50 protein-coding genes and 1 other RNA gene (1 of these 51 cut by a window edge) are annotated in these 55,385 nt (G+C 38.8%); 18 read left to right on the top strand and 33 right to left on the bottom strand.

Annotation, left to right across the window (positions count from 1 at the left end):
- From J655_RS13720 to J655_RS13770, 12 genes are all read right to left on the bottom strand, one after another.
- Positions 1-802: the 5' portion of a hypothetical protein gene (locus J655_RS13720; protein ID WP_032052511.1), read on the bottom strand. 149 nt of this gene lie to the left of the window's left edge; only the first 802 of its 951 coding nucleotides appear in the window; the start codon lies at positions 800-802; its stop codon lies off the left edge, out of view.
- A 253-nt stretch (positions 803-1,055) separates the two neighbouring features.
- On the bottom strand, positions 1,056-1,925 hold the full coding sequence (locus tag J655_RS13725) for a hypothetical protein (protein ID WP_032048027.1): 870 nt from the start codon (positions 1,923-1,925) through the stop codon (positions 1,056-1,058).
- Positions 1,926-1,975: 50 nt separating this feature from the next.
- Complete coding sequence (locus tag J655_RS13730) at positions 1,976-4,882, bottom strand: type I restriction endonuclease subunit R (protein ID WP_032052512.1); 2,907 nt, start codon at positions 4,880-4,882, stop codon at positions 1,976-1,978.
- Between the two features lie 125 nt (positions 4,883-5,007).
- The gene (locus J655_RS13735) at positions 5,008-5,919 is read right to left on the bottom strand and encodes a DUF5655 domain-containing protein (protein WP_032052513.1); all 912 of its coding nucleotides are present in this window, start codon (positions 5,917-5,919) and stop codon (positions 5,008-5,010) included.
- Positions 5,920-5,978: 59 nt separating this feature from the next.
- Positions 5,979-6,413 carry a hypothetical protein gene (locus J655_RS13740; protein ID WP_032052514.1) on the bottom strand — a complete coding sequence of 145 codons (435 nt, stop codon included), beginning with the start codon at positions 6,411-6,413 and terminating at the stop codon, positions 5,979-5,981.
- 18 nt (positions 6,414-6,431) lie between these two features.
- A complete protein-coding gene (locus tag J655_RS13745; RefSeq protein WP_032052515.1) occupies positions 6,432-7,676 on the bottom strand; it encodes a restriction endonuclease subunit S in 1,245 nt (414 codons plus the stop codon).
- Positions 7,676-9,247, bottom strand: coding sequence for a type I restriction-modification system subunit M (locus J655_RS13750; RefSeq protein WP_032052516.1), 1,572 nt, complete (start codon positions 9,245-9,247; stop codon positions 7,676-7,678). The genes J655_RS13745 and J655_RS13750 overlap by 1 nt, the downstream gene beginning before the upstream one ends.
- 210 nt (positions 9,248-9,457) lie before the next feature.
- Positions 9,458-9,817: a transfer-messenger RNA gene (gene ssrA, locus J655_RS24220) on the bottom strand.
- Positions 9,818-9,977: 160 nt separating this feature from the next.
- Positions 9,978-11,963 carry a gamma-glutamyltransferase gene (gene ggt / locus J655_RS13755; protein WP_032052517.1) on the bottom strand — a complete coding sequence of 662 codons (1,986 nt, stop codon included), beginning with the start codon at positions 11,961-11,963 and terminating at the stop codon, positions 9,978-9,980.
- 303 nt (positions 11,964-12,266) lie between these two features.
- Positions 12,267-13,790, bottom strand: a complete 1,524-nt coding sequence (locus tag J655_RS13760; protein WP_032052518.1) for a DHA2 family efflux MFS transporter permease subunit — start codon at positions 13,788-13,790, stop codon at positions 12,267-12,269.
- A gap of 6 nt (positions 13,791-13,796) precedes the next feature.
- Positions 13,797-14,948 carry an EmrA/EmrK family multidrug efflux transporter periplasmic adaptor subunit gene (locus tag J655_RS13765; RefSeq protein ID WP_002121732.1) on the bottom strand — a complete coding sequence of 384 codons (1,152 nt, stop codon included), beginning with the start codon at positions 14,946-14,948 and terminating at the stop codon, positions 13,797-13,799.
- A gap of 267 nt (positions 14,949-15,215) precedes the next feature.
- Positions 15,216-15,713 (bottom strand): thioesterase family protein, encoded by a 498-nt coding sequence (locus J655_RS13770; RefSeq protein ID WP_002121786.1) that lies wholly within the window; start codon positions 15,711-15,713, stop codon positions 15,216-15,218.
- 142 nt (positions 15,714-15,855) lie between these two features.
- On the opposite strand from J655_RS13770, the gene hemB reads away from it, so the two are divergent.
- Entirely contained in the window at positions 15,856-16,869 is a 1,014-nt protein-coding gene (gene hemB / locus J655_RS13775; protein WP_004748084.1) for a porphobilinogen synthase, read from the top strand.
- Between the two features lie 25 nt (positions 16,870-16,894).
- Positions 16,895-18,010, top strand: a complete 1,116-nt coding sequence (locus J655_RS13780) for an NAD(P)/FAD-dependent oxidoreductase (RefSeq protein ID WP_005803113.1) — start codon at positions 16,895-16,897, stop codon at positions 18,008-18,010.
- Here the strand turns inward: J655_RS13780 and J655_RS13785 are convergent.
- Positions 18,002-18,907: a TIGR01777 family oxidoreductase gene (locus J655_RS13785; protein WP_005803115.1), complete on the bottom strand. Its 906-nt coding sequence runs from the start codon at positions 18,905-18,907 to the stop codon at positions 18,002-18,004. The genes J655_RS13780 and J655_RS13785 overlap by 9 nt on opposite strands.
- A gap of 83 nt (positions 18,908-18,990) precedes the next feature.
- Positions 18,991-19,443 carry an ABZJ_00895 family protein gene (locus tag J655_RS13790; RefSeq protein WP_005803116.1) on the bottom strand — a complete coding sequence of 151 codons (453 nt, stop codon included), beginning with the start codon at positions 19,441-19,443 and terminating at the stop codon, positions 18,991-18,993.
- A gap of 380 nt (positions 19,444-19,823) precedes the next feature.
- Here J655_RS13790 and J655_RS13795 point away from each other — a divergent pair, with 380 nt between their 5' ends.
- The gene (locus J655_RS13795; protein ID WP_005803119.1) at positions 19,824-20,201 is read left to right on the top strand and encodes a VOC family protein; all 378 of its coding nucleotides are present in this window, start codon (positions 19,824-19,826) and stop codon (positions 20,199-20,201) included.
- Positions 20,202-20,262: 61 nt separating this feature from the next.
- Here J655_RS13795 and J655_RS13800 read toward each other — a convergent pair whose 3' ends face one another.
- The gene (locus J655_RS13800) at positions 20,263-20,736 is read right to left on the bottom strand and encodes an OsmC family protein (RefSeq protein WP_032052519.1); all 474 of its coding nucleotides are present in this window, start codon (positions 20,734-20,736) and stop codon (positions 20,263-20,265) included.
- 163 nt (positions 20,737-20,899) lie between these two features.
- On the opposite strand from J655_RS13800, the gene J655_RS13805 reads away from it, so the two are divergent.
- Both J655_RS13805 and J655_RS13810 read left to right on the top strand, forming a co-directional pair.
- Positions 20,900-22,168, top strand: a complete 1,269-nt coding sequence (locus J655_RS13805) for an exonuclease SbcCD subunit D (RefSeq protein WP_032052520.1) — start codon at positions 20,900-20,902, stop codon at positions 22,166-22,168.
- 9 nt (positions 22,169-22,177) lie between these two features.
- The gene (locus J655_RS13810) at positions 22,178-25,774 is read left to right on the top strand and encodes an AAA family ATPase (protein ID WP_032052521.1); all 3,597 of its coding nucleotides are present in this window, start codon (positions 22,178-22,180) and stop codon (positions 25,772-25,774) included.
- 200 nt (positions 25,775-25,974) lie between these two features.
- Here J655_RS13810 and J655_RS13815 read toward each other — a convergent pair whose 3' ends face one another.
- On the bottom strand, positions 25,975-26,667 hold the full coding sequence (locus J655_RS13815) for a YggS family pyridoxal phosphate-dependent enzyme (RefSeq protein WP_032052522.1): 693 nt from the start codon (positions 26,665-26,667) through the stop codon (positions 25,975-25,977).
- Positions 26,668-26,793: 126 nt separating this feature from the next.
- Here J655_RS13815 and J655_RS13820 point away from each other — a divergent pair, with 126 nt between their 5' ends.
- Positions 26,794-27,831, top strand: coding sequence for a type IV pilus twitching motility protein PilT (locus J655_RS13820; RefSeq protein ID WP_002121749.1), 1,038 nt, complete (start codon positions 26,794-26,796; stop codon positions 27,829-27,831).
- 19 nt (positions 27,832-27,850) lie between these two features.
- Positions 27,851-28,969, top strand: a complete 1,119-nt coding sequence (locus tag J655_RS13825; protein WP_005803129.1) for a PilT/PilU family type 4a pilus ATPase — start codon at positions 27,851-27,853, stop codon at positions 28,967-28,969.
- Between the two features lie 69 nt (positions 28,970-29,038).
- On the opposite strand, the gene fur is transcribed toward J655_RS13825, so the two are convergent.
- A complete protein-coding gene (fur, locus tag J655_RS13830; protein WP_002121758.1) occupies positions 29,039-29,476 on the bottom strand; it encodes a ferric iron uptake transcriptional regulator in 438 nt (145 codons plus the stop codon).
- 111 nt (positions 29,477-29,587) lie between these two features.
- Here fur and J655_RS13835 point away from each other — a divergent pair, with 111 nt between their 5' ends.
- Positions 29,588-29,986, top strand: coding sequence for an outer membrane protein assembly factor BamE (locus J655_RS13835; protein WP_002121740.1), 399 nt, complete (start codon positions 29,588-29,590; stop codon positions 29,984-29,986).
- Between the two features lie 64 nt (positions 29,987-30,050).
- On the opposite strand, the gene J655_RS13840 is transcribed toward J655_RS13835, so the two are convergent.
- From J655_RS13840 to J655_RS13885, 10 genes are all read right to left on the bottom strand, one after another.
- Entirely contained in the window at positions 30,051-30,365 is a 315-nt protein-coding gene (locus J655_RS13840; RefSeq protein ID WP_017481335.1) for an RnfH family protein, read from the bottom strand.
- On the bottom strand, positions 30,365-31,432 hold the full coding sequence (locus J655_RS13845) for a membrane protein (RefSeq protein ID WP_031944146.1): 1,068 nt from the start codon (positions 31,430-31,432) through the stop codon (positions 30,365-30,367). Before J655_RS13845 ends, J655_RS13840 begins: the two co-directional genes overlap by 1 nt.
- Before the next feature lie 153 nt (positions 31,433-31,585).
- Complete coding sequence (locus J655_RS13850; RefSeq protein WP_002121698.1) at positions 31,586-32,041, bottom strand: bacteriohemerythrin; 456 nt, start codon at positions 32,039-32,041, stop codon at positions 31,586-31,588.
- A 251-nt stretch (positions 32,042-32,292) separates the two neighbouring features.
- Entirely contained in the window at positions 32,293-33,141 is an 849-nt protein-coding gene (locus tag J655_RS13855; RefSeq protein ID WP_032052523.1) for a class II glutamine amidotransferase, read from the bottom strand.
- A gap of 108 nt (positions 33,142-33,249) precedes the next feature.
- On the bottom strand, positions 33,250-34,032 hold the full coding sequence (locus J655_RS13860; RefSeq protein ID WP_002121744.1) for a GNAT family N-acetyltransferase: 783 nt from the start codon (positions 34,030-34,032) through the stop codon (positions 33,250-33,252).
- 121 nt (positions 34,033-34,153) lie between these two features.
- Positions 34,154-35,059 carry an acetylglutamate kinase gene (gene argB / locus J655_RS13865; protein ID WP_032052524.1) on the bottom strand — a complete coding sequence of 302 codons (906 nt, stop codon included), beginning with the start codon at positions 35,057-35,059 and terminating at the stop codon, positions 34,154-34,156.
- Between the two features lie 15 nt (positions 35,060-35,074).
- Positions 35,075-36,493, bottom strand: coding sequence for a phosphomannomutase/phosphoglucomutase (locus tag J655_RS13870; RefSeq protein WP_005803137.1), 1,419 nt, complete (start codon positions 36,491-36,493; stop codon positions 35,075-35,077).
- Positions 36,494-36,691: 198 nt separating this feature from the next.
- Positions 36,692-37,144, bottom strand: coding sequence for a dUTP diphosphatase (gene dut / locus J655_RS13875; RefSeq protein ID WP_002121799.1), 453 nt, complete (start codon positions 37,142-37,144; stop codon positions 36,692-36,694).
- Between the two features lie 24 nt (positions 37,145-37,168).
- Entirely contained in the window at positions 37,169-39,208 is a 2,040-nt protein-coding gene (locus J655_RS13880) for a UvrD-helicase domain-containing protein (RefSeq protein ID WP_005070868.1), read from the bottom strand.
- A gap of 193 nt (positions 39,209-39,401) precedes the next feature.
- On the bottom strand, positions 39,402-40,055 hold the full coding sequence (locus tag J655_RS13885) for an OmpA family lipoprotein (protein ID WP_005070886.1): 654 nt from the start codon (positions 40,053-40,055) through the stop codon (positions 39,402-39,404).
- A 246-nt stretch (positions 40,056-40,301) separates the two neighbouring features.
- Between J655_RS13885 and J655_RS13890 the strand changes: the two genes are divergently transcribed.
- From J655_RS13890 to J655_RS13920, 7 genes are all read left to right on the top strand, one after another.
- A complete protein-coding gene (locus tag J655_RS13890) occupies positions 40,302-41,228 on the top strand; it encodes an acyltransferase (RefSeq protein ID WP_005803140.1) in 927 nt (308 codons plus the stop codon).
- Positions 41,229-41,244: 16 nt separating this feature from the next.
- Entirely contained in the window at positions 41,245-42,291 is a 1,047-nt protein-coding gene (locus tag J655_RS13895) for a hypothetical protein (protein WP_005803142.1), read from the top strand.
- Between the two features lie 120 nt (positions 42,292-42,411).
- Positions 42,412-43,140, top strand: coding sequence for a septum site-determining protein MinC (gene minC, locus J655_RS13900; protein WP_005075304.1), 729 nt, complete (start codon positions 42,412-42,414; stop codon positions 43,138-43,140).
- Between the two features lie 66 nt (positions 43,141-43,206).
- Entirely contained in the window at positions 43,207-44,019 is an 813-nt protein-coding gene (gene minD, locus J655_RS13905) for a septum site-determining protein MinD (RefSeq protein ID WP_002121719.1), read from the top strand.
- A 2-nt stretch (positions 44,020-44,021) separates the two neighbouring features.
- Complete coding sequence (gene minE / locus J655_RS13910; RefSeq protein WP_031951405.1) at positions 44,022-44,294, top strand: cell division topological specificity factor MinE; 273 nt, start codon at positions 44,022-44,024, stop codon at positions 44,292-44,294.
- An 83-nt stretch (positions 44,295-44,377) separates the two neighbouring features.
- Positions 44,378-44,665, top strand: a complete 288-nt coding sequence (locus J655_RS13915) for a PA4642 family protein (protein WP_032052525.1) — start codon at positions 44,378-44,380, stop codon at positions 44,663-44,665.
- Positions 44,666-44,810: 145 nt separating this feature from the next.
- Positions 44,811-45,350 (top strand): hypothetical protein, encoded by a 540-nt coding sequence (locus tag J655_RS13920; protein WP_023187678.1) that lies wholly within the window; start codon positions 44,811-44,813, stop codon positions 45,348-45,350.
- Positions 45,351-45,405: 55 nt separating this feature from the next.
- Here the strand turns inward: J655_RS13920 and rhtC are convergent, their stop codons facing one another.
- Complete coding sequence (gene rhtC, locus J655_RS13925; protein ID WP_032052526.1) at positions 45,406-46,026, bottom strand: threonine export protein RhtC; 621 nt, start codon at positions 46,024-46,026, stop codon at positions 45,406-45,408.
- A gap of 151 nt (positions 46,027-46,177) precedes the next feature.
- Positions 46,178-49,231, bottom strand: coding sequence for a DNA translocase FtsK (locus J655_RS13930; RefSeq protein ID WP_005803157.1), 3,054 nt, complete (start codon positions 49,229-49,231; stop codon positions 46,178-46,180).
- Positions 49,232-49,500: 269 nt separating this feature from the next.
- Here J655_RS13930 and trxB point away from each other — a divergent pair, with 269 nt between their 5' ends.
- The 3 genes from trxB to J655_RS13945 all read left to right on the top strand — a co-directional run bounded on the left by trxB (position 49,501) and on the right by J655_RS13945 (position 52,138).
- Positions 49,501-50,448 carry a thioredoxin-disulfide reductase gene (gene trxB / locus J655_RS13935; protein ID WP_005803159.1) on the top strand — a complete coding sequence of 316 codons (948 nt, stop codon included), beginning with the start codon at positions 49,501-49,503 and terminating at the stop codon, positions 50,446-50,448.
- 124 nt (positions 50,449-50,572) lie between these two features.
- Positions 50,573-51,304 carry a leucyl/phenylalanyl-tRNA--protein transferase gene (gene aat / locus J655_RS13940; protein WP_005803161.1) on the top strand — a complete coding sequence of 244 codons (732 nt, stop codon included), beginning with the start codon at positions 50,573-50,575 and terminating at the stop codon, positions 51,302-51,304.
- Between the two features lie 18 nt (positions 51,305-51,322).
- Positions 51,323-52,138, top strand: coding sequence for an arginyltransferase (locus J655_RS13945; RefSeq protein ID WP_004703325.1), 816 nt, complete (start codon positions 51,323-51,325; stop codon positions 52,136-52,138).
- Here the strand turns inward: J655_RS13945 and rimI are convergent.
- The 4 genes from rimI to J655_RS13965 all read right to left on the bottom strand — a co-directional run.
- Positions 52,124-52,585 (bottom strand): ribosomal protein S18-alanine N-acetyltransferase, encoded by a 462-nt coding sequence (rimI, locus tag J655_RS13950; RefSeq protein ID WP_005803163.1) that lies wholly within the window; start codon positions 52,583-52,585, stop codon positions 52,124-52,126. The genes J655_RS13945 and rimI overlap by 15 nt on opposite strands.
- Positions 52,586-52,693: 108 nt before the next feature.
- Positions 52,694-53,569 carry a metal-dependent hydrolase gene (locus J655_RS13955; protein WP_002121736.1) on the bottom strand — a complete coding sequence of 292 codons (876 nt, stop codon included), beginning with the start codon at positions 53,567-53,569 and terminating at the stop codon, positions 52,694-52,696.
- Between the two features lie 235 nt (positions 53,570-53,804).
- Positions 53,805-54,686 (bottom strand): metal-dependent hydrolase, encoded by an 882-nt coding sequence (locus J655_RS13960; protein WP_002121792.1) that lies wholly within the window; start codon positions 54,684-54,686, stop codon positions 53,805-53,807.
- A 204-nt stretch (positions 54,687-54,890) separates the two neighbouring features.
- On the bottom strand, positions 54,891-55,385 hold a 495-nt coding region (locus J655_RS13965), incomplete at its 5' end, for an EF-Tu/IF-2/RF-3 family GTPase (protein ID WP_032001789.1).

Here is a 55,385-nt window from a genome sequence, read left to right on the forward strand (position 1 = left end):
TATACTGACTCAATTCTTTAGTGGTTGATTTTGGTAGTGCAATTAAATTTGCATAAGGTTCTTTAATATATAAAGTTGCTTTTTCTACTCTCACACCAGTTTTTTGCATGGCATAATTTAGAAACGTGTTACCAACCTCTTCCATAAAAAACATGGGGACAAGTGGTATCAAGATCAAAATAATGGCGACTTGTAAGCTATCATTAATATGCGTTTCTAATCTTTTGAATTTCTTTATCGCAAATGTTTTAAGATGGTCACTTGCATCTGGGTCATCAATAATATCTTGTAAATTCTCAAACTTTATACGAAATTCTTTAATCTTCTGTCGGTTGATATAAAAAGGATAATAAGTAAAGGCAATAAAAAATACGGTAATACCTATGTAAAGATTGATTTTCCAATGCAGTAAAAACAAACTATGAATAACATATAACAGATAAAGAGATGCAGCCAATGTGGTAATGCTAATCTTTGGAAATGGCAGTTTTTGTCCAATTCTGATATGGGGTGGTAAATACTTATCAACCACACTAAAGATGATATATGTCACTGGAACTAAGGAAATACCAAAGAAAAACAAAATCGTGCTTAGCCCCGCATAAATAATAGAACACGCTACAAAAATCAGTAGAAAAATGAGCGTATCACCAAAGCTAATTTCCGAAGGAATATAGCTAATCGTCACTAAATATGCGACTAAGCATAGTACACCTATAGCAATAATGGCTTTAGTCGTTGTAAGTGCTGTTTCATGCCACTGCCCCAGATTACTTAAAAATCTCGTTATTAAGTTGTTCATTTGATCTAACCAAATCTTATAAATTATTAAAAAATGAATGATTACCCTTTTCAAAACCGCTCCCCAGCGGAGTAATCATCTTTTGAAATTTCCCCAAATTTCAGAGTATGTCCCCACACTTTCAGTAACGCCCCAAAAATTATGACTGTTTAGAATAGCTATTTTAATTTGTGTTGCAATGGGAAGCCTTGGGGAGACAGTTTTTAGCTGAAAAATAAAAGCTAAAAACAAGTAAAGATAAATTTGTTAGCTTCTATTTTTTATCTCTTATTGAGGTAATTTGTTTAAACACTTCTTCTTCAAATAAAGCATGGTATCTAGCTTTTTTACTTTCATTATGAAAATTAAGTTTAATATAAATAACCTTTGAAATAACTAAACCTAAAATTAAAAAAGCTATAAAAGAGACTAGCAACCCTACAAAGCTTTTGAGTAGAAAAGCGACGATAAAAGAAACTAAAAAAGATATAAATAAGCTCCGCGATAGTAAAGATTGCTTACTCGCATGCTTAAATTGAGCAAGCTTTTCAGTAGCTATTTGATTTGCCTGTTCATAAGACTCTTGATCGTTGACAAACTTAAAATCTCTTAACTTTTCTTTATCTCTTTGTTGTAAAGATAATTTTCTTAGCTTTTGTAATTCACTCTCATCAACGGGCTGAACACCAACATAAGAAAATAGTAACTCCATGACCTCTGGATTATCTGTGTTAATTATTAAAGTATTTCCATCCAAAAATTTAACTTTTAGCTGTAATAGATGCTTATCTATTTCTTCTGTACTTTGACTCACTTGCACAGTTTGAGTTTTTTTAGCTGCTGTCACACCTCCTATTATTTCTCCAGTTGTGCCCTTCAATGCTCCTCCAAGCAAGGTTCGAGTTATTAAATCTGAAGTGGAGGTCGTTGTTTCTGAAAATTCATAACCTTTTGTTGTCGCCTTTTTTGTAGTTAAATCTCTTATGACTTCGACTTCTTCTATTTGGTCACATCGAGCAATAGGCTTAGGAAAACCATATTCATCATGAATATAGTAAATACAGAAAGGCCCCTTATCTAAAAACATTTTATTTATTTTTGCTTTCTTCTTAACCCCAGCATTTATAATTTCAACTATAAACACAACCTGTATCCTTTTTTTAAAAGTTAAACATGTTAGACAATTAGAAAGATTTATATTTTCAAATCAAAGCGACTTAACAATCCATTCGTCTTGGTATGTAAGTCCGCATAATATATTGCTCGCTTTCTTCCTAATGGTGGTTTTTTTATCGGTAGTTCTTTAATTTCATGAATGAGCGGTAACCGTTCTGTAAATTCAAAATTATCTACAACTCTATTGAACTCATCTTTTTTTAGCTGCTCTTCATTACAGAAAATATCATAGGCACGATGTTTTTCCATATCCCAAAATGCGGCAAAGGCTTCTTGTACAGTTTCCCCTGTTACCATTTTAGGAATTTGCTCATTGATAAATTTTTCAATCAAATCACGCTTATCGTATAAAGAAATATTATTATTCAATAAATCCTTAAGCTGTTTGACTCTACTGTCTTTCTGTTCCTGATTTTTAGAATTAATAATAAGTTTAAGTAATTTTAAAATGTAATCTACATTCACTCGATCACTAAACAATAAATCGAGCTGGAAATCGACCTCATCTAGTACTGAAGTTTTTTCAGCTAAGTTCGGTCTCATTTGGTAGCTAAAAGCTAGATCTTTATATTTTGATGAATAATTTTCAAAATCTTGTTTTGTAAAAGAAGTAGCATCTTGATCGTACTCTGAATACATTTTTAAACGATTATTTAGCCTCATTACATCACGGAAGGCATACACAAACGATTCTTTTTCACTTTCGCCATATAAGTCATCAACAGACTGGCATGTAGGTGTAATGTTTAATAAATTATTTACTGCTGATTCATAGAGTTTTATTACTTGCTCATAAGGGCTAACAACGACAACATTCTTTGCTTCTTTATCAGAAAACATAATCAATGCATCATCAGTCGCTTGTTTAAGATTTCGGAAGCACACGATATTTCCAAAAGGCTTTGTCTGACCATAGACTCGATTGGTACGTGAAAAAGCTTGAATTAAACCATGATGTTTTAAATTTTTATCAACATAAAGAGTATTAAGCCGTTTTGAATCAAACCCCGTCAAAAACATGTTTACGACCAGTAAGATATCAATTTCTTTACCTTTATTTTTATCTGTACCGTAGGCCTTAACTCGACTACTAATATTTTGATAATAATCGTAAAATCCTGAACCAAGACTATAGTTAGTATTAAAGGTTTGATTATAATTTGCGATATATTGGGTTAATTTCTTCTCTGCAAACTCATCAACTTGTTTAGGCGCATCAACTTCTTCCTCTGCAATAAAATCATCATCAGCTTCACTAGCTTGCTGCGCTGAAGATTGTGCATAAGAAAATATAGTTGCGATATTGAGAGGTTGATAAAGCTCATTATTCTGTTGTGCTTTTTCTAGTAGCTCAGCCTGCACTTTTTCAAATTTATCGTAATATTGAATGAGTGCTGGAACTGAAGATACACAAAACATTGCATTAAATTCACGCTGATTAGTTTTGCTAGCATGTGTTGCAATTACTTCACGTACAATTTTTTCAATTCGGCGTTCATTTTCAAAAAGTTCTCTTTTATCAATTGATTCTATTTTTTCTTCTTGTGCTTCTGGATTTTTATGTACGAAACGTCCTAAATAATCGATGTTAAACGGTAAGACATTGCCATCGTTAATGGCATCTACAATCACATATTTATATAATAGCTTTGGAAATAAATATTCAGTGGTAAATTTTTCCCCACTTATGATGTGGCCATTTTTTTCAAAAATTGGTGTTCCTGTAAAACCAAACATTTGCGCATTTTTAAAGAACTTTTTAATTTTTTGATGCGTTTCACCAAACTGGCTACGATGACATTCATCAAAAATAAAAATAACTTTTTGATCTTTTAGAAAAGCCATTTCATTTTCATAACGGTCATTTGAAATTGCATTGTTCAATTTCTGAATGGTTGTCACGACCAAACGATTATCTAAAGAACGCAGTTGTTTAACTAAGTTTGCTGTATTGGTTGTACTGTCTACACTGTTTTCACGAAACTTATTAAACTCTTCTGCGGTTTGACCGTCTAAATCTTTACGGTCGACTACAAAGATAACTCGCTGTATTTCTGGCTGTTTAATGAGTAACTGACTGGCTTTAAAGGAAGTCAGTGTTTTGCCCGAACCTGTGGTATGCCAAATATAAGCATTGTCTGGTGAAGTTTTAATATGTTCAATAATCTTTTCTACGGCATAAATCTGATATGGACGTAAAATCATTAAACTTTGAGTCGACTGATGCATAACAACATATTGCATCAACATTTTGGTCAGATGTTGCGGGTCTAAAAAACTATTAGTGAATTTGCCTAAATCATTAACTTTTTTATTTTTTTCATCTGTCCATGGGAAAGCAAACTCAATACTTTGTGTACCATTTGCATAGTACAAGCAATTTACACCATTGCTAATTACAAAAAACTGAATAAAGCCAAATAAACCTTCGCCTGATTTATAGGCAGTTTTGGCATATTCTAATGTTTGCTCGAAGGCTTTTTTTAGTTCTACACCAGATTTTTTAATCTCAATTTGTACTAATGGAAAACCATTAATTAACAAGGTAACGTCAAAACGGCTAGTGCGTCCGTTTAAATCTCGGTGATCCGCTACAACTTGGTTCGATACCTGAAAACTATTTTCTTGCACGTCTTCACTAATAAAATGTACATGTCTTACAGACCCATCATCGAATTTGACTGGGCAGCGATTGCGTAATAGCTCTGCTTTTTTAAATACTGTAGTTTCATTACTCAAGTAATGCCAGATTTGCTTCCACTCTGAATCTGAAAATGGTTTTTCAATTTTATTAAGCTGCTGAATTTTTCTTTTAAGATTTTCTAATAGCATTGTTTCATTACGCAGCTGGAAACGTTCATAACCTAAAGTTTCTAGTTGTTGTATGAGTAAAGCTTCTAATTCCAGCTCTTTTTGTGTAGACACTATTCAATCTCTTAACTTTGTTTATTAATTACTGATTTATACCAATTATCCTATAATAAAATAGCATTTATTAAACTGCTGTTCCATAAGACAAAAATATAAAATAGTTTTTAAGATAAAGTTTTCTACTTTAAGAGTTGCTTAATAAGGCTCAAAATATATTCTAGATTTTCAGTATTTGAAACAATGATTTCACAGTCTCCATTTCCCCAATGCCCGATATTACTTACATCTCTTGCAATCTTCTTCGGGTCATCTAATGATTCAAAAGGCATATTTAACCAAATACGGATTTGTTTTGTGCCTATACTCATATAAACATAGTTTCGTTTTCCTTTACGGAATGCGATATACATTTTTTTAGGGTAAACATCTAAATCTGTAGTTAAGCCTAAAATTGAATCTCTAAACTGTTCATAAAGTTCTTTAATATCATCTGATTTATCTGCTAGATGATAATCTTCATCGTACTGTTTGATTTCTTTTGAAATCGTTTTTATCTCTTTAGAGCTTTCTGTTTGAACTTGTTTAATTGATGGCGCAGATTTAGTTTTTTGCATCGGGTTAATTGAAATAATTCCCCCTTCATAACGTTTAATTTCCCAAAGCTCGATACCTAAATCTTTAAAGTTGGTCGATTGCTTTTGAAAATCAGTAAAGCTTGGTGAAACAAAAACAATTCGACTTTGTGACCAATCTACATCTTGTCGCTTTAAATTTTTAGCCTGGCTTTCATTATATTCGACAATAAAATCTGCTTTATATTCCAGCATTAGATTTAAGTAAGAAATACCTTGATCTATCACGCTATAATTGCGGTCACGTTTGTATTCAATAATAACAAATGCTTTACTTTCAGGGTCAAAAGCGAGCGTATCAATACGGTTACTTTTAATTGTGAACTCAGATTTAATAAACTCTAGACCTGTAAACTCGTGAAGGTTGTTCTCAAAAACTGATTGAATCTCTTTTTCTAAGCGAAAAGGAGATTCTGTTAACTCAACAAGTCTTTGGTCTTGGATACGATAAATCTGCATTTATTTAGTTCACTCTAAATCTATTAATTTTATATTTGAAAAGCTCTATATCTTAATACTTAATTATCTTTAAACGTACAGACTGAACTTTGTAGTGACATTCCCACTAAAGTATATTTACCCTGATCTATATCTTTTGCAAAAGTAAAAGCATCGACATTTTGGGCATATTCTTCATATTTTTTAGGTTTTCCATTCACCAACTCATCAATTTCTAAAACCACCTCATAGCGTATTTTACCTTGAATATTTTGATACTCAGTTGTAGGCCTCATCGTCAATAAAACTTGTGGACTTCCTTTTACTAAGACTTGGTTAGGCTTATTGGAAATTTGGTATTCACCATTTTTCATCTTATAGACATTTTTCATGATCTCATTAAGAGTAATTTGATTAATATCTATTTTTTCAAAGTTAAATATATCGGCAAAACTTAAATTACTCATAAAAAGAAGTGTTGAAAGCAAAGTTAATTTTCTCAATAGTTTTTTCATGATCGCTACCTTTTATATTTACACAAACATCTGCTGCAACAAACCTTTTTTCCACTGTTTAACTTGTTCAATTTGTTGTACCACGACTTCAATTTTTTGGTCGATAGCTGAGAGAAAATTGGCGATTTTGGTTTGTTCTTCTAGGCAAGGTAGATTTAATTGAACACCTTTTAATTGACTAGAATACAAGTGAACAACCGAATTACCTTGTGCTAATTGAGCAATTTGCATTTTTAAATGTGATCGAATTAAATAACTAAGAAAAACACCATTTTCTTCAGTTCTAAAAATATTTAAATCACCTGAAAGAGCAACTTCACTTTGTAGCACACAACTGGCAGTAGCAATATCAATTTGTGTTTCTCCAGAAGCAGGAATCAAGACATCATTTGCTTTGCTTAAAACTAAGCTATTTACCTCTAGATTAGTAGCAGAAATGACATTTGAAATAACTTCTCCATATTGAGTATACAATTCTCCATAACGGATACATGGTATTGCACCATTCTGAACAATGTCCGCTTTAGATATTCCTTTACCTTTTAAGAAAATACCAATCTTACCTAGAATAGTTTTCTCCCACTCCTCAAAATCACTCCCATCATCCGCTTTAAAACGAATCTGCTGACTAAATAACTTTTGCATCATGCCTTGTTTATACTGACTGAGTAACTCGTGTTTTTGAGTTAGTTGTTTAATCTTTTCATCGACTGCGGAAAGGAAAGAGGCAATTTTGGTTTGTTCTGATTTTGCTGTACTGAATACTTTAAATTCTTGTAAATCTTTTACAGTTATATTTGATTGATTTGCATTTCCTCTTTGAATAGTTTCAATATGTGTCAAATACTTATTATCTAATAATTGAGAAAAAATAAAATATGGTTCTATTTCGTTATTGATAGGACGTAAAACTAATAAGTTCTGGTTTAATAAACCTTCGTAATTATTTTTAATATAAATTGGTCGGCCTACAGCAGAATCAATCAAATGAGGCTTTGACCCAACAGTAGTAATTATAATATCGTGTTTTTTAAGCATCCAATTTTCATAATCTGATGATTCAGCTTCATCTAAAAAAATTGCATCATTGTCATACTTTATTGAATCTCGACCTAAATCAGATACACGAATTATTCGCACTCCCCTCTCTTTGTAGGATTCTGATTTAAATGCATATCCTTTAAAATAATTAGTCAACTGTCCTAAAGAGGATTGATGCCATTCCCCATCAAACTCTTTAAATCGTAACTTTGGAACAGACATTACTTCACCTCCGTAAATGGCGAAACAATCCCAAGTTCTTTACAGAAATCATTAATCACTACATCAGTTTTTTGGCTTTCTACTTCCAAAGCTTGCAACGCTTGAGCGATCGCATCTAGATCGATCTCATCATCAGCTTCAAAGGTATCGACATAACGTGGAATATTCAGGTTAAAGTCGTTGTCTTTAACTTCCTTTAAAGTGGCGACATGCGCGTATTTATCAATATTTTGGCGGTTTTCATAAGCCCCAATAATATTGTCTAAATGTTCAGGCAATAACTTGTTTTGATTCTTCTGCTTTTCAAACTCATTACTGGCATCAATAAACAAAATATTGTCTTTATGCTCTCGGTTTTTCTTAAGCACCAAAATACAGGTCGGAATAGAAGTGCCGTAAAAGATATTGGCAGGTAAACCAATAATGGTATCAATCACATTCATCTGCTCAATCATAAACTGACGAATATGCCCCTCACTTGAACCTCGGAACAGCACACCATGCGGAAGTACCACCGCCATTGTGCCGTGCTCATCCAACTGGTACAGCATGTGCTGAACAAACGCCATATCAGCTTTAGAACTTGGCGCAAGTTTACCATATGACTTGAAACGCTCATCATTCATAAACAATGGATCTGCCGACCATTTCGCTGAAAATGGAGGGTTCGCTACAATTGCGTCGAACTTTTTATCTAAATGCTGAGGTTTTTTTAAAGTGTCTTCTTGGCGAATATCAAACTTAGAAAAATGAACATCATGCAAAATCATGTTCATACGTGCCAAGTTATAAGTGGTGCGATTCATTTCTTGACCATAAATCGCATCGACATGATTTCCGACTTCACGCTTTACACGTAACAATAAAGAACCTGAACCACATGTTGGGTCATACACACTACGTAGACGCTCTTTGCCTTGTGTGACAATACGAGCAAGTAAGGTCGAAACCATTTGTGGAGTATAAAACTCCCCTGCTTTCTTACCTGCACCAGAAGCAAACTCACCAATTAAATATTCGTAAGCATCACCTAATACATCCGACTCTGTATTAGAAATATCAAAATCAATCGCATCTAAATGAATGATTACTTTGGCAATCAACTCATTTCGGTCGTTTGCGTTGTTACCTAACTTAGTAGAAGTTAAATCGAGGTCTTCGAATAAATGAGCAAAGTCATCTGCTGATTCAGCATCTTGCGTGCTTTGTTCAATACTTTTTAATGTCTGAATTAGGTCATCTAGAATAAATTCTTCTTTCTTTGCACGCTCAGCGATGCTATGAAACAACTGATTTGGCTCAAGAAAGTAGCCCATATTTTCTAAACTTTCTTGTTTAAGGGCTTCTAAAAATTCCTGATGTTCTTCATTACTAACATCTAAATTTGGAAATTCAATTCCTTCATCAGCAAGTTCAGCATTAGCACTGTTTAACACTTTCTCAGATAAATATTTATAGAAAATGAGACCTAAAATATAGTCACGAAATTCATCTGCACCCATTTTGCCGCGTAAGGTGTTGGCAATATTCCAAAGTTGTTTTTGCAGTTCTTGGAGCTGTACTTGAGTCATGTTAAAAAGTAACCAAAATCATCATTTTAGAATGGAGCTTACTTTGGCATATTTATTCTTTTTTTTTAAGTAGAATTTTATCAGAACACTCCAATAACGACATAAATTGACGTTTCAAACCTGTTTAAGGCTTAATAAAATCAAAGCCTGTCAAAATCTTGTCAATAAAAAAGCCACTTATGATAAGTGGCTGATTTATTTAAAGTATTTTGGTGGAGATGGCGGGAGTTGAACCCGCGTCCGCCAGCACTACGCTCGAGAATACTACATGCTTAGATATCGTCTATTGTTTTAACACCAAGTGACCCGACGAACAGGGTACAAGGTGCGATCCTCTAAGTTTGGTATAAAGCCCCGAGGCTTGACTCTATACGGACTTGTGTGCGTGCGCTTCAGTCGGGTTCCCAGACCACAAGTATTCTAGGAAGCGGACAAGCGGCCCTTAGGCAGCTAGAGCGTAAGTTTCGTCGTTTGCGACTATTAAAATGCAAATTTTATTTACGAGAGAAAATGCGCTCTCGGCATGCATCTATGAGTTTCATCACCGGCGTCGAAGCCAATAACATCCCCATGAATGTCTGAACATCATAGCATAACTAAAATAAAATGCTGTGCAATTTATCAACAGTCTGCTACTGATGAACATATTTACATAATGGAGAGCCTTTTGTTTTTTTCAAGGGCCACATAAAAAAGCTGCCAAAAATGACAGCTTTTTTTAAAGTTTGATCTATAAGGCTCCATTGCCTAACACAATCCCTTCACGGCGAGGGTCTACCCCACCTGCGTATTTGCTTTGATTATTTATATTTACTTTCATAATCGTTGAAATACCGCTGGTTTGCGCAGTGTTGGCAACGCCATGCCCTTTTGCTTTTAAACCTTCAATCAAGTCAACTAAGGAAAGTTGTACATTCGAGCTATCCACATTGGTGTTTTTGCTATTGGTTGCGCCAAAGTTAACAAGCAAAGTGGCCTGCTGTGCATTTAAGTTCCAGTCCAATGCACCCACCAATGTTTTAACTACATATTGAATGATCGTACCTCCACCTGGTGAACCTGTTGCCATATAAAACTCATCTGGCGTTTTGCCTTTAAACACTAAAGTTGGTGCCATAGTACTACGTGGGCGTTTGCCCCCTTCTACACGGTTGGCAACCAGTGCCCCAGTGCTGTCATAAGGGTTTGCGCTAAAGTCAGTTAACTGATTTGACAACAAGAAACCATCTACCATGTGGAATGAACCCATGCTCGATTCAACTGTCGATGTCATTGAAACCACATTGCCATAGGCATCTACAATCGTGAACTGAGTTGTGCCATGTTCAACAGTGGTGTCCACACCCGAAGCTGTATTGAAATTACCTGCTGGTGCAACGCCCATACTTTGGTTCGGGTTAATCAGTGCTGCACGTTGTTTCAGGTAATTTTTATCAATAAAGCTTGGAATACCCTGTGCTGGTAAAGCGACAAAGTCAGTGTCTGCGACATATTTGTCACGGTCAGCGTAGGCCAAACGTTCTGCTTCAGACACTAAATGCACGCCCATCACATCAGGTACACCACCTTCATTTTCAGGGTTTCTAGGTGGATAAAGCGACATATCAAAGTTTTCTAAAATACCCAGTGTCTGCGCAACTGCAATCCCTCCCGAAGATGGAGGTGGCATGGTACATACATAGTAACGGTCACGGTACGTTGTACAAATCGGGTCGCGTTTTTTCACCTGATAGTTCGATAAATCCTGCAAAGTCATCAAACTTGGGGTAATTGGAGTTTTTGCTGGGTCATCCCCTATGGTTTGTCCTGCTTTTGCTACAATCGCTTGAGCAATTGGCCCAGTGTGCAATGCATTTGCCCCTTGTACAGCAAGTGCTTCAAGCGTTTTTGCATATTCTTTATTGGTCATGATTTCACCCACTTTTCGTGGTGAACCATCTGCGTAGAAATAGGTTGCCATTGCATTTGCATCGAGCGCCAAGCTATTTGCATTACTTGCAATGGCATCTGCCAAACGCCCCGGTATGCGGAAACCGTTGTCAGCTAAACCAATGGCTTCATCAAACAACTGGTTCCATTTGAGTTTGCCGTGTTCTTTTTGCGCTTGTTCAAGTAAACGCATCACACCCGGCACACCAATCGAGCGACCACTACGGCGCGCACTTGGTACAGGTGCTGGTGAATTTGGGTCATCCATATTTTGGCGAATTAAATAATATGGGTTAGCTGCGGCGGGTGCGGTTTCACGTCCATCATAGGCAGTGACTTGCTTGGTTTTGGCATCGTAATACATCATAAAACCACTACCAGCAATGGTACTCGACTGTGGCTCGACCAAACCAAGCACTGCTTGTACCGCAACGGCTGCATCGACTGCGCTACCGCCGGCTTTTAAAACATCACAGCCTGCTTTTACCGCAAGTGGCGTATTTGCCACCACCATATATTTATCTGCGTATTTAACCGTGTTACCGAGTCTATAACCCGAAGCACCCTCTGGTGCGGCTGGGGCACCATTTTGGTTTGAACCGACCACCACGCTTGAACCGTCTTGAGCCAGTTTGCTACAACTGGTCGGGTCATTATCTACAATTAAATTGGGCGGGGTTGTATTTGAATCATCCTTGGGCTGATCTGACGAGGAGTCATCTCCACATCCTTGTAATAAACCGACTGCTAATAAACTACTGAACAAAAATGAATATCTTTTATTCACGTGATAACTCCAATATATACGCCTGCCTATCCATGCAATTGCCATGCAAGCTTCTTTGTTTTCAGGTCTTCAGTTTTTTAATCTTTGATAAAAATAAAGTTTTAATAATATTAAATGATTGAGGGTATTTATTTTGTGCTCTGTGTGATGTCTCCTTGTTTGTTATCACACTCTTTTATAACTGATTTGCCCAATTCTGGCATGCTTTATTTCTTTCAATACAGACAAAATCTGCTATTTATAAACTCACTCATTTTGTAGTTGGCCTAAAAAAAGCACCTCCGAAGAGATGCTTTTTTGCGTTTAGTGAGAAGGCATGCCACTGACCTGTTTGGGTTTTGGACACAGCCAAATGACCAGTCCCGCAAAGACAAACACCATTGCAAACAACAAAAACACATGGTTTGCTGACATGGTAATGGCTTCTTTATCGACAAGGTTTGAAATAATTCCAAGCGTCGAGTCAGCCGTAAAACCATTTTGCAAAAGTGTGTTTTGTACTTCAGTTGTATGAAGGTTTGACACCATTTCACTGCGTGCAACTTTGGCGTGGTCGTCCCACACGGTGACTGCAATTGAAGCACCAATCGCCCCTGCCATGGTTCTTAAAAAGTTCATGAGGCCCGCAGCAGATGCGATTTCTTGCTGGAGTACTGAACCAAGTGCAATATTTGACAGTGGAATAAAGAAGAACGGCACAGCAAAACCTTGCAGGATTTGCGGCCAAGCCAGCGCCATAAAGTCAGCATCTGTGGTCCAGAATGCCCGCATTAAGGTCACACCACCCAGCAAAATCAAACCAAAACTCGCAAGTGCGCGTGGGTCATGTTTGGTCGAAAGCTTTGCCACAATCGGTGACATGGTCAAACTACCAAAACCCATGGTTGCAGTTAAATAGCCGGCCCACGTGGCGGTGTAGGAAAGGTTCATTTGCAGCCACTGCGGAATAAGTACAATACTGCCAAAGAACGCGCCAAAGCCGAGCGACAAGGCCAGTACCGAAATTGCAAAGCCCCTATGTCTAAAGACTTTGACATCCACGACGGGATGCTTATCGGTGAGCTCCCATATGAGGAACACCACAAAGCCTATGGCGGCAGTTAAGCCTAACACCACAATGCTGGTGCTATTAAACCAATCTCGTTCGTGCCCCAAGTCGAGCATGAGCTGTAGCGCACCAATCCACAGAATTAACAGACCTAAACCGACCGTGTCGATTCTTAAAGAAATCGTTTCTGTTTCGGCTGGTTTAAGCAAACGGATTGCCGCTAAAACACAAATAATGCCGACTGGTATGTTAATAAAGAAAATCCAGTGCCAAGACAGGTTATCACTAATCAGACCACCCAAAATTGGTCCTAAAATTGGTCCAACAACGGTAGTCATGGCCCATAGGCCCATCGCCTGTGCATGCTTTTCTTGAGGGAAAATACGCATGAGCAAGGTTTGGCTGAGTGGCATGAGTGGGCCACCGCAAAGACCTTGTCCAATACGGAAAAAAACCAGCATGCCTAACGAGTTTGCTAAACCGCACAAGAAAGAAAAAATGGTAAAACCAATCAGGCCAAAAATAAAAACCCGAACGGTTCCAAAGCGACCCGCAAGCCAACCTGTTAAAGGTACACAAATCGCTTCTGCAACGGCGTACGACGTAACAACCCATGTGCCTTGTGTACTTGAAACAGCAAGGTTACCAGTAATGTGCGGTACAGATACGTTGGCAATGGTCGTATCGAGCACGACCATAAAGTTCGACAAGGCAATAACAAACGCTGCCAGTATTAAACGGCCACCGCTTAGTTCGGCAAAAGGTGTTTGCGTTTTCATAAGCGTTTACTTCGCAGATAAGTCGACTTTTGCTTCCATCGACAAGCCAACACGTAGTGGGTGTTCAGCAAGTTCTTTTGGGTCAAGTGCAATACGGACCGGTAAGCGTTGAACCACTTTAATCCAGTTTCCTGTTGCGTTTTGAGCCGGAATTAAGGCAAAGGCAGAGCCTGTACCACCAGAGAAGCCCATCACTTTGCCATGATATTCAACGTCATCGCCATATAAATCTGAAGTAAGCGTGACCGCCTGACCCGGACGGACTTTTTTCAACTGACTTTCTTTGAAGTTTGCATCTACATATAAATCGTTAAGTGGCACAATCATCATCATGCTGGTGCCCGGCGCAACACGTTGACCCACTTGAATATTACGACGCGTAACTACTCCATCAACTGGTGCACGAATCACGGTACGTTCCAAATCAAGCTGAGCTTGTTCAACATGTGCTTGTGCAACTTGTACATCAGGTGTCGAAGTTTCGCTTACACCCTGAATTAACGCTTCATTTGCAGCTAAGGTACTTTCGGCAGCTTTACGGCTCGAAGAGGCTTGCGCTAAACCAGCTTTAGCAAGCTCTAGCCCTGCTTTGGCTGTTTCAACTGCACTTTGTGCCTTAGTAAGCTCTTCTTTAGACACTGCACCAGAGGCAGCAAGCTGTGCACGGCGGTTTAACTCTAAAGCAGCTTTGTCATAATCTGCCTGTGCTTGAGCAACCTGTGCTTTGGCACTGTTAATTTCGTCAGCACGCACCACAACTTGAGAGTTTAAAGAACTACTGTTTGCCGCAGTTTGTTTGTATTGGCGTTTTGCTTTGGCAAGTTCTGCCTCAGCTTGGGCCAATGCAATTTTGGCATCACGGTCATCAATACGAACCAGCACGTCACCACGATGTACCGTTTGGGTATCTTTTACGACAACCTGAGCGACCTGTCCGCTCACCATTGAAGTAATTTGCGCGGTTTCTGCACCGACATAGGCATTATCCGTACTCACGGAATTATTTAAAAATAATGCCCAGATTGCATACAAAATAGCGGCGATCAATAAAATCAGCGCAAAAAAACCAAGAAATTTTTTGCGCTTGTTTTGATTGTTTTCATCCGAGGCAGATGTTGTTGGCACTGTTTCTTGTACATTGCTTTGTGCATCAGTCATGGTATGTTCCTAAAGATGAGTTGGCTTTGCCATCAATCTCGCACTACACCTTGTTATAGAGTTTTTATTTTTCTATAAACAAGACATACCGCATTGTCAAAGGAGCTAATTTTAACGCTAAAACCTCATAATATGAGAATAAAAATTTATAACTCATGCGTTCGTTCTAATTAAATTAATGTTTATCTCAAAGTTTTTATGAAAATTTTAGCTTTTCAAACACTAAAAAAAGCGCACTTGGCGCTTTTAAATGATTCAATTCATTGCTTAATAGGCATATGAAGCAATACCCGCAGCAATCGCTTTATCTTCATCATTGACCATGGTCATGCGCATGGTGCAGCCCTTACGACCTAAACGTAATACTTCGGCACGTGCAATAAAATATTTACCACGCCCCGGTGCTAAATAATCTACACGCATGTCGACGGTTGCCAAACGCGACACTTGCTTAATGGTTTCAGTTAAAGTTTCGGGAGTTGAACGGCGATATAGGTGTTCCATTGCCACAATTCCACCAATACTATCGAGCAAAGTTGCAGCAACACCGCCATGCAAAATCTGAAATGCCAAATTGCCAATCAGGTTAGGTTGCATCTCGATATAGCCTTCAATGTGCCCGTCCACCACACGCATAATCATTCCACTATGCTTAAAAAAAGGAGAGCTATTAAACGCCTTACATAATTGGTTGAGAACCACAGTTAAGTCCGTTTTTGCACCTAAATGGATGTTCCCAGTCCAATTTTTCTTTTCTTCACTCATACATTGCCTAAATTTAAAAGCATGATAAACACCCATAATTTTGTACAAATCCAGCATTATGGGGCTACAATACAGCAGTCGGTTGACAGTAATGGAATATCCGCCAACCTATCCTAGTGTAATACCGAACATCGAGATTGTTATGACTTATACGTTCAATCGTCCTGCATTTCCAGCCACTCGCATGCGCCGTATCCGTAAAAATGACCAGTTGCGTGCGATGGTCAGCGAAACACAGCTCACTACCAATCACTTGATTTATCCAGTATTTGTATTACCGGGACAAAATCAGACCCAAGATATTCCAAGTATGCCGAACATTCAGCGTTTGTCGGCAGATTTGTTACTGAAAAAAGCTGAAAGACTTTTGGAATTGGGCGTATCAAAACTGGCTCTTTTTCCAGTTACCCCGCAAGAAGATAAAAGCCTCACCGCAGAAGCTGCATGGCGTGAAGATGGTTTAGTACAAACCACGTGCCGTTTACTTAAAAAAGAATTACCAGAAATGGTGTTAATTACCGATGGTGCCCTCGACCCTTACACGACTCATGGTCAAGACGGCATTATTGATGAAACAGGCTATGTGCTGAATGATGAGACTGTAGAGTGCTTGATTAAACAAGCCTTAAGTCACGCAGAAGCAGGTGCCGAAGTGATTGCTCCAAGTGACATGATGGATGGCCGTATTGGCGCAATTCGTCAGGCTTTAGAAGCCAATGGCCATATCTACACCAACATCATGGCCTACTCTGCGAAATATGCATCAAGCTTCTATGGTCCATTCCGTGATGCTGTTGGCTCTGCATCCAACCTAAAAGGTGGTAATAAATATAACTACCAGATGGACTTTGCCAACCGTGCCGAAGCATTACATGAAATCGCGCTTGATATTCAAGAAGGCGCCGACATGGTGATTGTAAAACCGGGCATGCCATATCTGGATGTGGTACGTGAAGTGAAAGATACCTTTGGTGTTCCGACATTCATTTACCAAGTGAGTGGCGAATACGCAATGTTAGCTGGCGCAATTCAAAATGGTTGGTTATCAGATTCAGTCATTTTAGAATCACTGATGTGCTGCCGCCGCGCTGGTGCAGACGGAATCTGGACTTACTTTGCAGAAACCGCTGCTGAAAAACTCAAGGAAATGAACTAAGTTCGCAGAGAAAGGATAACACTGCATGCATATTGCAATCATTGGCGCGGGCATAAGTGGATTAATGTCTGCGCTGGAGTTGGTTGAACAAGGCTGTAAAGTCAGCATTTTTGATCAACAACAAGCGGGACAAGCAGCCTCTTGGGCTGGCGGAGGCATTCTCTCTCCGATGTACCCGTGGCGCTATGTGCATGCAGTGAACCAACTTGCTCAATTTGGCAAAGCCTCTTATCAAGCATGGAACCAAAAGCTCTACCCTGTTACAGGGATTGATTTTGAAATACATGACACAGGCATGCTGATTTTTGATGAAGAAGATTTTGACGTTGGACTTTCCTACGCCGAGCAGCATCAAGAGCCGATGCAACGCTGTGAATATTTACAGCGAGATGCGCTAGAACAAGTAAACCCGCATATTTCCGATCAGTTTCAAGAAGCCATTTATTTCCCTGAACTGTCTAATATTCGCAACCCACGCGTATTACAGTCCCTGATTAGCTATTTAAAACAACATCCAAATGTTGAGTTTTTTGAACACGCTGCTGTTAAAAAACTGATTCAAAATGGCGATATTATACAAGCGCTACAAACCGAAGACGGTCGCAAACATACAGCAGACCATTTTGTAATAACTTCGGGTGCTTGGAGCCATTACTGGAACTCACAATTACAACTCGAAATTCCAGTCGAACCTGTTCAAGGTCAAATGCTGTTATTTAAAACCCCTGCTCACTGGCTACCGACCATGTGTATGAATCGAGTCATGTATTTGATTCCACGTATGGACGGTCATATCGTGTGCGGGTCAAGCATGGCACATCGTGGTTTTGACAACTCTACCGACGAAACCACTCAGCACAATATTTTAGAAGCATGTTTAGAAATGGTGCCTGAACTGGCCGATTTCCCGATTGTACATCGCTGGGCAGGCCTCAGACCAAGTTCACCAAATGGCGTTCCATACATTGGCAAAATGCCTGAAATGGATAACCTCTGGGCAAACTTTGGTCACTTTAGAAATGGATTGTGTATGGGCGCAGGTTCTGCGCAATTGCTCCGTCAGCTTATGCTGGATCAACCGACATTAGTTGATGCCAAAGCATATTCCCCAGAGCGTTTGCAAAATAAAATCTTAGCCTGATGCCAATATATTCTCTAAAGCCATTTTTAATTGAGGATAAGTAAACTCAAATCCTTCTGCTTGCAAGGCAGCGGGTTTAACGTATTGCCCATTCAAAATCAATTGCGACTGTTCCCCTAACAAACAACGGAAAACCGTGCTCGGTGCTGACAACAGTGGTTTCTTATTGAGTACCGCAGCAGTTTGTTCAACAAATACCTTTTGAGTCACATTTTCTGGCGCCACGACATTGTGAATTTGAGCAGATTGAGGATGCTGAAATATAAACTCAATTGCGTTTAATACGTCTTCAATATGTACCCACACTACAGGCTGACGACCATGACCAATTTGACCCACTAAATTGAGTCGAATAGGAAATAACATTTTAGGCAAGATGCCGCCACCCTGCCCAAACACAACGCCTAAACGAATAATTTTAGTATTTTGCTGAGTATCTGCTAACGCTGCTCGCTCCCATTCTTGGCAAAGCTCGGACATAAAAATAGGCTGTGGCGGGCTTTGTTCAGTGCACACTTCTGCCCACTTTTCTTGATCATCTATTCCGTAATAACCAATCGCAGAACCAGACACAATTACTTCCGGAAAAATTTGAGATTGCTTGAGCCATGCATACAATTTTCGGGTCGTATTTACTCGGCTTTCAATGAGTTGTTTTTTACGTGACTCGGTCCAGCGTTTCTCGCCAATATTTGCGCCTGCCAAATTCACCACATAGTCAATTTGACGTGTCGAAATATCTTCAAACTTTTGCACCCATTGCAAGGCAGGATGGTCAGATTCCTTTCCAGCCTGCCGTGTCACCGCAATCACGTTATAATTTTTCTGTAAGAGGAACTTAATTAAATGCGTTCCGATAAAACCACTTGCACCTGTAATTAATACATTCTTATTCATATTTCCTCCTAAGCTGAGGATTCAAGTTTTATTTAATTGTATAAGACTCATTTATATTTAAACGTATGAGTTTTCATAGTGATCTATTGCACGTTAAACATTTTGTCAGCCATGCGCTGTGCTTGTTTACCATAAAACCAGTAGGTAATTAAATAAAGTGGAATAGCTAACATTAAAAGCATAATCACCATAATACTTAAGAACTGAGGTTGTTTGAGGTAAAGCATAAAGTTCTGCAAAATCTCAGGGTCTTTTCTTGCAAATAAAAACAGGCCAAATAAAACACCACACAAGTTATAGCCCCAAAAAATCAGACTAAAACCTAAAGTAAATTTCTTTTTTTCTTGTACAGTCGGTGCACGGCGTTCTTTCTTTAAAAATTTAAATAAGACAAAAATCATTGCGCCTAAATATGGAACGGCTGTTAAAATACCACCTACACTCGCTGGTAATAGTGCTGCAACCACACCTACAATTAAGGTAAGTACGATGCATAAACCAAAAAACCAGAGAAAGTAAGAACGTAATTTGGTCATATTTTTGCCTAATTTATGGGTTCAAAAAATAATTATAAATTTTTTTCGATTTTTTTTCATTTTTCTGTCAACCAATCCTGATCTCTTGACGTTATATAGGGTAATAAGGTCGCAGCAACCGAATACTTCCTTTGCACGGCATCCGCAAAATTGTTTCGGTGACCTTTCATTACGACTCTTTCCTTCCTTCGGATTAGGTTTTGTTAGCAGCCGAAACCCTTGATGAAGTTTTTGACCGACGATTCTCTCATCACTCGAATCGTCGGTTTTTATTTTCTAGCACTTTCATTTATTTTACGCTCAGCATACACAATAGTCCTTTCGTGGCTATAAAGGCTATGCGTATACTTTTTACACCATAAAAATATGATTTAAATAATATGAACACTATTGCCTATTTTGAAATCCAGTCTTCAAACCCTGCCCGCGATGCGCAGTTTTATCAAGCTGTGTTCGGCTGGCAATTTAAACTCGATGAAAACTTACCAATTGAATATTACCGCATAGAGACACCTTCAATTATTGGAGGGCTATTAAAGCGCCCTGCTCAAACACCTCCAATGGAATATGGCACCAATGCATTTACCTGTTCGGTTCAGGTCGAAAACTTCGATGAGGTAGCTGCAAAAATTTTAGCGCAAGGTGGTATTGTCGCAATGGATAAATTTGCTATTCCAGGCCGCGCTTGGCATGGCTATTTTGTCGATTTAGACCACAACGTTTTTGGTATTTTTCAAGTCGATGAAAACGCAGCTTAAAGATTTTATTTATTTTTAATGTATAGCCACCGCCTTTTTATCGGTGGCTATTTCATATAGTTTATTCAGCAAAGCTAAAGCTGGCTTCACATGTAATTGGGAAATTCACCGAATTGGCAATCATGCATTCATGATGCGCTTCTTCATGCAGTTTTGCTGCAAGCTCTTGGTCAGCACCTTTTTCTAAAACAACCTCGGGCCTTAAAATAATTTGGGTAAAGTGACCGCGTTTAACTGGATCTGCATCTTCCATAAAGCCAAGTGCTTTGTCGACATAACTCAGCACATGAATATGGTTGACTGCACACAGATGTAAATACCAAAGTTTATGGCAAGCAGAAGCTGATGCAACCAATAAATCTTCTGGGTTCCATCTGGTCACATCGCCTAAATAGGCAGGGTCTGATGAACCTTGAATTGTGGCCTTTTGCGGATGCTGAATACTAAAATCGCGTTTATAAGAATGATAAGATGAAGTGCCTGTACCCGTATTGCCTTCCCACTGTATTTTTACTTCGTATTCATGAATGGTCATTTTTTTCTCAAAGTTCATGGTTTAAGTCGATAGTAACAAAGCAGCGTTTAAAGTGAAAAATTTAATTCAAGTTTTAGTGGGGCTTAAATAACGAGCACTTTAAAATGTCTTGATAAAATCTCCTGCCAATTTATGCTAACGTATCTGTGTTTATTTTGGCTTGATGTCTGTTTCTATGTCCGTACATTTTCTACATACTTCTGACTGGCATTTGGGGCAGTTTTTTTATAATCATTCACGCCACTACGAACACCAACAATTTTTAAGCTGGTTACTTACTCAAATTCAAGAAAAACAACCGCATGCCCTGCTTATTGCTGGCGATATTTTTGATGTCATTAACCCGGGTTCACAAGCACAAAAACAACTCTACCAATTTTTAGCAGATGCCCATCGCATTACACCGCACATGCAAACGCTCATGATTGCGGGTAACCATGACTCAGGCTACCGTATTGAACAGGTTGAACCGCTTTTAGAAAAATACAACGCAAAAACCGTGGGCGTGGTTCGCTGGAATGAAGATAAAACCCTAGATCTCGATCGATTACTTTTACCTATTTATAATCAAAATCAAGATATTGTAGCGTGGTGTCTTGCCCTGCCTTTTTTACGCTCGGCCGAAATTACAGGCTTTAATGAACATACCACCAACAGCAAAAACGCGATTGTCTATTTGCACCAGCAACTCATTGCCGAAGCCAAACGTCGTAAAACACCAGACCAAGCACTTATTTTGATGTCGCATGCCCACATGCAAGGTGGAGAAACATCCGACTCTGAACGCCCCATTATTATTGGTAATGAAGAGGCACTTTCAACGACTTTATTTGAAGATGCTGTCGACTATGTCGCGTTAGGGCATTTACATAAACCACAAAAAGTAGGTCAGCCGCATATCCGTTATAGTGGCTCCCCCATTCCGCTTTTTTTTTGTGAAATTAACTATAAGCATCAAGTGGTTGAGGTCAAAGTTGATCCGACTCAAGACACAGACAGCCGTTTGCAATTTGAAGCTGTAGAAATACCACGTTGCATACAATTGCACCGCATTCGTGGTGAGTTAAATGAAGTCTTGCAACAACTCAAAGCCTTACCAAGCGGCGTGATTGAGAATATTGACCACCGTGAATATGTCGATATTGAGTATTATAGTTTAACGCCGCCACAGCCTAATTTACGTCAGCAGTTTGAAGCAGCTCTGCCACCTGACCGCTATCGTTTAGTGCGTATTTCACGTCAATATGTAAATAAAGACGCGACCGATTCAAATACCACCCAGCAAATCGCACTTGAACCACCAACACCAGAAAGGCTCTTTCAAAATATCTGGGAAAAACAAGGTTACAACGCCGATGATGCGGTCTTAAAAGATTTTCTAAGCCTAGTACAAGAAGCACAAAAACATCTTGAAAATGATGCAACACCTTAAGGATATGTCATGAAAATTTTATCCATTCGAATAAAAAATCTGGCATCTCTTTCTGATGAACACTTTATTGATTTTGAAAGCGCACCTCTCGCCCATGCAGGTCTCATTGCGATTGTGGGAAAAACTGGTGCTGGTAAATCGACTATTTTAGACGCCATGTGTCTGGCTTTGTTTAATCGGGTGCCTCGTCTTAAAGACAGTGATGGTAAATTAAAAGATGTTGATGGTTCTGAGTTACTCACTAACTCACCTTTAACTGTCTTACGCCGTGGTACAGGACATGGTTTCGCTGAGCTTTGCTTTATTGCACAAGATCAAAAGCGCTATTTGGCTCGTTGGGAAATTAAACGTGCGCGTGAAAACCCAAGCGGTAAATTACAAAGCGTGCAACGCCATTTAAAATGCATGACCGATGGCGTTGTGCTTGCCGATAAAGCCAAAGCGGTTGATGAAAAAGTTAAGCAAATTACCCAGCTTTCTTTTGAACAGTTTACTCGTGCGGTGCTACTTGCCCAGTCAGAAGTGACCGCGTTTTTAAAAGCACGAGACAGCGAACGCGGTGAATTACTTGAGTACCTGACCAACTCCAGCATTTTCGCTAAAATCGGTGAATTGGCTTTTCGTAAAACAGCCGATATTGCAAAGCAGCGTAAACAGCTTGAAGAGTTTTTAGGACATATCGAAATTTTGTCTGATGAAGATATTGCTGCATTTACCGAACAATACCAGCAAGCCGAACAAAATCATCAACAGTTAGAACAACAAAAAAATATCTTAGACAAACAACAACAATGGTTTGAGCGTAAAGCGAAACTTGAGCTAGAAGTTCAAGCGAAACAACAACAGTTTCAAGCACAGCAAAATCATCATCATCAATTGGCTGGTGAGCGTGAGCAATTAAAACGACTCGAAGTTTTCTCTGAAATACGCCCACAAGTTTTTCAGCAAGCTCAAAATTTACAAGCCCTACAACAACTTGAGCCGCAAATTCAGCAAGCACAAACCAAGTTTAATGATTTAGTACAAATTTTTGAAACGGGACAAAAACAATATCAAGTTGCAGAACAACAGCTCAAACAGACACTCGATTTTGAGCAGCAACATCAACAAGCTTTAAATCAAGTTCGACAGTCCATTCAAGAACGTGCTTTTATTGCCGATGAATATAAAAAGTGCAAAGAAAAAAGAAGCGTACTCGAGCAGAAACTCAGTCCACTGCACCAGCAGCAAAACAGTGTGCAACAGCACATTGCACAGCTTGAGCAGAACCAAATTCATCTGCAACAACAGCTTACCCAAACTCAACAATATGCTGTGTTAGATAAAGGCCTTTCAGCGCATCTACATCAGCTCGGACAATTTATTCAAAATTACCAAGCGATTGAACAACAGCTCGGTAACCCTACCCTTGCCCGCCAAAAGCTAGCGGAAGCTAAAAGTGAACTCGAACAACTCGTAACTTCACTAGGCACAGTTGAACAGATTGAGTTAAAGCTTGAACAACAGCGTAAAGACAAAGATCAAAAACTTGCTCAAATCACTCAGTTAGATCTGATTCAACAGAAAATAATAATTTATCATGAGCTATATGCTGAGCTTCAGCAATTCACCGAAAAACAGACACAGACCTCAGCCCAAGAGCAGCAGCTTAAAACCGTTTGCCAGTTAGCTGAACAAGACTACCAAACAGCAAAAACTGAACGTGAAAAGTTACAGCACATTTTGCAACAGCAGCGTTTATTACACACCGAAAATATTGAGCAGTTACGGGCCAATCTTAAAGACGGCGAAGCTTGCTTAGTGTGTGGAAGCACACATCACCCTTACCGTGTTGATGACAGTGCAGTCTCTAAAGCTTTATTCGACTTGCAGCAACAACAAGAGCAACAGGCAGTAGCGCTAGAGCAAACTAAATTTAACACATGGCAAAACCAACAACATGCGCTTACTCAGTGTCGTGCCGAGCTTGAGCAAGTTCAGAAATACTTAACTCAACTTAAAGCCAAACATTCAAGCTTGCAGCAAGAACTTGAGCAACAATTTAGCCTCAATCACTTACATATTGAGCTTAATCAAGCTCCTGAACAAATCTTGCTAATGCTGAACGAACTCAGACAAGCGGCACAAACTGCCATAAATTCATTTGACTCAGAAAACGTGCGTTTAGCCAAAGCCATTAAACAACACAATCAGCTTGTTCAAACGATTCAGCGTAATGAAAGTTTGCTTAATACAGCACAGCAATGGCAACAACAAGTTCAACATATTGTTGAGTGTTTATCTGAAGCCGAACAGCATGCATGGCAGCAAGCAAGTAGCCAAACAGCTAAGCAGACTTGGTCAATTTTAGACGTACGTGCTAAGCAACTTGAGCAACAAGAACAGCTTTCACAGCGTTTTGAACAGCAGCAACAGGAACTTAAAATGTTGACTGCTAACTTTGAACAAATGGCCAAGCAAATTGATGAGATCGATCAAAATCTCAAAGAGATTACGCTTAAAGGTCAGCAAAATAATGAAAAAGCGGTGTCGCTCATTCAGCAAATGACGGGCCTCTCTGATATTAAACCGCACGAATGGCTAATTGAGCATGACGTTAAACGTCAGCAACAACAAACCGCTTATCACGAGGCTAAACAGCGTTTCGAGCAAACCAGACAGCACTTTGAGCAGCAAAAACAAGCGCTCGATCAGCTCAAGCATCAACATCAACACACTGCGGGGCATCAGCAGCAGATTGATGGGCAAATTCAAAACTGGTTAAAAGCCCATGCTGATTTTCAGGCATCTGATCTTACGGCGCTCATGCAAATCAATTCCGCCCAAGAGCAAGACATTCGTAACCGTCTTAATCATGCCGAGCGTTTATTAAGTGAAGCCTCTTCTGCCCTTAAGACCATGCAAGAGCAATTGAGCGAGCACTTACAAACTCAGCCAGATATTGAATATGAAAAGCTTGTTAGCCTTATTCAAGACAATATTGCAGAGCTCAAAGCCCAGCTTGAAGTACGTGATCGGCTTAAACTTAAACTTGAAGTCCATCAGCAAAATCTGGCTAAGCAGCAACAATACGCTGAGCAAATTCAAAATATTCAGCAAGAAGAACATCGCTGGAGCAAAATTTCAGGCTTGATTGGTGATGCAAAAGGTAAAGAGTTCCGCGACTACGCTCAGCAATATCACCTAGATATTTTAGTGGAACATGCCAACCAGCAACTGGCAATGCTGTCTCAACGTTATACGTTAAAACGCCTAGATCAGTCTCTAAGTCTTGCGATTATTGACCATGACATGGATGGAGAAACCCGTTCTGTTGCATCTTTGTCTGGCGGTGAGTCGTTCTTAACTGCCCTTGCCTTGTCTTTAGCGATTGCCAATATGGCCTCGGGCTCAATGAAAATTGAATCGCTGTTTATTGATGAAGGCTTTGGTACTTTAGACGCCTCATCTTTGCACATGGTGATGAATGCTTTAGACCAATTGCAAAATCAGGGTCGTCAGGTCATTCTCATCTCACACATTCAAGAAATGCATGAGCGAATTCCTGTACAAATTCAGGTAAAACCACTCGGCGCAGGTGCAAGTACCATAGAAGTAGTAGGTTAAAACTAAAAAGCCCCGACATCCTGTCGGGGCTTTTTTAGATTCTGCGTTGGTATAACTCCTGTCGTACCTGTATGCATCCATTCATCACTGTTTATTGTTATTTTTAGAAACATCCTGTTTCCTGATGAGTTCATAGTACGAAAAAAACGTTGTCTGCCATAGCCGCAAAAGGCCGCAGTTTCTGTAAGATAAAGCTTACATCAGCCTTTTTGCGAATAGTCTCTAGCACCAAATAAGGCTGTTCCTACACGAACCATGGTTGAACCAGCAGCAATTGCAGCTTCTAAATCACTCGACATTCCCATACTTAAAGTATCCCAATCTTGTGGGTGGGCATGTTGGTCTTTCACAGCATCAAACAAGGCTTTAGCATCTGCAAATGCAGCAGTATTGTCAGGTGCTGGAATGACCATTAAGCCACGTAACTTGATTTTTGGTAATTGACTAATTTGAGCAACCAGCTCGGCAACGTCTTCTGGTGCACAACCATCTTTACTGTCTTGCCCATCAATATTGACTTGCAAACAAATATTAAGGGCTGATTGATCATCACCCCGTTGATTAGATAATCGCTCGGCAATAATTAAACGATCTACACCATGTACCCAATCAAATTTCTCGGCCAAATGCTTCGTCTTGTTGCGTTGAACATGACCAATGAAATGCCATTCAATGTCTAAATCGTGCAAAGCTTCGATTTTTTCTAAAGCTTCTTGCAAATAGTTTTCGCCAAATGCTCTTTGCCCTGCTGCATACATTTCACGCAAACTTTCACTTGGATGTGTTTTCGATACGGCTAAAAGTTGTACGGTTTCAGGCACACGTTGAGCATGTTCACAAGCAGTTTGGATTTGCTGTAATACGTGCTGCCGCGCATCTTGCAGGTAATTCATTGACAAGGTTCTCATTTTCAAAAAACTTTTTTGCTTTTCACTTAAAGCGAGGTGTTGGTAAGCCTCGGTGAAAGCCGTATATTATTCTACAAAATAATGACATATTTTGATTTACTTGGGGAAATTATGGATATTACAGAGCTACTCGCCTTCTCTGTGAAAAATGGCGCGTCCGATTTACACCTATCTGCTGGCATGCCACCAATGATTCGCGTGGATGGCGAAGTCCGTCGCATTAACTTACCTGCTCTAGATCATAAAGATGTTCATCGTCTGGTCTACGACATCATGAATGATAAACAGCGTCGTGACTACGAAGAAAAACTCGAAACCGACTTTTCTTTTGAAGTACCCAACGTTGCTCGTTTCCGTGTTAACGCATTTAATCAAAACCGTGGTGCAGGTGCAGTGTTTCGTACCATTCCGTCCAAAGTACTCACCATGGAAGATTTAGGCTTAGGTCAAATCTTTAAAGATATTTGTGACTATCCACGCGGCATTGTACTGGTGACAGGCCCAACAGGTTCGGGTAAATCCACCACACTTGCAGCGATGATGGACTACATTAATGAAAACCGTTATGACCATATTTTAACGGTTGAAGACCCTATCGAATTTGTACATCAGTCAAAGAAATGCCTGATTAACCAACGTGAAGTGCATCGTGATACACACGGCTTTAATGAGGCACTACGTTCAGCACTGCGTGAAGACCCAGATATTATTTTGGTCGGTGAGATGCGTGACCTTGAGACTATTCGTTTAGCACTTACTGCTGCCGAAACAGGTCATTTGGTGTTTGGCACACTGCATACCACTTCTGCTGCGAAAACCATCGACCGTGTGATTGACGTATTCCCTGCCGAAGAAAAAGACATGGTTCGTGCCATGCTCTCTGAATCTTTACAGGCTGTTATTTCACAAACCCTGCTTAAAAAGAATGGCGGTGGCCGTGTCGCAGCTCATGAAATCATGATTGGTATTCCTGCTATTCGTAACTTAATTCGTGAAAATAAAGTCGCGCAAATGTACTCAGCTATTCAGACTGGCGCAAATCATGGCATGACCACCCTCGACCAAAGCTTAAAAAATTTGGTGTCTCGCGGTGTGATCAGCCCGCAAACGGCTCGTACTGCTGCTAAACAGCCTGAATCCTTTCTATAAAAATAATTAGAGAATAAATATGGATTTTAATGACCTGCTCAACCTGATGGTTGAAAAAAAATCATCCGACCTCTTTATTACAGATGGCGTTGCACCATCGATGAAGATTAACGGGCAAATTGTTCCCATTTCAAAAAATAGTCTTTCAGGCGAAATTATCGGGCAACTATTACACTCCATCATGAGTGAAAAACAACGCAAAGAATTTGCAGAGACTCGTGAATGTAACTTTGCGATTATGAACCGCGATAAAAGTGCGCGCTTTCGTGTAAGTGCTTTTCAGCAACGCGACATGCCAGGCATGGTACTACGTCGAATTGAAACCAAAATTCCTTCAATTGACGACTTACAATTACCGCCAGTGCTTAAAGATTTATCGATGACCAAACGTGGCATCATTATTTTTGTAGGGGCAACAGGTACAGGTAAATCGACATCATTGGCTTCAATGATTAGCTATCGTAACCATAACTCTAAAGGTCATATCATTACCATTGAAGACCCTATCGAGTTTATTCATGAACACGCTGGCTGCATCATTACCCAACGTGAAGTCGGGATCGATACAGACTCATTTGAAATTGCTTTAAAGAATACGTTGCGACAAGCACCCGATGTAATCTTGATTGGTGAGATTCGCTCTCGTGAAGTTATGGACTACGCGATTGGCTTCGCCGAAACAGGTCACCTTGTATTAGCCACAATGCATGCGAACAATGCCAACCAAGCACTTGACCGTATTATTCACTTCTTTGAAAGTGACCGTCATAGCCAGCTCTACATGGATTTATCACTTAACTTAAAGGCCATGATTGCACAGCAACTTATTCCGACTCCAGATGGTAATTCGCGCCGTGCAGCGATTGAGATTCTCATTAACTCACCATTAATTTCAGACTATATTCGTAAAGGCGAAATTCATGAAATTAAAGATTTAATGAAACGCTCACGTGAACTCGGTATGCAAACTTTTGACCAAGCACTGTTTGATCTTTATAAGTCAGGCCAAATTACCTACAAAGATGCATTAAAACATGCCGACTCACCAAACGATTTGCGTTTAACAATTAAGCTTGCCGAAGAAGGTCCAGATCAAATTGCAGGCACAAATCAGCATTTAACCTTCGACCGACAGTAATTTCTTCATAAAAAAAGGAAGGTTAAACGTAACCTTCCTTTTTTATTTGTTTTCTTTGTGTGAAAACGATTATTTCTTGCGCAGTACTTCCTGACATTCAGGTTCGTTACAGTAACCGTAGAGGTTTAATGAGTGACCCGTTAAGGTAAACCCATGTTGCTCAGCTACAGCATGCTGTTCTTTCTCGATAACATCATTAGTAAATTCAATAACTTTGTTGCAATTATGGCAAACCAAATGATCGTGATGATCTTCTTGCATAATTTCGAAAACAGAATGATTATTTTCGAAATGGTGGCGCTGAATGATACCTGCAGCTTCAAATTGTGTTAACACACGGTAAACTGTCGCAAGACCGACATCTTCCCCTTGTTCTAACAAAGTCTTGTAAATATCTTCAGCACTAAGATGATGTTGTTTTGAATTTTCTAATAATTCCAAAATCTTAATTCGAGGAAGGGTAACTTTAAGTCCAGCTTTGCGCAAATCTTGATTGGAAATAGGCATGAAAAAAGGTCTCTCAACAAATCTCAAGTTGGAATAGGCAATAGAATTTAGATGAAGTATGATCTATCCTTTGATCAAATGCATCATAATTTATTGGGATAGTGTAGCAAAATGCAAAAACTCGTGCTGACGTTATTAGTCACTTCACTCCTTGCTGGTTGTTCAATCTTTGGTGTATATAAGGTTGATATTCCTCAAGGGACTCCATTGACCAAAGCTCAAGCCTCTCAAGTACAAGTCGGCATGAATTTCCAGCAAGTGCGTTTTTTGCTTGGTAGTCCAACTGTGACTGATCCCCTCAATCCTCTACGTTGGGACTACATTTACAACTATATCCCGGGAACTTATGCTAAAAAAGCAAAAATCCCCGCAGCACATGGTCAGCATTTAAAAATTTACTTTGATGGCACTGGCACAGTAACTAAAATTGAAGGTTTAGAAACTATTCCAGAATCGCAACCAGGTTTACCTGCTTCTAAAGAAGCGATTTTAACTGCACCACCACTATAATCGTTTTTTCTAATAAAAATAAACCCCTCAAGTGAAATACTTTGAGGGGTTTTGTTTATGGGGCTTATTGCTTAAAGCGATTACTTTTAATATATCGCCCCACAGGGTTTTTCTCGGCGCGTTTACGACGTATATCTTTAGGGTTAATCGTTAAAGGTCGATAAATCTCAACTCGATCACCAGCTTGCAAAATCGCATGTGCTTCAACTTTTGCGCCAAAGATGCCAAGTTGTAATGGCTCAGGCAAACTGACCTGTGTCTGCAAGCCACTCGCCTCAACTGCTTGTAATGCAGTCATACCAGCTTCAAATGGAATAGCAACTAAAAACTGTTGCTCTGGGGCTGCATAAGCAACCCACACTTGCTGAGCTTTTTCCATCAGATAATTTGTCCAATCACCGCAATCATGGCAATGACAATTGAAAGCGGCAATACAATACGTACCGCAATGCGCCATAAGTTATAAAACAACTCATTGCTAAAATTCATAGATTTACGCAAATGGCTAATTTTCATAATCCAGCCAGCAAAAATGGCATAGATCAAGCAAATGAGTAATCCCCAAAGCATCAAAATCAGCGTAAAGATGTTATGAAGCTCAGGCACAGCCCAAACAGCAATCGCTACAACAATAATCACCCACTGTAAAATAGGCATAAGCTGACGCTGAGCAAGCTGCTCTCTAGCCAATTGCACAAATAACGCTGTTGTCATTACTGCGGTAAAGATCCAAGTAAAAACAGGAAGCTGTGCTTGTAAAGAAAAGAAACCAAAGGCGATCACAGCAATTAACTGAGCTAACCAAATTGGAAGAACTGTTTTCGTTGCACCTTCTTGCGACTGAACCGCACCTACACTATTTTGCCAATAAAGCCCTAAGCCCAATCCACTCGCAACAAGTGCAAGTACAGTCGCATTCCCCCATTCTTTAAACTCAACATTGGTCCAATGCCAAGGCTGTAAAGTCGTTCCCATCGTGTTAGCTAAAACAAGAGAAACAATTACACCAACCGTCATCAGTAAAATTAAAATTTGACGTGGAATAAAGGATAAAATGAGGGCCACAACAGCAAGGCCAGCAAAAACAAGTTGTCCTGAAACACTATTATTAAGTTGTGTATTCAGTAAATTACCAGCGGTACTTAATACATTACCTGCTAAAAATGGAATAAAAATAACTGCAAGCCAGCCAACCAAACGCCATTTTGGGGAACTATCTGCTTCACGAGTTAAACTTGATAAAGCATTTAAGGCTGTAGTCTTCGACCGTTTTGCTAAAGCAATTTCCAAATAACAAACTGGTAGTGCCAATAACAACATTGTGCCTAACCACAATAACCAGAAATCGAGTTGACGATCAATCTGGATTCCCATTGTGGGTGCCAATGTCGCCATAATGATGAAAGATAAGCAAAACGCCATCAGGGGCGATAACCATCGTGACATAGGTATGTCCTGCATTATGCATTCCTTGAAAAAGACTAGAGATATTTTGCCCGTGTCATGCTTGAAAATCAAAGTTTGCTCAATAAAAAAAGCAAACTACCGAATCGATAGTTTGCCGCGCTAACTGAAATTATGAGTTCTTTTTATTTCAGGTTATGAGAAAAACCGAGCAAACCAGTTTTTCCCTTTTTTCTTTTCTTTTTCTCTAATAATTCCCATCATATTTTCTTTTACTGCTCCTACATAATCGGCATCATCATGTTGAATATGGTTAATTAACCATTTAGCCAAAATTTCTTGTAATTCTGCTTCAATCGTGTGCCCCATTTCAAAACGTTCACGATATAACTCTATTTTTTTAATAAATAAATCATGTACACGTTTATGAGGTACACGATATTTATAATCAGCTTCCTCTTGCAAACTTTCTTCGAAAGTAAAATGTGATTGCGTATAATCGATAATATTGTCTAGAACATCTTTAATACGACGTCTATCCTCTTCATCTTTTACATCATCAATCTCATTAATATAATCAAGTATTCGTTTATGTTGCTCATCAATAACATCAATACCCGTATTATATTCTGAAGCCCATTTCATTTTCATACATCTCCCCAATGATGATTAATGATCGTTGCATAAACTCCATGATATATTTAAAGAATATAAATAAAAACAAACCTATTTTGTCGGCTTTAGCATATAAAAATTATATTCAACCCAAGTTATTGTTTTTAAAATATTTAATTAAAATTAACCAACTAAAATAATAAAGTATTTTTTAAACAAACTATTTAATTATTAAATGATAAAAATATATAAATACCCTTATTCATATATTTTAAATGTATTTTATATTAATACTGATCTGCACGCGTAATACGTTTAAGTTCAGGATTTTCCTGTTCGCGCTTTAATCTTTCTACAAAGGTAATCGCCTTTTTAATTGGTTGACCATGTTGAAATAAAATCATTTCACCAGGTTGGTACGCTGTCCAATTTTCATTATGTGTTAAAGGTTCAGTGGTTATTACTGCCACACGATCGTCAGGTGTTGTTACCTGGCTAAAATCAACTGCGACATCTAAGTCAATTAAATGAGCATGATTAAATGGATATTCGCGAACGAGCCAATATAATTTAGTAATGGCATAACTAAATAATGCTTTGCCATTAGATAGGCAATAATTAAATGTGCCATATTCTGCAATTTGCGGAGAAATCTTTTCTAATACTTCAAAGATTTGTTCAAGACTTGGCTCTTCATAACCAAATACTTCAACGAGTTGATCGAGCAAATAACAAAATGCCCGCTCACTATCGGTATTACCTACTGGTGTGAAACGTCCACTTAACGGCGGATTAAAGTCATGTAAATCGCCATTATGAGCAAAAATCCAGTGTCTCCCCCACAACTCACGAATAAAGGGATGAGAGTTTTCTAAAGTGATTTTGCCTTGAGTAGCTTTGCGGATATGAGCGATCACGTTGCGTGATTTAATAGGATAATTACGAATAAGATCGGCAATTGGAGACTCAACTGCTGATTGGTTATCAACGAATAAACGGCACGCCTTATCTTCGAAAAATGCAATACCAAATCCATCACTATGGTCTGAGGTAATTCCTGCACGCTGTGAAAAACCACGGAAGGAAAAAGTGATATCCGTTGGTGTTGCACAATTCATTCCTAATAGCTGGCACATATCGCTTTTTAAACTACTTCTAATTACCCCATCTGCTCTATTGTGCATGAGAGTAAAAGTGCTTGCAAATCTCAATATGTGCTGGCTATTACAAAATAGGAAATATGATTAACGCTGCACCATTTTATTCATGACAAACGAGGTCGCGACTTTATTCACCTCAAGAAATACAAAATAATCCAAACAGTTAAACTCTTCATCAAAAAAAGCCTGTTTCGATAGTTTTGATTGCATGCTCAGATACATTTGGAATAGCTTTGGCATACGTTCATCTTGTGGGAAGCTAAACTCAGGATATTCAGGTTCATAGATTTTTTTCGAACGGATATCAATCGTTTTGCTTTCTGGTAACTGCTGAATCTGACGATGTGTGTAGTACGCTCTAGCCAAATTATCTTGCAAATGAATACTGACACAGCCCATTAAATATTTAGCGCGCATTGACCAGAGTACTTTCGGTGCAAGGTTTAACCATAACATTGATAATGCTTTACCATTACGAAAGCGAGGATGTACACAAGTACGGCCTATTTCTAACACATTTGGAAGATGGGATAATTGAGGAACAATATCAAACTCATGTGCACTATAACTCTGTGCTATTTCATGGCCTTGAAATAGTTTTAGACGCGTATACGCTACAATTTCTCCAGTCCACTTTTCACGCAAGACCGCATGTTCACAACCAAAATCGTAAATATCTTGGTCTAAGTTATCTTCAAACTTGATTCCGAATTGTTGACTAAATTGTTGTGCACGAAACCGTTGTACATCTTGTAATTCTTTTAAATTATCAACCCACTCAAAACGAAATTGCGTCTGATTTATTGCTTTATGACGATTTAAAGGTAAAGTCCAGGTTTGGCGATATTGATTAAATTTTTCCAGCATAATGAACGCTCCTAGTGACACCCCCTACACTAGTCAAAGCTCATGACAAAAAAATGACCAAATCAAAATGGTATAAAAAAGACCACCTAGGGTGATCTTTTTATTGAGAATAGCGGATTTCTTAAGCTGTTTTAGTGCGGTTACAAATCAGCGTTCCAACACCATGATCAGTGAAGATTTCAAGTAATGTTGCATGTGGCACGCGACCATCAACAATATGTGCACTCACAACGCCGCCTTTAACAGCATCAAGCGCACAGCCTACTTTAGGAATCATACCGCCATAGATCACACCTGTTTCAATGAGGCGATCAACTTCTTGTGTCGTAAGGCCAGTTAACAGATTTTTATTTTCATCAAGCACACCGCTAATATTAGTGAGCAAAATTAATTTTTCAGCGCCTAACGCTTCTGCAACCTTGCCTGCAACTAAATCAGCATTAATATTATAAGTATTGCCTTCTTCATCTACACCTAATGGCGCAATAACTGGAATAAAGTCACTTTGGGTGAACATTTCCAATACATCTGTTTTAACGCCTGTCACTTCACCAACCATACCCAAGTCGATATGTTTGATAGAACCATCTTCTTCTTGCTTTTCCATAAGCAATTTGCGGGCACGAAGTAAATTACCATCTTTACCCGTTAAACCAATCGCACGTCCACCGTGTTTATTAATCAGGTTAACGATTGATTTATTTACACTGCCGCCCAACACCATTTCAACCACTTCCATGGTTGCAGCATCAGTTACACGCATACCGTCAATACGGTCAGATTCACGGCCTAACTGCTTTAAGAATGAATCCACTTGCGGCCCACCACCGTGAACAACAATCGGATTTAATCCTACAGTTTTAAGTAAAACGATGTCTCGGGCAAATGAACTTTCAAGCTCCGGATCAGTCATTGCGTTGCCACCGTATTTCACCACCAGCGTTTTACCAGTAAAGCGTTGAATATACGGCAAAGCTTCAATCAAGATTTTTGCTTTGTCGACACCGATATGCTGATGTTGTGGCATTACGCCTCTCCTTACTTAGGCCTCTGAAAGTTCTTGTGCAATTTGCGGATAGTGTTCTTGCAACATATCTACAAATTTTTGCTGGATTTCCTTTAATCGTAAAGGATTATCCGCATCAAATCGTACTGTAAAGTATTCACCAGTATTTGATGCTCGAATAATGCCAAAACCATCATCAAAATCAAGACGTACGCCATCAATTTTACTAATACGTGCCCCTAAGCGATGACTTAAAATCTCAATATCTTGTAATACATACTTTGGATCAGACTGATAAGTACCAATATAGGTATCTTCTGTACAACATCTTTCTGGATATGGAGCAAATAATTCAGAAATTGTAGCGGCATCAGATTGGGTAAAATACTCCATTACTCGTAATGCAGCATATAAACCATCGTCGTAGCCAAAACCACGGCCATCATTAAACACATAATGACCTGCATATTCTCCACCAAAAATGGCACGTCCATTCGATTGAGATAAATAAGCCCTTAGGAAACTACTTCCCGTGCGGATCATTTTTGCTTTTCCGCCGAGTTTCTCGACGGTCTCTTGAACCATACGTGAACATTTCACATCAAAAACAATTTCTTGCTCTGGATGCTGCTCAAGGCACATTTGCGCAAAAAGCGACAATAAGCGGTCCGCTGTCAATATCTGTGCTTTTTCATCGACTAAAACAACACGGTCTCCATCGCCATCAAGAGCGATGCCGATATCCGCCTGCTGCTCGACCACGGCTTTACGCAAGCTAATTAAATGAGCTGCATGTGATGGATCTGGTGCGTGATCTGGAAACTCTCCATTTGGATTAGTGCGTAAAGCAATGACTTCACAACCCATTTTTTCTAAGATTAGTTTTGAACAATGCCCAGCTGAACCATGCAAACCATCTAAAACAACTTTTAAAGGATGTTTTAACTGAATATCTTTAAAAATGGCTTGTTGGTATTGCTGGCAAAATTCAGCTTTAAATTGCGGTAAGGTTAACTCAAGTACAGAAATTGAATGGCTTGGTACATAAGTTTGGGCTTCTTCACCCACCTGCTGAATCATTTCCGGAGACGGCGGTTCGCCTTTTAAAATCCACTTAATACCATTATCAGATTTTGGGTTATGGCTTGCTGTCACCATAATGCCATTGCCACCAAAATCTCGTGCAATGTAGTACATCATTGGTGATGAACAGCAACCAATATTGGTCACTTTTAAACCTTGTTCTATTAAAATTTCTTCAATTAAGTGTGCATAGGCTGGGCTTGTGAGCCGGGCATCATAGCCAATTACTAATTGAGTTTGTTTTGCTTGTTTGTATTGTTGTGCCAATCCGTAGGCAATTGAACGGACAACGTCCGTGGTTAAGAAAGAAAGTTTGCCTCTAATATCGTAAGCACGAAAAATACTTTTTGGAAATGAGTGTCTTACATTCATAGCGTATCTTCTATTTAAAGATCAATTCGATCTATCGCAAAAACATAGATTATTCAAAATTTTTGAAAGGTTTGTTTGCTAAAAAAGTTAAAAGAATATGAGTAAAGCGTGTTGTAATATAATCCTTTGTAACATTCAAGATGTAAAAAGAAACGCCTGTTCAACAGGCGTTTGATTTTCGTTAATATTTAAAAAAACTTATTGTTTACCTGTATGGCCAAAGCCACCAGCGCCACGTAAAGTTTCTTCAAACTCTTCTACTTGCTCAAATTCAGCTTGTACGACTGGCACTAAAACATATTGTGCCAAACGCTCACCTGGTTCTAAACGGAATGTGGTTTGACCACGGTTCCAAACTGAAACCATCAATTCACCTTGATAATCCGAATCAATCAAACCAACTAAGTTGCCAAGCACGATACCGTGTTTATGACCTAAACCTGAACGCGGTAAAATTAAACCAGCAAAATTTACATCATGAATATAAATTGCCATACCTGTTTTAACTAAAACAGTTTGTCCTGGTTCAATATCAATTGCTTCATCTAAACAGGCACGTAAATCTAAACCCGCTGAACCTGCTGTTGCATATGAAGGTAAAGGCCATTCTTTACCTAAACGCGGATCGAGCAATTTCACTTGAACTTTCATGGGATTTCCTAAAAATTAAAAAAATTAACGCTTTAATAAAGCTTTTAAATTTGCCAGATATTGTTGAGCCTGTTCTTTAGGGTCAACATTAGCCGCAATTTTCTTTTTACGCCCTAACCACTCAAGCTCATCTTGCGGAAGCTCATCAAGGAAACGGCTAGGCGTCATTTGTTTCATCTGTCCACCATTTTTACGCTGTTCCGCTAGAGTTAAAGTTAAACCTTGGCGTGCACGTGTAATTCCCACGTACATGAGACGGCGCTCTTCCTCAATGGTTTCTGCTGCAATCGAGTTTTTGTGAGGCAATAGTTCTTCTTCAAGTCCCATAATGTATACATATGGGAATTCCAGACCTTTTGCTGCATGCAAAGTAAGAAGGTTAACTTTATCTGTATCTTCTTCTTCCTGCTGCTGTTCTAACAGATCGAGCAAAACTAGTTTTCGGATGACACTTTCAATATTCTTTTCATCAACATCTTCAGCACGATTAATCAGATTTTGAATACTGGTAAATAAGTTCTCGATATTATCGAGTTTACTTTTCTCTTGTGCAGGTGTTGCTGACTGTTCTCGAACGTAATCCATATAACCCGCTTCATTCATCATTTGACGAACTTTAGGCACAGGCTCATCATCTTCTAAGAGTTCACGAGTAAATGTCGCGATAAAGTCAGCAAACTCATGAAGCTGTGTTTCTGCCTTTTTAGGAAGCACCATGCTTAAACGCTGGTCAGCAGAAGCACCGAGTAAAGACAAATTATTTTCTTGTGAAAACAAACCTAGTTTCTCTAGAGTAACAGGGCCAATCGCACGTTTAGGCGTATTAATAATTCGTAAGAAAGCACTGTCATCTTCTGGATTAATAATAAGACGTAAGTAACTCATCACGTCTTTAATTTCTGCACGGGCGAAGAACGATGTACCGCCAGAGAGTTTATACGGAATTTGCATTTGACGAAGCTGGGTTTCTAACACACGTGCCTGAAAGTTTCCGCGATATAACACAGCATAATCTTTCCAGTTCTTACCGTTCATCAGTTTATGAGTCAGTAGGTCTTTGACCACGCGCTCTGCTTCATCATCATCATTACGACATGTAATGATTCGGATGACTTCCCCATGCCCTTTATCACTCCATAATTTCTTGTCAAAAATATGTGGGTTATTTTGAATCACACAGTTCGCTGCTTTTAAAATACGGCTGGTCGAACGATAATTTTGTTCAAGTTTAATAATATGTAGATTTGGGAAATCCTGTTTAAGCAAAGCCATATTTTCGGGCTTAGCACCACGCCATGCGTAGATTGACTGGTCATCATCACCTACCGCGGTGAACTGCCCCATTACCCCAACTAAAAGTTTGACCAAAATATACTGCGCGGTGTTGGTATCTTGATATTCATCGACTAATAAATAACGGACACGGTTTTGCCACTTGTCACGTACTTCTGCATTTTCTTGCAATAAGCGTGTTGGCATAACAATCAAGTCATCAAAATCGACAGCATTGTAGGCACGTAAATTACGTTCATAAAGTTGATAAAGATGAGCAAACTGGACATCTTCTGGTGTTTCACAAGTCGAATGCGCTTGTTCAGGCAAAATCAGATCGTTTTTCCAATCTGAAATTTTCTTCATTGCCTTGGCAATTAATTCTTTACTCTCTGCACCCGATAAATTGTCGCGATGCATCAAATCCATCAAAATACGTTTACAGTCGTCTGCATCTAAAATCGAAAAATTAGCTTTTAAAGGTAAATTTTTAAGTTCTAAACGTAAAAGATTTAAACCAAAAGTATGGAAGGTAGAAACAGATAAACCTTTTGCTTCTTCACGCGACAAAAGCTTGGTCACACGTTCTTTCATTTCACGTGCAGCTTTGTTTGTGAAGGTCATCGCGGTTATACGATGCGCAGGAATACGGCAATGTTGCACCAAATAGGCAATTTTACGCGTAATTACCGATGTTTTACCTGAACCAGCGCCAGCAAGCACCAATAAAGGGCCCTGAGTATATTTCATGGCTTCTTCTTGCTTGTTGTTCAATTGACTGGCAGATGACATCGTGTATTACCTCTTGATTTTTCGAGCATGATTATAGTCATCTCTTTTTTAGAATCCCAATAGTAAATCTACGGATATGTATAAATGATGTCTAATAATGCAATTTATGCGCCGCAGAATGTCGTGATTATTTCTTGTACTGCACCCATAAAAAAACCACCCGAAGGTGGTTTTTGAAACAATAAACTAAATCTTATTGTTTAGCATAAATGCTGATTTCTACACGGCGGTTTTGTTCACGGCCAGATGCAGTTGAGTTATCTGCGATCGGGTTAGATGAACCATAACCTTGCGCGTCGATACGGCTAGCAGATACGCCTTGGCTAGCTAAATAACTACGTACTGATTGAGCGCGTGCTTGTGATAATGGAATGTTGATAGAGTCATTACCAGTGTTATCAGTATAACCAGTTACAAGAATTGCACTCTTGTTATCTTCAGCCAAAGTTTGAGCCACTTTGTTCAAAGTTGCGTAGAAGTTTGGCTTGATGTTTGATTTGTTTGTATCAAAAGTAATGCTACCAGGCATGATCAATTGAACAGAACCATCTGGGTTACGGCCAACGTCTACACCAGTACCCGCCATTTGTTGACGAAGTTTTTTCTCTTTCTGGTCAAGATATACACCACCAGCAGCACCAAGAACTGCACCAATTGCCGCAGCACGGTTGTTTTGACGGCTAGAGTTTGCATTTGATTTAGAAATACCATAACCAGCTGCTGCACCAATTAAAGTACCTAATGCGGCTTTATCGTATTCAACGCCACCAAGATTATTACCAGTTGTTTGACAACCAGAAAGAACTACTGCTGCCCCTACCACTGTTGAAATAACTAATGCACGCATTGCATGCCTCCTCACTTTGTGTGTTTTGTTGTCTGAATGAATAATGAAACAAAAAGGAAGTATAAAACATTGATATTTTGTTAATAATAAACAGTTTAGTTATGTTTTTGTAATATTTTGATGCACTTTAAGATGCTAGCTCATCACAATTTCTTCATTGTTGTCTAAGATAACGTTGTATTTCATATTATGACAGTTATAGTTGAACAACTTTTCTATGGATTTGAGACATTCGGGGTCTTTTATATGTCAACTGCACCCAATAAACAATCTGCGCTAAAAAAAATTACACGTGGACTCACTGTAGGTACAGTCATTACAGGAAGTACTTTTTTTCATGGTCCTCCTGTTCTTGCATTAGGTCTGACCAAGCTTTTAAAAAAATCATCAAAAATAGATGAAACTAATATTCAAATTACAAATAGCTGGTTAGGGGTAAATAATTGGTTAATTGACCATGTTCTACCCAATCTAAAATGGGACATTACCATTGATGAAGGACTTGATCTGAATATGCAAGGTCGTTATCTCATGACCTGTAATCATCAAAGTTGGGTAGACACGACTGTAAATCAATATTTCGGTTTAACCCGTATGCCCCTTACCCGTTTCTTTACTAAATGGGAACTCATCTTTATTCCTTTTGTTGGGCAAGCATTTAAAATTTTAGGCTTCCCAATGATGAAGCGTCACACTAAAGAACAGATCGCTAAGAATCCTGAACTTAAAGACCGTGACATGATGGAAGCACGTAAAGCTTGTGAGCAGCTTTTAAGTCAGCCCTTCACTCTATTAAATTATTTGGAAGGTACTCGTTTTACTCAAGAAAAACATGACCAGCAAAAATCCCCTTATAAGCATTTGCTAAAACCCAAAGCAGGTGGCTTGGCGCTTGCATTAAACATCTTGGGTGACAAAATCGATGCCCTAGTTGATATGACCATCGTCTATCCTGATGGCGTACCGGGATATAGCGATTTCTGGCTTGGGGATGTTTCTAAAATTGCGGTTAACTTACGTAAAATTGAAATTCCAGACTGGGTACTTGGCGGCAACTATGAAGATGACGCGGCTTATCGTGAACGTTTCCAGCAATGGGTTCATGACATTTGGACCGAAAAAGATCAACTTATTGAGCAAATGAAATCTCAATATACCACTGCAAATATTTAAGAAAGCACCCGTTATTATGCAAAACAGTTCTGGGAAAAAAACGAAATACCATCATGTAGACCCAAACAGCCTTTCATTTAAGCTGTTTTTGGTCTACGACATCTTTATGGTGTTTATTATCATTTTTAACTTGTTCTGTCTTGCGACTAATTTCTTTTTAATGAGCAGTATTGGGGCATGGTTCTTCGAACATATTCACTTGCCCCAAGTACTCAGCTTTTATCGTACTTCACTACATCCGTGGGTGATTACATCAGAAGCTTGGTTTATTGGTTTTTTAATTATTGAGCTGCTTGTACGCTGGGCTATTGCGATCATCAACAAGCACCATAAGCGTTGGTTCTTTTTCCCGTTTATTCACTGGTATGAAATTTTAGCTATTATTCCTCAGCTCCGTTTTTTACGCTTATTCCGCGCTGGGATTATTGCTTATCGCTTACATGAGTTGGGCTATCCAGTTGTTCCTGAAAGCTGGCGAAAAACTGGGCTATTTTATTATCGCGTCGTAATGGAGGAATTATCTGACCGCGTTGTAATTACCGTGATTGATGGCATTAGATATGAACTTGAAACCAGTTCTAGCCATAAACAGATTATTCATGACTTGGTTAATCATCATCGTGAGCAATTTACTGTCGCTCTAACCGCATTATTACAAGAATCTTTAGCCACCGCTTTAAAAGAACAAAAGCCTGCCATTACAAAAGGTGTGGGCAAAATTGTAGATCAAGCCATTATTGATACGCCTGAGCTAACTCAATTATTACGCTTAATTCCTTTAGTCGGTGGCCGCATTGAACAGCAAATTCAAAGCATTGGTCAAAGATTAGGTGAAAATATTAGTGCAGGTTTAATTGAACCTTTAATTGAGGGATCTCAAGATGCTCCAAATCCTACTTATCAATTAATTTCTCAAAGAGTAAGTGAAATCAATATTAATAATCGTCAGCTTGAGCAATTGGTTGAATCTGTCGTGTTCGAGACACTGGAGTCTGTACGTAAACAAGTCAAGGTCAAACAATGGCAACAAACCCTTGCGGAGTATGATCGAATCAAAGAATAAGCATTTATTTAATTTTTTATGAATCACGCTAGAGAATTGGCACGAATTGTTCTAGCATTTGCCCTATTTACAATAAACTTAACGATATTACAGCTCGTTTAACGCCTTGAAGGAAGACTTATGGCTGATATACGGATTACCGGCAGAATGGTTAACTTTAGCAGGATAACCTTCGATACCAATGATCATGATGTGATCCGCCAGCAATTATCAAATATTTTAAATGAAGGTTCCTATCAAGGAACTTTAGTGATTATTGACAGTACAGTTGAGCAAGAGTTAATTGCATTGATTCAACTTCTGGTGAGCTTGGGTTTACAACCAATGGCGGTAATCGACGGTATTTTAGGAGATGAGGCTCGCGCTATTCAATTCCCTGTTTTACCGGCAGATCAACCCTTACAGCGCATTAAAGCGACAGCTGAACAAGTGGCTATTGTGGAAAAACCTGCTACAGCTCCTGCCTCGTCTTCAGCAGAAACAAAAAAACCACTAAACAAGATAGCGGTCGCTCATATTACCTCTTATCATGATGAAATTTTGCGTACAGGCCAATCCCTTGTACAAGATAACGGCGATATTATTTTAAAGGCTGGCATGAATAGTGGTTCCGAGGTGATCGCTTCAGGAAATATACATATTTATGGCACAGTTCGTGGTAGAGTCATTGCTGGTGCGGGCGGGCACGCAGCTGCACGCATTTTTTGCCAATCTTTAGAGGCTGAGCTCGTTTCCATTGCCGGAACGTATTGTGTCGCAGATGATATCCCTAAACATGTGGTAAAAAAACCAGTACATATTTATTTAAATGAAAAGCAAGAGCTTGAATTTGAAGCTCTAGAACTTTAATTTATTAAGCAAATCACCAAAAAACAGCCCTTTTAAGGGTGTATGACCATAATAGGAGTGGATTCGGTGGCCAAAATTGTTGTCGTAACATCAGGCAAAGGTGGTGTAGGTAAAACTACAACGAGCGCATCTTTTGCAACAGGTTTAGCCCTTCGTGGTCATAAAACTGTTGTGATTGATTTTGATGTAGGCTTACGTAACCTTGATTTGATTATGGGTTGTGAGCGTCGTGTTGTATATGATTTCGTTAATGTTATTAATAATGAAGCACGTCTGCAACAAGCCCTTATTCGCGATAAAGATATCGAAAACCTTTATATTTTACCGGCTTCACAAACACGTGATAAAGATGCGTTGAGCGACGAAGGTGTTGCTCGAGTTATTGATGAGTTATCTCAAGAGTTTGATTACATCATTTGTGACTCACCTGCTGGGATCGAGCGTGGCGCGATTTTAGCCATGTATCATGCAGATGAAGCAATCATTGTAACAAACCCTGAAATCTCTTCAGTACGTGACTCTGACCGTATTATTGGTATGTTAGATAGCAAAACCAAGAAAGTTGAACACAACGAAGGGCGTATACGTAAACATTTATGTATTACACGTTTTAACCCGGAACGTGCTGACCGTCAGGAAATGCTGACAATTGATGATATTTCTAAAGATATTTTACGCGTACCGACATTAGGTGTTATTCCAGAATGTCCAAGTGTATTACAAGCATCAAACGAAGGTAAGCCAGTTATTCTGTATTCAGAAACTAAAGCTGGTCAGGGGTATGATGATTTGGTTGCACGCTTCCTTGGCGAAGACCGTCCTTATCGACACATCACAGCTCAACCTAAAGGCTGGTTAGCACGACTATTTGGAGCGTAGATATGGCAGGATTCTGGAGGAAATTATTTAGCAGCGAAGAAAAACCATCAAGTGCTCAAACTGCCAAAGATCGTTTGAAAGTTATTGTTGCTTCTGAACAAGGTTTAGGCCGCCGTTTAAGCCAAGACAAAATTGATCAGATGAAAAAAGAAATCATGCAAGTGGTTAGTCGTTATGTTAGCGGTGTAGGTGAACAGCATATCCAAATGCAAGTTCGCTCTGAAGCTAATATCGAAATGTTAGAAATGAATATCAATTTACCTGAAGAACGATAATTCTATTTCTGACTATTCAATAAATCAGAATCAAGGCAAAATAACGCAAGTTATTTTGCCTTTTTTAAAATGAGGAGATTGTCATGGCATTATCACAGCCAGCAACTTTCAATGAAGAATGGTCCGATGAGCGTGTTTTTGCCTACCTCAACCAACTTCCTCCAAGTGGTGTGAATGCAGATTTTCATGTGCTCTACCATGCATTCAAACATATGCGCCCAACAGACTATGAGCGTCTTTTAACGCAATTTATTGCGGATGGGCGTGATATTAATGCCAAAGCCCCTGAAGGCCAACGCATCCATGATGTAATTGCTAAGTTTCCGCGTCAATCAGCACCATTTTTAGAAGTTCTAGCAAAGTTTGCCTAGCTTTTCTATTTGAATAACACTGCATAATCTATCCTAGAAAAACTTAAGAGATAGATTATGTGGTTTATTCAATTACCTAAATTATTTACATTTATTACAAATAATCTTAAAGTCATCAATACCATTTAATTCTAAATATAAATTTATGAACCCAGAACATATTAATTTAAAACAAACACAATCCATCCAGTCAAATCATATAGAAAATTTAAAAATTATTAGTGTTAATAAGTTTATCTTTCTATCCTTAATTTCGTTTGGCTTATACCCAATTTGGTGGATGTTTAAAGCATGGCGATTTTTTCTAATCAAAGATAAGTTAAATATTATGCCTGCTGCTCGTGCAATTTTTTCTATATTCTTTTTATATTCACTATTTAATCACATAAAAAAATACGCAAAAGAACAAGGGTATACTAATGATTTCTCTTCAGGTTGGATGTATCTAGGATATCTCATTACATCTTTACTGGTTGGCTTACCTGATCCTTACTGGCTTATCTCGCTCTGCAGCATTATATTTTTAATCCCAGCCTTTAAAGCGTTGAACTATGCACAAAAACAACTAAATACGACAATTGAGCAAGAAAAATTCAATACACCTCAAATCATTTTAATTATTATAGGATCTATCATGTGGCTGCTGATTCTTTTCAGTTTTATTATATTATTCCTATATCAATGATCTAAAATTTAGCAATTAAAAAAGCCTCTAAAAGAGGCTTTTTTCTTATCTAGACTTATCGATTACCAATCAGGAAAATACCAAATACGGTAAAAATACCACCCGAAATACCATCAATCCATTTTGAAAAATTACGATAAGCTGCTCTAAAACTTGGTAACGAGAAAATAAAAGTCACAAAGCAGAACCATAAAATTGTCTCGACTGTTACAATAATAAAGAGTAGCCAGTGAACTTGATCAAGTTGAGGATTAGCTAAAAATAAAGAGAAAACACTACCAAAATAAATAACAGCTTTTGGATTTGATAAATTCGTTATCAAACCTTTAATAAAAAATAAGTAAGGTGCTTTTGGGAGCTCAACAGCAACATTGCCCTCTTGCTCATTTTTTGAAAAAGCCGAACGTAGCATCTGATAGCCCAACCAACATAGATATAAGCCACCAGCAATGAGCAATCCTTGCTTTAACCAAGCCATTTTCTCAAATATAAGATTTAATCCCATCAGTGCCAAGCACGCCCAAAACATACCCCCCGCCGTTATACCAGCAACGACCAGCATAGCGTCTTTACGAGACCGGCTAATGGCAGTTTGAGATACAAGGAAAAAATCAGGCCCGGGAGTAATAAGTGCGCAAAAGTGAATAAAGGCTAAAGTAATCAGAGCTAATAGCATGTCTTTCTCCTAATTTAATTCATTGTTATTTATTTAGGGAAAATACATTAGCATTTTTTTACTAGACGATAAAATCTTTAAGTCATTTATAAATAGGTTCACTTTATTTAAGTTATAAAAAAGCCTCCGAAGAGGCTTAAATTGTATTGTCTTAAACTAGAATATCCCGCTTACCATTAGGACCCATTGAGCTCACAATGCCGTTCTCTTCCATTTGATCAATAATACGAGCAGCACGGTTATAACCAAGACTAAATTTGCGCTGTAGCGAAGATGTAGATGCTTTTCGAGTTTCTAATACGAATGACACACATTGATCATAAAGTGCATCTCGGTCAGAACCGCCTTCACCCTCTTCAAAGCCACGTGACGCTGGCTCTTCATCAAATGGTGTCAAGATTTCATCAATATAATCTGGTTCGCCACGCTCACGCCAAGCATCACAGATACGGTTTACTTCATCATCACTAATGAAAGCACCATGCACACGTTCCGGCTCAATTTTACCTGGTCCTAAGAACAGCATATCACCATGACCTAACAAGTCTTCTGCTCCACCAGCATCCAAAATAGTACGCGAGTCAATTTTACTATTTACACGTAGTGCTACACGCGTTGGAATATTGGCTTTAATCAAACCGGTAATAACATCAACAGATGGACGTTGAGTTGCAAGCAATAGGTGAATACCAGCAGCACGAGATTTTTGTGCCAAACGGGTAATCATTTCTTCTGCTTTTTTACCCACTTGCATAATCATGTCGGCGAACTCATCCGCAACAATGACAATAGATGGTAATGGCGTTAAACGAGGTGCACGTTCTTGTGTCGCTGAATCACTTGGCTTCCAAGTCGGATCAATTAAGTCTTCACCATTCGCAATCGCTTCTTCAACTTTACGGTTATAGTCACTTAATTTACGAATTTTTAAGAACGACATAAGTTTATAACGACGTTCCATTTCATTCACACACCAGTTTAACGCACTTACCGCATCTTTCATGTCAGTAACGACTGGAGTTAATAAATGTGGAATATCATTATAGTTTGCAAGTTCGAGCTGTTTTGGATCGATTAGAATTAAACGTAGTTGGTCAGGCGTATATTTAAGCAACATCGATAAAATCATCGAGTTTACTGCAACTGACTTACCAGAACCTGTCGTACCAGCAACCAACATATGCGGTGCTTTCGCCAAATCAGTGAGTACAGGGTTACCCGAAATATCTTTACCCATCGCCATACTAATTAATGCACTTGGGTCGCGATATGTTGGTGTTTCCAATAACTCAATCAAACGTACCATTTCACGGGCACTGTTTGGCACTTCAATACCAATATATGGTTTACCAGGAATGACTTCGACCACACGTACAGATGCCATCGACATTGAACGCGCCAAGTCACGCGAGATATTCGTGACCTTAGAAGCTTTAACACCGGGTGCCAAATCTAACTCAAAGCGAGTTACAACTGGTCCTGGTTGAGCCTCTACTACTTGAGCTTTTACGTTAAATTCTTGCAATTTAATTTCAAGCAATTCAGACAAACGTGAAAGTTGCTCTTCAGTAAAGTTGACTTTCTTATTTGGATCAACCTTATCGAGTAAATCAAGACCTGGTAAAGTTGGCAAATCCAAACGCTTTTTGGCAACTTGCATTGCACGAGACATTGGGCGGCCTGATGCATCTGTTAACGGCGCATCAAAATCGAAATCGTCTTCATCAAAATCAGAATTTTCCTGCGGTTTCCCAGCAGTCTCCTGCCAAGCCTCAATAAACTCTTCTTTTGAAAGTTTGTCGGCCTGTATAGTCGTTTGGATAGGAGCTTTTACAAATGCTGAAGATTGCGCATAACTACTTGCTCTTACAGGTTCAGCTGGAGCAATGTCTTCATCTATTAATAAATCATCAAAATCTTCAAAGACTTGTTCGTTTGCTAAATTTTTAGGTGATTGATTTAAATTTGAAATATTTGAAGATGTTTCGTTCGCAATATTAACAGATTGCGAAGTTGGTTCCGTCTCTATATGGTGATCTTGAACAAATGGTGTATGCACATCTGTTGCAGTTTTACTGTTTGGAACCGCGGCAAGCAACTCATCAAAAATCTCATCATCATTCCAATCAAGACCATGTAAGTCTTGTTTAGATGATGGTTGATTTTGATTTACTTGAGAAATTGTTTGCTGAAATTGCTCATGAGTAGGAACTTGTTCTATCTCTGTCGAATCATCAGCAGCTCTTAAAAGCGCATCAATTTCTTGCTTATGACTCGCATCATCACGCTGTAAAGCACGCCATACTTCGCCAGTCGCAACTAAACGTTGGCTATCTCGTTCAAGTTTATGGGCCTGTTCAAGCGTATGCTCAAAGTTCTGAGTATTTGCAACTGGTGTATCTGCAACAGGTTCAGGTCGGCTCTGCTCTTTCGCTAGCACATCTGCAAATAAGCGCTCAGCAACCGCATCATGTCGCGTTGTGGTAGATTGCGGTTGAGTTGATTCAGATTGAACTGATGCTTCTTTCTCATCTGAAGCATTCGCATTCGTCTCTGCATTATCAGCAACTTTAACCGCGGCTGCTTTGTTGGCAGGTTGAGTTGTTAAGTCATAATCCGATTCATTCGGAGATACGTTCTTATAAAATAAATCTTGTAAATAACTTGGTGTCGCTTTGAGCGTAACCCATGTTTTACTCCATTGCACCCCAAATGCAAGTGTAAACAAGACTACCCCGAAAACCAGCAAAAATAAGGTCGCACCGTAAATTGTTAACAATTGAGATAGGCTTTGACCTAACTCATAACCAATAATTCCCCCAGCTGCATTATCTAAAGTATCTGCCGGCACATTCCAATGTAAATAAAGTAAGCTAGATACAACTAGAATTAAGAAGAATTGTGCAGCATAACGAAATGGGCGGTTTAGGAAACTACGTGGCCACCAAACCTGAATTGCTTCAATGAAAAGGAAAATTGGAATAAGCAAACTTGCCCATCCTAAAAAACCAAACAGCAAATCTGCAATCCATGCGCCAGCAATACCACTTGCATTGGATACTTGCTGAGTATCACTGGAAATATGCATCCAGCCCGGGTCAAATGGTGTATATGTTACTGTTGCCAGAAACATATAAATACCAAAAGAAACCAAGAATAATGTCATCAATAAGCGCTGTGCATAAACACTTGACACCGCAGTCATATACTGTCCTGTAACCCATTTAATTATTGGTTTAGAGATGTGAAGAACTACATTTTAGATCTTCAACGAATGAACTTTATATTATGCACCTGTTCTTACAAAAAAGGTGCATGATTCTTTACAGTTGTTGTTAACATAAGGCACTTCTATATTGTTATATAACTTAATTCGATTGACCTGATCAATATTATCCACATTGATTTAACGCTATTGATCGGCAAATTCACGTATAATTTTCAAAATTCTCGAAATAAATAAGGATACCCTCAATGAGTGCTCGTCATTCTCGGTTAATTATTCTCGGTTCTGGCCCTGCGGGCTATAGTGCAGCAGTATATGCAGCGCGTGCAAACCTTAAACCTACTTTAATTGCAGGTTTACAACTAGGTGGGCAACTTACAACAACAACCGAAGTTGACAACTGGCCGGGCGATCCTGAAGGTTTAACAGGTCCTGCATTAATGGATCGTATGCAAGCACATGCTGAACGCTTTGGTACAGAACTCGTCTATGACCATATTAACGAAGTGGACTTAAGTGTACGTCCTTTTGTTTTAAAAGGTGATATGGAAGAGTACACATGTGACGCTTTAATTATTGCAACTGGCGCTACAGCTCAATATCTTGGTCTAGAGTCTGAACAAAACTTTATGGGTCAAGGTGTAAGCGCATGTGCAACATGTGATGGTTTCTTCTACAAAAACCAAAAAGTAATGGTTGTTGGTGGTGGTAACACAGCTGTTGAAGAAGCACTTTATTTATCAAATATTGCTTCACATGTAACGTTAGTACATCGCCGTGATACTTTACGTTCTGAAAAGATTTTGCAAGATCATTTATTTGCCAAAGAAAAAGAAGGCAAAATCAGCATTATCTGGAACCACGAAGTTGAAGAAGTATTGGGTGACAATACTGGCGTAACCAGTGTTCGCCTTAAATCAACTCAAGATGATTCTAAGCAAGACGTAGAGGTTCATGGTCTGTTCGTAGCAATTGGTCACAAGCCAAACACTGGAATGTTTGAAGGCCAGTTAAACCTACGTGATGGCTACATCCAAGTGCAAAGCGGTACCTCTGGTAATGCAACAGCGACTTCTGTAGCTGGTGTTTTTGCTGCTGGTGATGTCGCTGACAGCATTTATCGCCAAGCGATTACTTCTGCTGGGTCTGGCTGTATGGCGGCTCTAGATGCTGAAAAATATCTAGATAATCTTTAATTAATAGATTTCTAGAGTTTTAAAACAGCCGTTCTTATAACGGCTGTTTTTTTTTAGAATAATGACTAGCTGACATATATTAATTTTTATAGCATAACCTTAAAGCTCATCTTATTTTATTTTTATGAATACACTTCCACTTTCCCAATTCATTTTTCCTGACCCGATTGAAGCCGATCCAGAGGGTCATGGTTTAATTTGTATTGGAGCGGACCTCTCCCCTTCTACCCTATATGAAGCATACACCCATGGTCTCTTTCCTTGGTTTAATGAAGATGAGCCTATTTGTTGGTGGAGCCCAGAACCTCGTTGTGTGATTTACCCCCAAAACTACAAGCCCAGCAAGTCATTACTAAGAAATATGAAAAAACATGGTTATGCAATTACGGTTAATCATGCCTTTGAACAAGTTATTCGCTCTTGCTCTTTGCCAAGAAGTTATGCAGACGAAACATGGATTAGTGAAGATATTATTCAAGGCTACTGTGAGATGTTTAATGCTGGTTATGGTTACAGTATTGAAGTATGGCAACAAGAGGAGCTTGTAGGAGGTTTATATGGTGTTACGATTGGTAAAGGATGTTTTGGTGAGTCAATGTTTAGCAACGAAACGGATGTTTCAAAAATGGCTTTTTATACATTAATGCTCATAGGACAAGAAAATCAGCTACCATGGATAGACTGCCAACTCGTAAACAGTCACTTAATTAGTCTGGGAGCCAGTACACTTTCTCGTCAAGACTACTTAAAATCGTTACAAGATGTAATTATTCACCCCTCTATCAATTGGAAAAAGTATCAAGAACGTGTATTTTCAAGTAAAACAATAGCATTAGATGCAAAATTAATGGAATGATAACAGGAGGGACCAATCATGAAATCATATCACCCGAAGTCCCTTTTAAATGATCTGCAGTATTATATTACTCCACCTCATGATTGCAGCTATCTAGAAAATAAATCAGCACGCATGGTGTTTTTAGATCCCATCCATCGAATTGATGTGGTCACTCTTTCAGAACTTTCTCGTTTAGGCTTTCGCCGTAGTGGTGACTTTGTTTATCGCCCTGAATGTCATTTATGTAGACAATGTCTGTCTTGTCGTGTTCCAGTTGCCGATTTTCAAATGAACAGCATGCAAAAAAAAGCATGGAAACGAAATCAAGATCTCACCATGACTGTTCTACCTACGCGGCAAGCAGCACAAATTCATTATGATTTATACGAACGCTATATTAATGAACGCCATGCAGATGGTGATATGTTTCCGCCGAGCTTAGACCAGTTTGAAAAGTTTTTAGTACATAGCTGCACAGATAGTTTTTTTCTTGAGCTTTGGAAAGACAATCGGCTCATTAGCGTTTCTACTTGTGATTTAATGGATGATGGACTATCAGCTGTCTATACATTTTTTGATCCCGATGAGCATCGCAGATCACTTGGTGTTTACTCTATTCTTAACCAAATTGAATATGTGAAATCGCTCGGTTTAGAGTACCTTTATTTAGGCTATTGGGTGCCTCATTCAGCTAAAATGAACTATAAATCGCAATATACACCTTTAGAACTTCTACTTGATGGACAATGGCGTCGTTTAAACCGATCATTGTCACCAGAGGAAATTCAACAGCTAGGTACTTCTCTTATGACAACGTTACCTTCTGAATGGAATAATTTAATCATTAAATAAAGATGCGAAATCATCTGTACAGGTTTTTACCATAATGACCGCATCTTCCCGCCCACCATCTTGGGTAGGATAATAATTGCGACGCAGATCAATTTGGTGAAAGCCTGTTTTTTCATATAAACCAATAGCGGCTTTATTACTTTCACGAACTTCTAAAAAGATTTGTACTGGCTGATTTTCCAATTTTTCAATTGATGCACTTAATAACTCATATCCTAAACCCTGCCCTTGCATTTTAGGATCAACTGCCATGAGTAACAAATTAGCTTCATCTAAAACAGGCTGTAAAATACAAAACCCAACCACTCTGTTTTGTGACTCAATCACTGTACATTGATAAGAATTCAAAGATTCAATAAATTGCTGTCTTGACCACGGATGGGTCTGAACTGATTTTTCAATTTGAACAACAATATCCACATCAGTGTTTTGCATAATACGAATCATGAGTTTCAACGCAATGAAGATTCTAAAGTAGTGCGTATTATAAAAACTTCCCAAGAAAAAACGAGCAAAAAAAAAGGACAATTGAATTGTCCCTTTTTTCAGTATTTGTTAAAGACCTAATTTTTCACGCCAAGTTGCCAACAATGCTGTGGTATCAGAATCATTTGGATGAAATTTTGGTCTTAAAAAATCAAGTAACTCTGGAATTTGACGAGTCATAAAACCTTTACGACCATACATGAACTTAAGCATGTATTTCGTATCTTTCCAAGTTAATTTATCATCAGTCTTAAGTAACTTAGCAGTAAAATAAGACTGCGTTGCAAAGATTAATGCCATTGCAATAATCAAGGCTGTTGAACGCATAAAATAAGCTTTCGGACCTTGTCCGTACATACTTGTATACACATCAAATGCCACAGCTTTATGTTCATTTTCTTCAACTGCGTGCCACATCCACAAATGATACATGGTGTCATCTTGGAACATGGCCTGAATTTCAGGGTTTTGTAAAAGTTCAGCTGCAATGGTCGATGTGAAATGCTCTAGAGCACAGGTTCCAGTCAAATCAATCATTTCTTTGGTATAGCCAAAAGGTTTCATTAATTTGGTTACAACAGCTGTACCCATCTTAATGACTTTTCCTGTTTGCTTTTCCATATGGCGCACATCATAACCATAAGCCTGTGCTGAAGCATTAAATGCTAAATGCTCTTTGGAGTGCATCGCTTCTTGACCAATAAAAGCACTAATTTCTTTTTGAAGATCTGGATCAGCAAGCTTTGGATCATTTCGAACAGCACGCGTACTATTTACAAAGAACTGCTCACCTTCTGGAAAAAGGGCCGATAATGCTGTCATAAAATGTGTTAATGCTGCATCATAATTTGCCCAATAACGTGGGACCTGAGCAAATTCAAAATCCATACGACGCACAGGGAAACTAGCGCCAGCACGATTGGAAATATTTACCTTAGCATTCATCTCAGACTCCTTTTAAGTGAATAGCTAATTCACATATAACTTTATTTATTTTCTTAATATTTATAATCATACGTCTTTCGATGTACCAATTAAGTGCAGATGAGGACAGAGAAATATCAGATGAGGTCATTCATAGACACATAAAGGTGCAATATCTGCTCCATGATCTCTTTAAAATAGTTATAGAAAAATAAAAAGGGCCACTATCGGGCTCTTTATAAATCATGAATTAAATCTATAAACCTAATTTTGCTTTCCATGTTTTCAATAGCCCAACAGTATCTAGGTCATTTGGATGAAAGCCAGGTTTAAAGTAAGCTAACATTTCTTTAGCCATACCACTAATAATACCTTTAGATGGGCTATATCCGTATTTATAAATTACTGATAGTTCATCTAAATTCAACTTGTTGTCTTGCTTTAATAAACGAAGCACAAAGGATGACTGGATTAAAAAGATTAAAGTCATAGCAAATACCAAAGAACTGGTTCGTAACGCATAAGCTTTTATGCCTTTACCAAACACACCTTCGTACACATCATAAGCTACGGCTTTATGCTCATTTTCTTCAATCGCATGCCAATACCACATTGTTGACATTGTCTCATCTGTCATAAGCTCTTGAATGTGCTTATTGACCAATAATTGCGAAGCAATAGTAGCGGTAAAATGCTCAAGAGCCGTTGTAGCAGTCAAATCAACCATTTCTTTTGTCATACCGAAAGGTTTGACAATTTTTACAAAAGTTTTAATTGCTGTTTGAATTGCCGTATCGGTAAATTTCTCTAACGTTTCTACATCATGACCAAACTTTTGAGCAGAAGCGTTGAAGTTTACATGCTCTTGAGTATGCATTGCTTCTTGCCCTATGAAAGCACTAATCTCTTTTTGGAGCGCTTCATCATCTTTAATAGCTGGGTGATAACGTACTGCTCGTACACTATCTATAAAGAATTTCTCACCAGCCGGAAACAATGCTGACAATGCAGTCATAAAATGTGTGAGTCCAGCAGAACCATTCATCCAATATTCTGGTACATCATTAAAGTCAAAATTCATACGACGTACTGGAAAGCTTGCGCCTGCACGATTCGTAATATTCACTTTAGCATTCATACCCAAAACTCCTTAGTAAGTAACCCTGATTACTCAAACTTTATTGTTCGTTTTCTTGATTCTTATCATACAAAGTTAATAAAAAGGATTAAGGGGAAATAAGGACATTGAAATATCAGTTAGGGCCAGCCTTTATAGTGATTGTTAGACAATTAAATATAAAAAAAGCGCTCTAAAAAGAGCGCTTTTTTTCACTGAAAGTGATTATGCAGTTACTTTCGCAACAACACCAGCACCTACAGTACGACCACCTTCACGGATCGCAAAACGTAGACCTGGGTCCATTGCGATTGGGTGGATTAATTCTACTGACATTTCAACGTTGTCGCCTGGCATAACCATTTCAACGCCGTCTTGTAATTGGATTGCACCAGTTACATCAGTTGTACGGAAGTAGAACTGTGGACGATAACCATTTAAGAATGGAGTGTGACGACCACCTTCTTCTTTAGAAAGTACGTATACTTCTGCGTCGAATTTAGTGTGCGGCTTGATTGTACCTGGTTTAGCAAGTACTTGACCACGTTGTACGTCTTCACGCTTAGTACCACGAAGTAAGATACCACAGTTCTCACCTGCACGGCCTTCGTCAAGAAGTTTACGGAACATTTCTACGCCAGTTACAGTTGTTTTAACTGTATCTTTAATACCAACGATCTCTACTTCTTCACCAACTTTAACGATACCAGCTTCTACACG

The sequence above is a fragment of the Acinetobacter sp. 1294243 genome, assembly GCF_000588015.1.
GTDB lineage: Bacteria > Pseudomonadota > Gammaproteobacteria > Pseudomonadales > Moraxellaceae > Acinetobacter > Acinetobacter pittii.

Excerpts from the sequence above, each read along its gene's own strand:
- minC (WP_005075304.1), top strand. The coding sequence starts at position 42,412 with ATGGCTGATATACGGATTACCGGCAGAATGGTTAACTTTAGCAGGATA.
- J655_RS13805 (WP_032052520.1), top strand. The coding sequence starts at position 20,900 with ATGTCTGTTTCTATGTCCGTACATTTTCTACATACTTCTGACTGGCAT.
- J655_RS13770 (WP_002121786.1), bottom strand. The coding sequence starts at position 15,713 with ATGAGTGAAGAAAAGAAAAATTGGACTGGGAACATCCATTTAGGTGCA.
- J655_RS13820 (WP_002121749.1), top strand. The coding sequence starts at position 26,794 with ATGGATATTACAGAGCTACTCGCCTTCTCTGTGAAAAATGGCGCGTCC.
- J655_RS13785 (WP_005803115.1), bottom strand. The coding sequence starts at position 18,907 with ATGAATAAGAATGTATTAATTACAGGTGCAAGTGGTTTTATCGGAACG.
- J655_RS13955 (WP_002121736.1), bottom strand. The coding sequence starts at position 53,569 with ATGAATGCTAAGGTAAATATTTCCAATCGTGCTGGCGCTAGTTTCCCT.
- argB (WP_032052524.1), bottom strand. The coding sequence starts at position 35,059 with ATGCCACAACATCAGCATATCGGTGTCGACAAAGCAAAAATCTTGATT.
- J655_RS13870 (WP_005803137.1), bottom strand. The coding sequence starts at position 36,493 with ATGAATGTAAGACACTCATTTCCAAAAAGTATTTTTCGTGCTTACGAT.
- trxB (WP_005803159.1), top strand. The coding sequence starts at position 49,501 with ATGAGTGCTCGTCATTCTCGGTTAATTATTCTCGGTTCTGGCCCTGCG.
- J655_RS13815 (WP_032052522.1), bottom strand. The coding sequence starts at position 26,667 with ATGAATTACCTGCAAGATGCGCGGCAGCACGTATTACAGCAAATCCAA.
- J655_RS13800 (WP_032052519.1), bottom strand. The coding sequence starts at position 20,736 with ATGACCATTCATGAATACGAAGTAAAAATACAGTGGGAAGGCAATACG.
- J655_RS13890 (WP_005803140.1), top strand. The coding sequence starts at position 40,302 with ATGTCAACTGCACCCAATAAACAATCTGCGCTAAAAAAAATTACACGT.
- J655_RS13780 (WP_005803113.1), top strand. The coding sequence starts at position 16,895 with ATGCATATTGCAATCATTGGCGCGGGCATAAGTGGATTAATGTCTGCG.
- J655_RS13880 (WP_005070868.1), bottom strand. The coding sequence starts at position 39,208 with ATGTCATCTGCCAGTCAATTGAACAACAAGCAAGAAGAAGCCATGAAA.
- J655_RS13920 (WP_023187678.1), top strand. The coding sequence starts at position 44,811 with ATGAACCCAGAACATATTAATTTAAAACAAACACAATCCATCCAGTCA.
- hemB (WP_004748084.1), top strand. The coding sequence starts at position 15,856 with ATGACTTATACGTTCAATCGTCCTGCATTTCCAGCCACTCGCATGCGC.
- J655_RS13855 (WP_032052523.1), bottom strand. The coding sequence starts at position 33,141 with ATGTGCCAGCTATTAGGAATGAATTGTGCAACACCAACGGATATCACT.
- J655_RS13810 (WP_032052521.1), top strand. The coding sequence starts at position 22,178 with ATGAAAATTTTATCCATTCGAATAAAAAATCTGGCATCTCTTTCTGAT.
- J655_RS13915 (WP_032052525.1), top strand. The coding sequence starts at position 44,378 with ATGGCATTATCACAGCCAGCAACTTTCAATGAAGAATGGTCCGATGAG.
- J655_RS13945 (WP_004703325.1), top strand. The coding sequence starts at position 51,323 with ATGAAATCATATCACCCGAAGTCCCTTTTAAATGATCTGCAGTATTAT.
- J655_RS13930 (WP_005803157.1), bottom strand. The coding sequence starts at position 49,231 with ATGACTGCGGTGTCAAGTGTTTATGCACAGCGCTTATTGATGACATTA.
- J655_RS13885 (WP_005070886.1), bottom strand. The coding sequence starts at position 40,055 with ATGCGTGCATTAGTTATTTCAACAGTGGTAGGGGCAGCAGTAGTTCTT.
- J655_RS13840 (WP_017481335.1), bottom strand. The coding sequence starts at position 30,365 with ATGGAAAAAGCTCAGCAAGTGTGGGTTGCTTATGCAGCCCCAGAGCAA.
- J655_RS13895 (WP_005803142.1), top strand. The coding sequence starts at position 41,245 with ATGCAAAACAGTTCTGGGAAAAAAACGAAATACCATCATGTAGACCCA.
- J655_RS13835 (WP_002121740.1), top strand. The coding sequence starts at position 29,588 with ATGCAAAAACTCGTGCTGACGTTATTAGTCACTTCACTCCTTGCTGGT.
- J655_RS13760 (WP_032052518.1), bottom strand. The coding sequence starts at position 13,790 with ATGAAAACGCAAACACCTTTTGCCGAACTAAGCGGTGGCCGTTTAATA.
- J655_RS13750 (WP_032052516.1), bottom strand. The coding sequence starts at position 9,247 with ATGACTCAAGTACAGCTCCAAGAACTGCAAAAACAACTTTGGAATATT.
- J655_RS13825 (WP_005803129.1), top strand. The coding sequence starts at position 27,851 with ATGGATTTTAATGACCTGCTCAACCTGATGGTTGAAAAAAAATCATCC.
- rhtC (WP_032052526.1), bottom strand. The coding sequence starts at position 46,026 with ATGCTATTAGCTCTGATTACTTTAGCCTTTATTCACTTTTGCGCACTT.
- J655_RS13745 (WP_032052515.1), bottom strand. The coding sequence starts at position 7,676 with ATGTCTGTTCCAAAGTTACGATTTAAAGAGTTTGATGGGGAATGGCAT.
- J655_RS13850 (WP_002121698.1), bottom strand. The coding sequence starts at position 32,041 with ATGAAAATGAAATGGGCTTCAGAATATAATACGGGTATTGATGTTATT.
- J655_RS13735 (WP_032052513.1), bottom strand. The coding sequence starts at position 5,919 with ATGCAGATTTATCGTATCCAAGACCAAAGACTTGTTGAGTTAACAGAA.
- J655_RS13860 (WP_002121744.1), bottom strand. The coding sequence starts at position 34,032 with ATGCTGGAAAAATTTAATCAATATCGCCAAACCTGGACTTTACCTTTA.
- dut (WP_002121799.1), bottom strand. The coding sequence starts at position 37,144 with ATGAAAGTTCAAGTGAAATTGCTCGATCCGCGTTTAGGTAAAGAATGG.
- J655_RS13960 (WP_002121792.1), bottom strand. The coding sequence starts at position 54,686 with ATGAATGCTAAAGTGAATATTACGAATCGTGCAGGCGCAAGCTTTCCA.
- J655_RS13795 (WP_005803119.1), top strand. The coding sequence starts at position 19,824 with ATGAACACTATTGCCTATTTTGAAATCCAGTCTTCAAACCCTGCCCGC.
- aat (WP_005803161.1), top strand. The coding sequence starts at position 50,573 with ATGAATACACTTCCACTTTCCCAATTCATTTTTCCTGACCCGATTGAA.
- rimI (WP_005803163.1), bottom strand. The coding sequence starts at position 52,585 with ATGATTCGTATTATGCAAAACACTGATGTGGATATTGTTGTTCAAATT.
- fur (WP_002121758.1), bottom strand. The coding sequence starts at position 29,476 with ATGCCTATTTCCAATCAAGATTTGCGCAAAGCTGGACTTAAAGTTACC.
- minE (WP_031951405.1), top strand. The coding sequence starts at position 44,022 with ATGGCAGGATTCTGGAGGAAATTATTTAGCAGCGAAGAAAAACCATCA.
- J655_RS13790 (WP_005803116.1), bottom strand. The coding sequence starts at position 19,443 with ATGACCAAATTACGTTCTTACTTTCTCTGGTTTTTTGGTTTATGCATC.
- J655_RS13740 (WP_032052514.1), bottom strand. The coding sequence starts at position 6,413 with ATGAAAAAACTATTGAGAAAATTAACTTTGCTTTCAACACTTCTTTTT.
- J655_RS13845 (WP_031944146.1), bottom strand. The coding sequence starts at position 31,432 with ATGTCACGATGGTTATCGCCCCTGATGGCGTTTTGCTTATCTTTCATC.
- J655_RS13765 (WP_002121732.1), bottom strand. The coding sequence starts at position 14,948 with ATGACTGATGCACAAAGCAATGTACAAGAAACAGTGCCAACAACATCT.